Genomic DNA, 55,066 nt, shown 5'->3' on the forward strand with positions numbered 1-55,066 from the left:
ACGGGTTGTTCGCGCGAAGGCAGGACGTGGTCGTCCAGATGGACGTAGAGTGCGGTCAGAAGGGCGTCAAGGTTGGTCGTCACACACCGATCCTCGACGCCCTTCGCCATGTCCGCAGGAGATTCAGAAAACCCCATCAACGATCTAGGGCACGCCGGGTACGGCGGTGCCGCGGTGCTCGGCCTTGCGGCGGCGCCGGCGGCGCCAGGCCCACACGCCGATGAGCGCCAGCAGCGGCACGACCACCAGGATGAGCAGGGGCACCACCACGGCCAGCACGGAGGTGGCCACGCTGGCGATGTCCTCGAAGGTGCTGACCACGGGGCCGCCCGCGCCGAAGGTCACGGCGTTGAGGACGGGGCGGGCGGCGGACTTGAGCAGGTGGAAGACGAGCGCGATGAGCACGCCGGCGATGACCGGCCACCACGACCCGCCGCCCTCGCCGGCGGCCGCGAGGTCGCCGGCGGTCACGGCCGAGGCGCCGGCGCCGAAGGTGATGCCGCCCGAGGTGGGGCGCACGAAGGTCTGGACGATGTCGTTGACGCTGTCGACGGCCGGGATCTTGTCGGCGGTGACCTCCAGGGCCAGCAGCACGCCCAAAACGACCAGGACGGCCGGGTGCTCCAGCCACTGCCATCCCGGCCCCAGCGGCAGCAGGTCGGTGTAGCGGGCGATCAGGCCCACGGTCAGCAGCGGCACGTAGGCGTTGAGCCCGGCCGCCGAGGCGAGTCCGGTACCGGTGAGTACTTCCAGCATCGAGGGGCGACCCGATCGTCTCGTGCTCCGGCCGCCGCCCTCGGCGGGCGCTGCCCGCGCGCGGCGGCGGCATGCGTTTGGGGAGTGAGACGCGCCCGACCGCGCGAAGGTTCCGGGTTTGCACCTCCGTGATTGCGGCCGCGCCGGGCGCGGCCGCGCGCACCGCGCGGCGCGCGACCCGTCGTGGGGCGCCGCGCCCCGCCCCGGGGACTCCGCTACTGGCGGTAGCCCTCGACCTCGCCCTTGGGCCGGACGCTGGCCTCGTCGGGGTTCTCGCCGAACTCCTCGCGGGCACGGCGCTGGCGCAGTAGGTCCCAGCACTGGTCGAGTTCCTGCTCCAGCGCGCGCATGCGCTGGCGCTCCTCGGGCGTGAGGCGGTGCTCGCTCTGCTCGCGGAGGTCGCGTTCCTCGGTGACCAGATCCTTGATCCGGGTGAGGATGGTGTTCTCCTGGCTCTTGGAGTCGCTCATGTGATCAATCGTGGGCGGGCGCGGCCCCGATCGCAAGCACGGCCCGCGGGCGCGCACCGCGCGAGGCCGCCGCTCGCGGGGCGTCCCGTGGCAGGATTTCGCCGCGGCGAGGTCTAAGCGCCGCCGTGCTGGGGACTGCATGGGCGGGGAGACGCCGGACTCCCCCCGGTTCACCCCCGATGCTCCGGATGCCCCCTATTCCCCGGCTGGAGACGCCATGACCATCTACGCCGACCGCCCGCTGCGCTTCCTCCTCCAACTGTGCGCCGACACGGCCACCGCGGCCTGGATCGCCGCCTGGGTGTGGGCGGGCCTGGCCCTGCACGACATGCTGAGCGCGCTGGCGGTGCCGGGCGAGTTGATGGAGTCGGCGGGCCAGGGGTTCGCGGACAACATGGCCGACGCGGCCGAGCGGGTGCGCGAGGTCCCCCTGGCCGGGGACAGCCTGGCCGCGCCGTTCACCAGCGTGGGCGAGGCGGGGACCTCGCTCAGCGAGGCGGGGCAGGGCTTCCAGGAGACCATGGGCCTGGTCGCGCTGGTGCTGCCGCTGCTGACGGCGGCCATGCCGGTCCTGTTCGCGCTGCTGGTGTGGCTGCTGACGCGGGCCCGCTGGATGCGCCGCGCCGGCGGGGCGGCGGCGCTGCGGGCGCTGCCGGAGGAGGCGGGCGCCTCCCTGCTGGCGCTGCGGGCGATGGCCTCGGCCCAGCCCCGGCGGCTGACCGCCGTGCACCCCGACCCGGTGGGCGCCTGGCGGGCGGGCGACCGCGCCGTCATCGCCCAACTCGCCGACCTGGAGTTGAAGCGGGTGGGGCTGCGCTCCCGGCGCCGGTGACGCCGGCGCGACCCCGGCGGGACGCAGGCCCGCGCCCGCCCCGCCACCAGGCACGCCGCCCGGCCCGGCTTGTCCGGAAGATCACCGGTTGGTCCGCCGGGGCGGCCATACTGGAGGCAGCGCTTCCCGGTGCCGTGGCCGGACGGTGCGCCGTTCCTCGGGAATGCCGCAGGGGCATACGACGCTTCTATACCCGAAGGGGGTATATTCTCATGGCTGGAGAGCGGGAAACCCAGGGGAGCACCCAGATGGCCACCTACGGGTACCACGACAACAAGCAGAGCCACCTCAACCGGCTCCGCCGGATCGAGGGCCAGGTGCGTGGGCTCCAGCGGATGGTCGAGGACGACGCCTACTGCATCGACATCCTCACCCAGACCGCCGCGGTCAACAAGGCGCTGCGGTCGTTCGCGCTGTCGATGCTGGACGAGCACCTCAAGCACTGCGTGGGCCACGCCGTCGCCAACGGCGGCGAGGAGGCCGACGAGAAGGTGCGCGAGGCCTCCGAGGCGATCGCCCGGCTGGTGCGGTCCTGACCCCGCCCCCACTCCGCCACGTCCGCTAGGAAGGGGCCGATCATGGCCGGCACCACTGTCACCGTCAAGGGCATGACCTGCGAGCACTGCGTCAAGGCCGTCACCGAGGAGGTCTCGGCGCTGCCCGGTGTGACCACCGTCGACGTCGACCTGGCCAGCGGGCGGGTGCACGTCGAGAGCGAGGCCCCGCTGAGCGACGCCCAACTCGACGCCGCCGTCGACGAGGCCGGCTACGAGATCGTCCGCTGAGGTCCCGCCCGCCGGGCGGTGTCCGGCGCAACGGGGGCGGGGCGCACCGCGCGGTGCGCCCCGCCCCCGTTCTCGTTCCCGTTCCGGCTCGGGGCTAGGCCCCCGAGCGGGCGGCGGCGTTGTCCAGCAGCCGGGCGCTCTCCCGGCGGGAGTCCTCGGGGTCGAGGTAGTGGGCCGCCTCAAGGTCCACGAACGTCGAGGGCTTGCCCTGGTGGAAGCCCAGCCGCGAGACCTCGCCGCCGGTCAGCGCGCGGATCAGCCAGTTGGCCGCAACTCGGGCGCGCGCCGGGTTGGACGGCAGCGAGTACAGGTGGTAGCCGCGGGTCACGGCGAAGGCGGGCAGGCCGGAGAGGTCGTAGCCCAGCGGCCGCGCCACCGCGTCGTTGCCGCCGAGGTCCACCACCAGGCCGAGGTCCTTGTGCTCGAAGGGGCGCAGCGCCCGCCGGGTGAGCGAGGCGATGACGTTGTCGGCGGCCACCACGCCCTGGCGCTCGGCGTACTGGGCGGTGGGCGGGCAGATGGCGCCGGTGTCCTCCTTGCTGAGGTCGGGCACGGCCGCGGCGTCGCCGATGGCGAAGACGTCGGGGTGGTCGGGCACCGCGAGGTCGGAGCCCACCACCAGCTTGCCGCGGCTGGTCTCGGTGCCCACCGACTCCATGAGCGGGCTGGGCGAGGTCCCGGCCGTCCAGATCAGGGTGCGGCAGGGCAGCACCCGGCCGTCGGTGAGGGCGACCTTGTGCTCGGTGACCTCCTTGACCGACACCTCCAGGCTGACCTCCACCCCCATGCGGCGCAGCAGGTCCAGCGCGTTCTCACCGAGCTTGGTGCCCAGTTCGGGCAGCAGCCGGGGCGCGATGTCGACCAGGTGCCAGGAGATCGCCGATCCCAGGGAGGGGTAGAGCCGCGCGGCCTCGTCGGTGAGGCGGCGCAGCGACGCGGCGGTCTCGACCCCGGTGTAGCCGCCGCCCACCACGATGAACCGGCAGCGCTCCTCGCGCTCGACGGGGTCGGAGGTGGCGTTGGCCAGCTCCAACTGGGCCAGCACGTGGTCGCGCAGCACGGTCGCCTCGGCGAGGTTCTTGTTGCCGTAGGCGTACTCGGTGAGCCCAGGGATGTCGAAGACGCGGGTGAGGCTGCCCGGCGCGAGGATGAGCCGGTCGTAGCGCTCCACGGTCAGCTCGTCGGAGATCTTGCGCACCAGCACGGCCTTGGCGTCGGTGTCGATGCCGATGGCCGAGCCGGGCACCATGCGGGTGCGGCGCAGGCAGCGGTGCAGGGACACCGCCACCGACTGGGGGGTGAGCAGGCCCGAGGCCACCTGCGGCAGCAGGGGGCTGTAGAGCATGTAGTCGTTGGGGGCGATGAGCACGAGGTCGGCCGCCTGCTTGGGAACGCGCTTCTCCAGTCGGCGCAGCGCGTGCAGGCCCGCGAAGCCCGCGCCGATCACCACAATGCGAGGCCGTGCCATCGTCGCTCCACTCCTTGTCGACGCCTACGGCGGCCCGCCCCGCCCCGCTGGTGCGGGGCGCCGGCGGGCGCAACTGTCCGTCTGGTGCAGGGCTGCCCGAGGCCGGTGCGGTCAAACGTCGGCGCCGGTGCGCCCGGACCTGCGGCGGCGCGGGATCAGCGGGCGCCCCGGGGCCGGCCGGGCTCAGCTCTCGGCGAGCAGGGCTGCGGTGGCCATCTCCAGCAGCAGCGCGCCCATGCGCTCGGGCGGCAGTTCCCCGGCGCTGTGCGGGGTGGAGTTGAGCAGGCCGAACGCGGCGTGCACGGCCGCGCGCAGGACGGGCGCGCCGGCGCCGGGGCGCAGCCGCGCCAGCACCGCCACCCACTGCTCGACGTAGCCGCGCTGGAGGCGGCGCACGCGGCGGCGCTCGGGCTCGGGGACGTTGCCGAGTTCGCGGTCGTGCACGGTGATCAGCGCGGGTTCGGTGAGGGCGAAGTCGATGTGGCCGCGCAGCATGGCGCGCAGCGCCTCGCGGGGGTCGGGCTCGGCGGCGGCGCGGGCGCGGGCGTCGGCGGCCAGGCGCTCGCTGACGTCGATCAGCACGGCCGCCAGCAGCGCCTCCTTGCCGGGGAAGTGCCGGTAGAGGGCGGGGCCGCTGGTGCCCACCGCGCGGCCGAGGTCGTCGATGGTGACCCCGTGGAACCCGCGCTCGGCGAACAGGACGGCGGCGGCGCGCAGGATCTCGGCGCGGCGGGCGCCCGCGGGGCGCTGGGCCATGGCGGCGCCTCCCTTCGCGAACCGGCGCGGCGTGACGCTGGACACCCACGTTAACGGTCACTAACATCGCCGATGTTAACGGTCATTAACAGCGGAGGCGAACCATGCGCGCGGCACCGGTGCTCACCTCGTCCGTCGACACCGACGGCCCCGCCTTCGCCCGCAACGCCGAGGCCAACCGGGCGCTGGCCGCCGAACTGCGCGCGCGGTTGGAGACCGCGGCCCTGGGCGGCCCCGAGAAGACCCGCGTCCGCCACACCGAGCGCGGCAAGCTGCTGCCGCGCGACCGGGTGGACGCGCTGCTGGACCCCGGCTCCCCGTTCCTGGAGCTGTCGCCGCTGGCCGCATACGGCCTCTACGGCGACGACGGCCAGGACGCCCCCGCCGCCGGGATCATCACCGGCATCGGGCGGGTGAGCGGGCGCGAGGTCGTGGTGGTCGCCAACGACGCCACCGTCAAGGGCGGCAGCTACTACCCCATGACGGTGAAGAAGCACCTGCGCGCCCAGGAGGTCGCGCTGCACAACCGGCTGCCGTGCGTCTACCTCGCCGACTCCGGCGGCGCGTTCCTGCCGATGCAGGACGAGGTGTTCCCCGACCGCGAGCACTTCGGGCGGATCTTCTACAACCAGGCGACGATGTCGCGGCTGGGCATCCCCCAGATCGCGGCGGTGCTGGGCTCCTGCACCGCCGGCGGCGCCTACGTCCCGGCCATGAGCGACGAGGCGGTGATCGTGCGGGAGCAGGGCACGATCTTCCTCGGCGGGCCGCCGCTGGTGAAGGCCGCCACCGGCGAGGTCGTCACGGCCGAGGAGCTGGGCGGCGGCGAGGTCCACGCCCGGGTGTCGGGGGTGGCCGACCACCTCGCCGACGACGACGCCCACGCGCTGGCCCTCGTGCGCCAGATCGCGTCGACCTTCGGCCCGCGCGGCGAACCCGCCTGGGAGCGCGCCGAGCCCCGGCCCCCGGCCTACGACCCCGCCGAGCTGTACGGGGTGGTGCCCACCGACACCCGCACCCCCTACGACGTGCGCGAGGTCATCGCCCGCATCGTCGACGCCGGGGAGTTCGCCGAGTTCAAGGCCGAGTACGGCACCACCCTGGTCACCGGGTTCGCCCGCCTGCACGGCCACCCGGTGGGGATCGTGGCCAACAACGGGATCCTGTTCGGGGAGTCGGCGCTGAAGGGCGCCCACTTCATCGAACTGTGCGACCGGCGCAGCACCCCGCTGGTGTTCCTCCAGAACATCTCGGGGTTCATGGTGGGCCGCGACTACGAGGCCGGCGGTATCGCCAAGCACGGCGCGAAGATGGTCACGGCGGTGGCGTGCGCGCGGGTGCCCAAGTTCACCGTGGTGATCGGCGGGTCCTTCGGGGCCGGCAACTACAGCATGTGCGGCCGGGCCTACTCCCCCCGGTTTCTGTGGATGTGGCCCAACGCGCGGATCTCGGTGATGGGCGGCGAGCAGGCGGCGTCGGTGCTGGCCACGGTGCGGCGCGACCAGAAGGCGGCGCGCGGCGAGGACTGGCCCGCCCAGGCCGACGAGGAGTTCAAGGCGCCCATCCGCGACCAGTACGAACGCCAGGGGGACCCCTACTACTCCACGGCCCGGCTCTGGGACGACGGCGTGATCGACCCCGCCGACACCCGCACCGTGCTGGCCCTGGGCCTGGAGGCTGCCCGATACGCCCCGCTGGAGCCCGTGGGCTACGGCGTCTTCCGGATGTGAGGTGCGACCATGACCACCGCTGAATCCGCCGCAACCACCGAGGCGGCGGTGCCGCCGGTGCCCGCCGCCACGGGCGCCGACGCGGCCGCCGCCGGCTCCGGGACCGGCGCGCCCGCCGGCGCCGCGACCGTGCTCGTGGCCAACCGCGGCGAGATCGCGGTGCGGATCATCCGCACGCTGCGCCGTATGGGCCTGCGCACGGTCGCCGTCCACAGCACCGCCGACGCCGGCGCCCGGCACGTGCGCGCCGCCGACACCGCCGTGTGCGTCGGGGGTGCCGCGCTCGCCGACAGCTACCTCAACGCCGCCGCCATCGTGGCCGCCGCCCGCGACGCGGGAGCGCAGATGGTGCACCCGGGCTACGGGTTCCTCGCCGAGAACGCCGCGTTCGCCCGGCTCTGCGCGGAGGCCGGCCTGGTGTTCATCGGCCCCCCGCCCGCCGCGATCGAGGCCATGGGCGACAAGATCCGCGCCAAGCGGGAGGTCGCCGCCGCCGGGGTGCCGCTGCTGCCCGGGTTCTCCGAAAAACCCGGGCAGCCGATGGACGACGCCGCGCTGGCGCGCGCCGCCGCCGAGGTGGGTTACCCGCTGCTGATCAAGCCCTCGGCGGGCGGCGGCGGCAAGGGCATGCGCGTCGTGGAGTCCCCCGGCGAACTCGCGGCGGCCGCGGCGGCCGCCCGGCGCGAGGCCCGCGCCGCGTTCGGCGACTCCACCCTGCTGGTGGAGCGGCTGGTGCGGCGGCCCCGGCACATCGAGGTGCAGGTGCTGGCCGACGCGCACGGCAACGTGGTGCACCTGGGCGAGCGGGAGTGCAGCCTCCAGCGGCGCCACCAGAAGATCGTGGAGGAGGCGCCCTCGCCGCTGCTCACCCCCGCGCAGCGCGCCGCGATGGGCCGCGCCGCGGTGGCGGCCGCCCGCGCGTGCGGGTATGTGGGCGCGGGGACGGTGGAGTTCATCGTGCAGCCGCCCGAGGAGGCGGGGGGCGAGGGTGAGGCGGCGCCGGGCGGCGGGCACGCCGCGGCCGAGGCCCCGGGGGAACCCCTTGTCTCAAGTCAACCCCAGGCCGAACCCGCCGCGCCAACCGGATCCGCCCGCCTGTGGACGGGCGCGCCCGAGGGTTCCGACGGCGGCGGCCCGGCCGGCTCCGGGCACGGCGAGGCCGAGGCCCCGGGGGAACCCCTTACTTCAAGTCAACAGGAGCCGCGCTCCCCCGCGCCACACCACTCCCGCCCCCTGGGGACAACCCCGGCCGACACTCCCGGCGACGCCCCCGACGCCGCCCCCGGCGGCTCCCCCACCACGGCACCCGATCTCTCCTACGCGTTCCTGGAGATGAACACCCGCCTCCAGGTCGAGCACCCGGTCACCGAGGCCGTCGTGACCGTCAACGGGCGGCGCGGCATCGACCTGGTCGAACTCCAGGTCCGCGTCGCGCGCGGCGAACCCCTCCCCTTCACCCAGGACGACCTCGCCATGTCCGGCCACGCCGTGGAGTCCCGCGTCTACGCCGAGGACCCCGCCCAGGGCTTCCTGCCCACCGGCGGCCGCGTCCTGCTGCTGGAGGAGCCCGAGGGCCCCGGCGTCCGCGTCGACTCCGGCCTGGACGAGGGCACCGAGATCACCTCCGCCTACGACCCCATGCTCGCCAAGGTCGTCACCTGGGCGCCCGACCGCGCCGCCGCCCTGGACCGCATGGACACCGCCCTCGCCGGCTACACCCTCCTTGGCTGCGACACCAACGTCGCGTTCCTGCGCCGCCTCCTGCGCGCCCCCCAGGTCCGCGCCGGCGACCTCAGCACCGACCTCACCCCCCACCTGGCCCCCGCCCTGGTGCCGGCCGACGGAGCCGACGTCGACGACGGCCTGCTCGCCGCCGCTGCCGCCGACCACCAACTCGGCCTGGAACCCGACCCCCGCACCGCCGACCGGTTCGCCGTCCCCGACGGATGGCGCCTGGGCGCGCCCGCCTGGACCACCTGGCGGCTGCGCGCACCCCGGCGCGGCCCCGCCGTCGTCCGGCTGCGCCGCCGCACCCCCTCCCCCGGCACCGCCGCCGCGCCGGACGCGCCGTTCGCCTACGAGGCCAGCGTCGACGGCGCACCGCCCTTCCCCGTCGACGCCGCCCGCACCCCCGACGGCCGCACCCTCGTCGTCACCGTCCACGGTCGCACCCTGCGCTACGCCCGCGCCGCCGACCCCGCCGGCCTGTGGCTGGGCCGCGACGGCGCCGCCTGGCGGTTCACCGACGACCCCCGCCTGGCCCCCGTCCGCGGCGCCGGCGCCGCAGCCGACGGCACCGTGCGCAGCCCCATGCCCGGCACCGTGCTGTCGGTGGCCGTGGCCCCCGGCGACCGCGTCAGCGCGGGCAGCCCGCTCGCCGTGGTCGAGGCGATGAAGATGGAGCACACCGTCACCGCGCCGGTGGCGGGCACGGTCGCCGAACTGCACGCCCGCCCGGGCCGCCCCGTGGCCATGGACGAGGTCGTGGCCGCCATCACCCCCGAGGACGCCAAGACCCCGCAGCCCGGGAACGCACCGCCCCTCGCACCCACCACCGTCAAGGAGCCGAAGCCATGACCCACGGGCTGTCCGCGGAGCACGAGGAGCTGCGCCGCACCGTCGAGGAGTTCGCGCGCACCGAGGTGGCGCCGGTCATCGGCGACTACTACGAGCGCGGCGCGTTCCCCTACCCCATCGTCGCCAAGATGGGCCGCATGGGCCTGTTCGGCCTGCCCTTCCCCGAGGAGTACGGCGGCATGGGCGGCGACTACTTCGCGCTGTGCCTGGCCCTGGAGGAGCTGGCCCGCGCCGACTCCTCCGTGGCCATCACCCTGGAGGCCGGCGTCTCGCTGGGCGCCATGCCGATCCACCGGTTCGGCAGCGAGGAGCAGAAGAGCACCTGGCTGCCGCGCCTGTGCTCGGGCGAGGCGCTGGGGGCGTTCGGGCTGACCGAGCCCGGCGGCGGCTCCGACGCCGGCGCCACCCGCACCACCGCCGACCTGGCCGAGGGCCGGTGGACGGTCAACGGCACCAAGTGCTTCATCACCAACTCCGGCACCGACATCACCGCGCTGGTCACCGTCACCGCCGTCACCGGCACCCGCCCCGACGGCCGCCCCGAGATCTCGGCCATCCTCATCCCCTCGGGCACTCCGGGCATGGCGGTGGGCCAGCACTACTCCAAGGTCGGCTGGAACGCCTCCGACACCAACGAACTCGTCTTCACCGACTGCCGGGTGCCGGCCGGCAACCTCGTGGGCGAGCGCGGGCGCGGCTACGCCCAGTTCCTGCGGATCCTGGACGAGGGCCGCATCGCCATCGCCGCGCTGGCGGTCGGCCTGGCCCAGGGGTGCGTGGATGAAAGCGTCCGCTACGCCGGGCAGCGCGAGGCGTTCGGCCACAGCATCGGCCGCTACCAGGCGATCCAGTTCGCCATCGCCGACATGGAGGCCCGCGCCCACACCGCCCGCCTGGCCTACTACGACGCCGCCGCGCGCATGCTGGCCGGCGAGCCGTTCAAGAAGGAGGCCGCCATCGCCAAACTGGTCGCCTCCAACGCCGCCATGGACAACGCGCGCGCCGCCACCCAGGTCTTCGGCGGCTACGGGTTCATGAACGAGACTCCGGTCGGCCGGTTCTACCGCGACGCCAAGATCCTGGAGATCGGCGAGGGCACCTCGGAGATCCAGCGCATGCTCATCGCCCGGGAGCTGGGCCTGCCGGCGTGACCCGGCCCGCCCGCGTGCGGTCGTCGGGGCGCCGCGCAGGGGCGGGCAGCGAGCGCTTCAGGAACCGCTCCGCCGAGGGGCCGGGGCCAAGGGCGCCCCGGTGGGCGGCCTCGGCGGCGCTTTTCACCGCCCGGCCGATCCCCGGCACCCGGGCCGCCTCCCGCACCTTCTGCTCCGATGCGGCCCGCTCGCCCCGGTCGGCGCGCGCGGGGGGATTCGGGATGGCGGCCGCGCGGGCGACCCCGTGGCGCTCCAGCACCTGGCGGATGTAGTCGCCCGGCACCGCGATCCGGACCGGCCGCACGCGACGCCGCGGCACGTCGCGCATCACGTCGAGCACGAGTTCCGCCAGTGCGCCGCGCATCTCCGGCTGCGCGAGGGCTCCCTCCACGGCGCGGAAGACGGCCGACCGGTCGACGCCGTGCTCCCTTTCCAGCATGGCGATGAACCCGGTGTCGTGGGCCGTGGCCTCGGCCGTGTCGCGGAAGACGAAGCGGCGTGCGTCGTCGCCTCCTCCGCGCAACTGCGCCCACAGATCCTGCGCGAGCACTCCCCCCGCCAATCCCATCGCCGCTTCGAACGGACCGGCCCCGTCCCGCCGGATACGGGCGTGCCCGGCCGGGTAGGCGACACTGCCGTCGTGGGCCGCGAACTCCAGGCTGAAACCCAGGGTGGTCATACCGGCCACCTCACCGAGGAGCGCGTGGCCGAGTTCGTGCGCCACCACCAGTTCGTCCTTGAGCCGCTGGACGGCCTCTGAGCCCGGAGCGCTCCACCGCTCCACCTGAGCGGAGGACCCGCTCGTCCGTTCCGACACGGCGTTCTCCTCGCGTCGATGCTGCTGGGCGCCAGGATGCTAGCAACCCCGCGCACAACATCCCCGCCTCACCCGGGGAGCTCGTCCCCATCTCACACCGCCTTGGCGAAAACCCCTCCACGCGGTCACCTTCCGTAGTTGAATGGCCTCGTTCCGGCAGAGGCTCCCGCTCAGCCTCCCCCGCACGGCCACCGCTGAACGGAGTCCTCCGCATGCCCCGACCCCTCCTCGCGCCGGTCGCGGCCGCCGCCGGCGCGGTCGTGCTCGCGCTCTGCGCCGCCCCCGCCCCGGCCGCCGCCTCCGGCACCGCCGCCGCGCCGGCGTCCTCCACCGGGCAGTGGCCCGGGTGCACGGTGACGGTGCCCCCGCCCACCCCCCAGGAGCGCGACCTCTACCTGTGCGGCGACCCGCGCCTGGGCCCGGCCGAACTCCCGCGCGGGGGCGTGGTCGGCGAACTCCTGACCGAGTACGACCGCCTGGGCGCGCTGACCCCCGTCGCGTTCGTCGCCCGCCACCGCGAGACCGGCGTCGACAACGCCACCGGCGAGGTCACCGAGAGCTGGCGCTACCCCGCCCACGACGGGTTCGCCGTGGAGAACGGCGAGGTCCAGCGGGCGGTGGAGACCGTGCGCGAGGGCACCCTGCTGGACCGGTTCGGCTCGGCCCGCGGCTCCTTCCTCGCCCCCGCCGACACCCCGTTCCCCGAGCGCGCCCTGCCGCCGGACTCCCTGAACACCTGGCCGGGCGGCCCCGAGCACAACTACCGCTGCTACGCGGTCACCGAGGACTTCGCCGCCGAGGTCGGCCCGATCGCCCCGGCCTTCGAGCAGCCCGGCGGCGGCGAGCAGGTCCTGCTCGGCCCCGACCTGGTGCCCGAGGCGGGCGGCCTGGACCGCCTGGGCGCCGACTCCATGGTCGAGTGGGGCTACCTGGACGTCCGCCCGGCCCGCGAGTGCGACGTGGACGGCGCGGCGCCTGCCCGCTAGTCGGGCGCCCGACCCGCGGGGCCGCACGCGTCAGCTCCCCCGGTCCACGACGCCCCGCCGGCGCGCCGGCCGTCCCACGGGGGCGGCCGGTGCGCCTCCGGGCGCGCGGCCGCACTCCGGCGGGCGGCGAACAGGGGACAGTGGACAGCCCGCGGAGTGACGCCGACCACATCCGCCCCACGCCCGGCCGACGGCGTGGCTCACCGCACACCGCGTCTTGGCCCCGCCGTCGCCGCAGGACGCGCCGCACGCGCCCCTCCCGCCGCACGGGCCACGCGGGCCACGGCGCGGGCGGCGGCGAGGTAACGCACCCGCGAATCGGGTACATCTGGTGTTCATGGAGACGTCGCACATCGTCTACGACCGCCGGGGAAACGGCTCCCCCGTGCTGCTGCTGCACGGGCTGGGCCACCACCGCCGCGGCTGGCAGCGCGTGGCCCCCGTCCTCGCCCGTCACCACGACGTCATCGTGCCCGACCTGCCCGGGTTCGGTGACTCCGCCGCACCCGGCGCCGACTGCGCCTACGACATCTCCTGGCTGGCCGACACCGTGGCCGCGTTCTGCGAGCGCATCGGGGTGGAGCGCCCGCACGTGGCGGGCAACTCCCTGGGCGGGGCGGTGGCGCTGGAACTGGGCGTCCGGGGCCGCGCCGCCTCGGTGACCGCGCTTTCGCCCATCGGGTTCGGCACCGGCCCGCGGATCGCGGGCGCCCGGTGCCTATCGCGCGGCGCCCGCTGGGCCGCGCGCATCCCCGCGCCGGTGCTGCGGGCGGCGGTGGAGACCCCGGCCGCACGGGCGCTGGCCCGGCGGTTCCTGCGCGGCGACCCCGCCTCCGACGCCGCCCGCGCGGTCACCTTCGACGTCTCGGTGCTCTTTCCCGGGTCCCCGTTCCTGCGGCTGACCCCGCACGTGGCCGGGTACGTGTTCGAGGGCAGCGTGGCGGCCGACGTCCCGGTCACCGTGGCCTGGGGCGACCGCGACCGGCTGCTGCCGCCCGCCGGGGCGCGCCGGGCGCTGCGCCGCATCCCGCACGCCCGCCAGGTGGCGCTGCTGGGCTGCGGGCACATCCCCATGGCCGACAACCCGCGCGCGGTGGCCGCCGAGATCCTCCAGACGTGCCGCCGGGCCGGCGCCGCGCGGCCGGCGCGGGTGCCGGCGGGGGCGGGCGCCGCCCTCTGACCCCCCGGCGGCCGCACCGGGTGCGGTGGGCGGCCGGGGTTGCGGCCCGGGCGGCGCCGTTCGGCCCGCGACGCGCCGCGCCCCCGCACCGCGGAGGGCGCGGGGGCGCGTGCGCCGCGGCGGGGGCCGCTACCGGCGCTCGCGCACCGCGGTGACGATCTCGGCGACCGCGTCGTCCAGCGGCACCCCGTTGTTCTGGGAGCCGTCGCGGTAGCGGAAGGACACCGCGCCCTTGCTGATGTCGTCGTCGCCGGCCAGCAGCATGAAGGGGACCTTCTGCTTCTGGGCGTTGCGGATCTTCTTCTGCATCCGGTCGTCGCTGGAGTCGACCTCGACCCGGATGCCCTCGGCGCGCAGCCGCGCCGCCAACTCCTCCAGGTAGCCGACGTGCTCGTCGGCGATGGGGATGCCCACGGCCTGCACCGGGGCCAGCCACGCCGGGAACGCGCCCGCGTAGTGCTCCAGCAGCACCCCGAAGAACCGCTCGATGGAGCCGAACAGCGCCCGGTGGATCATGATGGGCCGCTGCCGGGAGCCGTCGGCGGCGGTGTACTCCAACTCGAACCGCTTGGGCTGCTGGAGGTCGACCTGGAGGGTGGACATCTGCCAGGTACGCCCGATGGCGTCCTTGGCCTGCACCGAGATCTTGGGGCCGTAGTAGGCGGCGCCGCCGGGGTCCATGACCAGGTCCAGCCCCTGCTTCTGCGCGGCCTGGCGCAGCAGCTCGGTGGCCTCCTCCCACTCCTCGGGCTCGCCGATGAACTTCGGTGACTCGCCCCGGGTGGACAACTCCAGGTAAAAATCGCTGAGCCCGTAGTCGCGCAGCAGGTCCAGCACGAAGCGGAGCAGGCTGTCCAGCTCCTCGGGGGCCTGCTCGCGGGTGCAGTAGATGTGGGAGTCGTCCTGGGTGAACCCCCGGGCCCGGGTGAGGCCGTGCACGACACCGGACTTCTCGTAGCGGTAGACGGTGCCGAACTCGAACAGCCGGAGCGGCAGCTCGCGGTAGGAGCGCCCGCGCGAGCGGTAGATGAGGTTGTGCATGGGGCAGTTCATGGCCTTGAGGTAGTAGTCCTGGCCGTCGAACCGCATGGGGGGGAACATGCCCTCGTCGTAGTTGGGCAGGTGCCCCGAGGTCTCGAACAGGTTCGCCTTGGAGATGTGGGGGGTGTTGACGAACTCGTAGCCGGCCTCCTCGTGGCGGCGGCGGGAGTACTGCTCCATCTCCTTGCGGATCACCCCGCCCTTGGGGTGGAACACCGCCAGGCCCGAGCCGAGTTCGTCGGGGAAGGAGAACAGGTCGAGTTCGGCGCCCAGCCGGCGGTGGTCGCGCTTCTCGGCCTCCTCCAGGAAGGCGAGGTACTCCTTGAGCGCGTCGCGGGACTCCCAGGCGGTGCCGTAGATGCGCTGGAGCTGGGGGTTCTTCTCGCTGCCGCGCCAATAGGCGGCGGCCGAGCGCATCAGCTTGAAGGCGGGGATGGACTTGGTGGTGGGCAGGTGCGGCCCCCGGCACAGGTCCTTCCAGCACAGCTCGCCGGTGCGCGGGTGGACGTTGTCGTAGATGGTCAGCCCGCCGGCGCCGACCTCGACGCCGGCGCCTTCGGCGGCCTCGCCGGCGGCGCCCTTGAGGCCGATCAGCTCCAGCTTGTAGGGCTCGCCGGCGAGTTCGGCGCGGGCGTCGTCGTCGCTGACGGCGCGGCGGACGAACCGCTGGCCCTGCTTGACGATCTCCTGCATGCGCTTCTCGATGCGCTTGAGGTCGTCGGGGGTGAAGGGCTCGGCGACGTCGAAGTCGTAGTAGAACCCGTTGTCGATGGGCGGGCCGATGCCCAGCTTGGCCTCGGGGAACAGCTCCTGCACCGCCTGGGCCATGACGTGGGCGGCGGAGTGGCGCAGGATGGCGCGGCCGTCGGCGGAGCCGGCCTCGACGGCTTCGACGGCGTCGCCGTCGGCGAGTTCGTGGGCGAGGTCGCGCAGCTCGCCGTTGACGCGGGCGGCGACCACGGTCCTGCCGTCGGCCTCCAGCGCCTGGCCGGCGGTCGTCCCGGCCGCCACCGCACGCTCGGTTCCGGCGAGGGTGATGCGCAGCTCAGGGACGACGGACACGGTGGCACTCCTTAGACGGGTGGCGACTTGGGCGAAGCGGCGCGGGGACGGTGCCGGCGGCCGCGCTGGACGCGGGCCGGTGCGGGCGCGCCCCGCGCTTCGATGCTATCGGCTCCGCTCCCCACGCTCACCCTGGTTATCGGGCGCGCGCGGTCGGGCGGCCGACACCGCCCCGAAGCGGCGGAACGGGCCGTGTCGGGCGGAGGCGGACGGATTAGGATCCGGAGGCGGGCGGCGGCGGCCGCCCCGGGTAGGCCGCCGAGTCGAGGCGCGGGGGTGCGCGTGCGCGTTGTGGTGGTAGGTGCCGGCATCGCCGGAACGGCCCTGGCGGCGGCCATGGCCGGCTCGCGCCACGAGGTCGTGGTGCTGGAGCAGGCGCCCGACCCCTCCCCCGTGGGCGCGGGCGTGGTGCTCACCCCCAACGCGGTACGGCCGCTGCGCCGCCTGGGCCTGGGGCCGGCGCTGGAGCGGGTCGCGGTGGCGGTGGCGGCCCGCGACGTCCTGCGCTACGACGACGACCTGCTGCTGGGCAGCACCCCCCAGGACGGCGTGCACGCCCAGCGCCACGGCGCGCCCAACCTCGCCCTGCTGCGGGCCGATCTGCACGCGGCGCTGCTGGCGGCGGCGGGCCCGGGTGCGGTGCGCGGCGGCCACTACGTCACCGACCTGCTGGAGAGCAGCGACGGCGTGTCGGTGCGCTGCGCCGACGGGCGGTCGGTGCACGGCGACGTCGCCATCGGCGCCGACGGCGCCAACTCCCTGATCCGCAGCCTGGTGAACACCGACCGCTACCGGCCGGCCCGGCGGGTGCTCTACCGGGGGCTGGCGCCGGCCGAGCGCGCGCCGGCGCTGCTGCGGGAGCCGCGCGTGCGGGTGTGGTCGGGCAGCGACCGCTACATCGCCGCCTACCCGGTGGCGGCCGGGCGGCGGGTGGCGTTCACGGCGACCGTGCCGGCGGGGGCGCGCGATCCGGGCTCCTGGACGGCGCGGGGCCGGGTGGCCGACCTGCTGTCGGCGTTTCAGGGCTGGAGCGCCACCGCCCGGGAGCTGTTCTCGGCGGCGGAGTGGGTGGGCATGTGGGGTGTGCACGACCACGGGCCGGTGCCGGTGTGGAGCCGGGGCCGGGTGGCGCTGCTGGGCGACGCGGCCCACCCCACGCTGCCGTTCTTCGCCCAGCCCGCCAACCAGGCGGTGGAGGACGCGGTGGCGCTGGCGGCGCACCTGCGGGGGGCCACGTCGCTGGAGGCGGGGGCGGCGCTGGAGCGCTACGCGCTGCGGCGGCGGGAACGCACCGAGCGGCTGCGGAAGGTCAACGAGGAGATCCTGGCGGCGGTGCGGGCGGGCGGCGACCACTCCCCCGAGGCGTGGACGCGCATGGCGGCCGAGGCCGAGAACGCCCACGGCGACTGGATCTACGGCCACGACCCCGAGGACGAGGGGCCGGGCGGCGCGGACGGGGCGCGGCGCTGAGGCGGCGCGCCGGCGGCGACGCGGCAGTGCCGGTGCGGCGCTCCGGCGCGAGGCCGGCGGGAAGCCGGCGGCGCCTGGGAGAGGCGCGGACCCCGGAGCGGGCGGCGCACTGAGAGCGCCCTGGGGCCCCTGGGAGCCGATCGTGCGGCCAAGGAGCCGGGCGGGGGACGTGGGGCGCGCAGGCGCCGCCTCAGCGCCCGGAGGACGGGGCGAGAAATCGTTCTGGATTTTCACGGCTTGGCCCGTTACCTCGTCTTGATCCGGCCGATATTGTGACTGCATGTCTCCGAGCCCCATGACCGACCGTCCGGACCCGGCGGCATCCCCCACCGCGAACCCGCGCACCCACCGGCCGTCGCGGCGGTGGCGCCGGTTCCGCACCCGCCTGCGGGTGTGGCGCCGGCGCATGCACGCCCACCCGGTGCTGAGCTGGACCTGGCGCGGTGTCGTGGCCACCGTCGGCCTCTTCTTCCTGCTGGCCGGCGTGGTCATGTGCGTGACCCCCGGCCCGGGCGCCGCCGCCATCGTCCTGGGCCTGGCCGTGCTGGCCACGGAGTTCGCGTGGGCCAAGCACCTGCTGCGCCACGCGCGGCGCTGGGCGCACGCCGCCAAGGAGAAGGCCAAGGACCGGGCGGTGCGCTCCAACCCCGACTCCCGGCTGGCGCGGCTGCTGGGCGCCCGCCCGGCCCCCGGCGCGGGCGACCGGCCCCGCCGCCGGTTCTCGCTGCGCCGCCGCGCCCGCTCGCTGGGCTGACCCGAGGCGGGCTCCCCAGGTTCCGGCGTATCGGACAGCAGGTTTCCACCGAAGCGGACCTGCCCCTCAACCATGGCGTCGGCCACACGCTCCGGCTGGTGCCGTCGGCGCGCCGCCGCCCTTGCCTGGGCGCTGACCTGCGATAAAGCCGTCTGCGGCCGGTGGCCGCGCGCGGGGCGCGGCGAGGTGGGCGCGGCGGTCGGATGAAACAAACAAGGCCGGCTCCTGGTGATCGGAGCCGACCTTGATCGGGGTGGGCGATACTGGACTCGAACCAGTGACCTCGTCGGTGTGAACGACGCGCTCTAGCCAACTGAGCTAATCGCCCGGGGTGTCCGGCGCCTCTCGGCGGGGCGAACACTGAAGACTCTAGCGCATCCGACGGGGTGGATTGTGCCGTCGTCCCCACCAGGTCGGCGGTACTGTGACCGACGTCTCACCAAACAGGGTCCCAGCGGTGTTCAAGAGCGCGCAAAACGCGAAACGCCCTCATGGGCGGGCATTCGGACACCCATGAACATCCGGGGCATACCCGCCCCTCCCCCGCGCGTGACGTGGCACACAGATCATCCGGAAATTCCTGGTTTCCGCAGCTCATTACAGTGACCGGAGGACCAGGAGGCGGCATAGGGAAACCCAGCCGCACTCCAAGAGGCATCCACCAGGCAAAGTCTTCCGGTTGCGCGTCATAGACCGCACCCGGCCGCGTTGGAGCGGGCGAGACGGTTAACCTACCCGCGCTTTACGCGGGGCCGGACGAGAAAAGGTTTGGCGAACATGAACAGTAGCGGCACCACTGCCACCGCCGAGCTGGGCCTTCGGCTCGTGGTCCCCGACCGCACGGCGGTCCCCCTGGTCGCACGGCTCGACTACACCGCCGACGACCCCTACGCCATCAAGGTGGCGTTCCACACCGGCGAGGACGAGCCCGTCGAGTGGATTTTCGCCCGCGAACTGCTGACGGTGGGCATCGTGCGCGCCGCCGGCGAGGGCGACGTCCGCGTGTGGCCCGAGGCCGGCAACGGCGAGCGCACCGTGAACATCGCGCTGTCGTCGCCGTTCGGCCAGGCGCAGTTCGACGCCCCGGTCTCGCCGCTGGCGGAGTTCCTGCACCGCACCTACGAGATCGTGCCGGCCGGGCACGAGGGCGAGTTCGTCAACCTCGACGCCGAGATCGAGCAGCACCTCCTGGCCTGACCCGCGTCCGGCGACTCGCGCCGCCCATCGGGCCGGTCCCCTCAGCACGCGGTGGCCAGCACCCGCGAACCACGCAAACCCGGCGTCTGGTTTACCCCGCGGCCAACCCCGCAAACCGGACCGGCCCGCGGCCCCTTTGGGCCGCGACCGCATCCGCCGGCGGCCACCGGTTCCCGTCTCACCGCCGCATTCGGTCACGGCGCGTAGTGGCACCGCCACCGCGCCCGCCGCGGCGCCCTCCGCCTTCGCGGCCCGCTCGGGCGGCACATCGGCCGCACCGCACAGCGCGCCCCGGCAGCAGGCTCAGCCCGCCGCAGACACCGCGCGGCCCCGGCACCCGTCTCACACGACGCCGACGGCGCCCGTCCCCTCCCGGACGGGCGCCGTCGGCGGTTGGTCGCGATCGTCTTCGCCGTCAGGGGTCCATGTCGGCGGCGCCGCGCTCGGCGAAGACCTCCATCGCCCGCCGCGTCACCGGCCCCGGCGCGGCCGGCAGCGCGCGGCCGTCGATCGCGCGGATCGGCTGCACGTCGCGGCCCGAGGAGGTCAGGAACGCCTCGGAGACGCCCTCCAGCGCCGCCATCGGGATGTCGGCCTCCTGCCCGCCGGCCCACTCCAGCACCAGTTCGCGGGTGATCCCGGCCAGGGGGCCGGCCGACAGCGGCGGGGTGAGCAGGGCGCCGTCGAGGACCACGAACACGTTGCTGCCGGTGCCCTCGCACAGGTTGCCCGCCGTGTTGGCGAAGACCGCCTCGCCCGCCCCGCGCTGCTTGGCGTAGTCCAGGGCGACCACATTGTCGGCGTAGGAGGTGGTCTTGAGCCCGGTCAGGACGCCGTTCTCGTTGCGCGTCCAGGGCACCACGGCGACGTCGGCCACGGGGGCGATCGGCCCCAGCGGCCCCACGGCCACCACGCACGTCAGTTCGCCGCCCACCCGGTCGGAGCCCAGCGGGCCCACGCCGCCGGTGACGGTGATGCGCACCCGCGAGAGGGGGATGTCGGGGTTGGCGTCCAGCGCCTGGCGCACGCCCTCGGCGATGAGGCCGGTGTCGGGCTCGGGCAGGCCGATGCCCACGGCCGAGCGGGTCAAGCGGCGCAGGTGCCGGGTGAGCGCGAACGGCTCGCCGGCGACCCCCTTCACGGTCTCGAAGACGCCGTCGCCCACGGTGATGCCGTGGTCCAGCACGGGGATCCGGGCCTCGTCCGCATCCAGGACCTTGCCCCGTCCGAAACCCGCGCCGGCGATCCACACCCGCATACTCGCGTCCTCCCTTGGTTCTCAGGCTGTCGCGGCGCCGTGTGCCCGCGCGCCGGCGAACGCCCCGCCCGGGGTGGTGGGGCGCCGGCGCCCGCGTCCCGGGCGCACCACCGGTCACCTGCGTTCCCGCGGGGGGTGCCGGGGTCCTCGCCGCGGCGGGCCGCCGCCTGGTGCGATCCTGCCACCTCAGGGGTCCGCGCGGCAGCCCGAGCCCCGGCGCGCCGGGCCGTTCGCGCGGGGCGGCCGTCGCTGAAAACCCTTACGGCGCAAGCCTTCTGTCCAATCCCGGCCGATGCCGTATATGCGATGTAGGCCACGGGTAACGTAACCAACCACACCCGTACCCGCCTCATCGCCGCGAACCACCCACTACTCCGACACGCAGGCGCATATCGGACGCGTGGATCACGAATGGCTATCATCTGGGCAACGCTATGAGGACCCCTGCCCCGGGGCCCCGCGGACCGGCCCGCGACCCTGCCCCGGGGTCGCCCGGTCCGGCCGAGACGACGACGGATCAAGAGAGCTATGACCTCACAGAGCACCGCCCCAGGCGAGTTGAGCTGGCTGCTTGACGACCTCCTCACGCGCGCGCAGGGCACCCGCCACGCGATCGTCCTGTCCACCGACGGCCTGCTGATGGCCTCCTCCAGCCGCCTGGACCGCCCCGCCGCCGAACACCTCGCCGCCATCGCCTCCGGTCTGCACAGCCTGGCCTCGGGCGCCAGCAAGCAGTTCGGCGCCGGCGGCATCCGCCAGAGCATCATCGAGATGGACGACGCCTTCCTGTTCGTCGCCGCGGCCGGGGAGGGCGCGTGCATGGCGCTGCTGTCCGACACCGAGTGCGACGTCGGCCTGGTGGCCTACGAGATGAACAAGGTGATCCAGCGCGTCGGCCAGTACCTCTCCGCGCCGCCCCGCCCGGACATGCCCACCACACCCGCCCAAGTCGAGCGCTGAGCCGTCCCTGCCACTGCCTCAGCCCCCGTCCGGACGCCCCGACGGCGCCGCCGCGCTCCGCACCCTGCCCCGCGCACGGCGCCGCCCCGGGATTTCGATTTCGCCCAGGCGCCGCGATCCGCTAAAGTTCAGAGGCAGCGAGAGGGGCACCGGGCCGGCGCGAACCGGCCGGGACACCCCCACTCCGCGCGGACGTGGCTCAGCTGGTAGAGCATCACCTTGCCAAGGTGAGGGTCGCGGGTTCGAATCCCGTCGTCCGCTCGAAGCACCAAACCCCATGGGGCCTCCCATGGACACTGCGGACGTGGCTCAGCTGGTAGAGCATCACCTTGCCAAGGTGAGGGTCGCGGGTTCGAATCCCGTCGTCCGCTCGGAGAAGCCGTAAGGGACACCCACGCCCCTTGAGCACGGCTCGCGGCGGAGTGGCCGAGTGGCTTAGGCAAGGGACTGCAAATCCCTGTACACGGGTTCGATTCCCGTCTCCGCCTCCCCCGTTCGCACTTCGGTGCGACCCTTCGGGCGGTTAGCTCAGTTGGTTAGAGCGCTACCTTGACACGGTAGAGGTCACAGGTTCGAATCCTGTATCGCCCACCAGCATCATCGCAGGTCAGAGACCGTTCATCGGTTCTCTTCAGTTGTCAGCGGCTTCGGCGATGGAGAGAATCTGGAGACGATCTTGCTCCAGTTCGCTACGAAGCCTCTTTCCTGCGGTGCGCACGGTAGTGCTCACCGATCTGCGGAACCATCTCCATGAGCCTTTCCCGCTCCTGCGGATGCAGCGCGTCCAGACTCCGCAGCCAGCGCTCCTCGAGCGCACTGCGCACCTGATCCCTCATCGCCGGGGTCACGTGCTCATAGACGTGGCCCATCCCCCGCATCCGGTGCCCCAGCCGGGCCGCGCGGGCGACCTCGGGGACGCCGTCCTCGGCCAGCCACGTCCGGTGGGTGTGTCGGCCCTCGTTGAAGGTGAACCCGGGCAGGATCGGCGCGCGCAGCCACGCCTGGTCGCTGCCGGGGCACCCGTCCCAGGCCGGACGCCAGAACCGGGCGCGGAAGTTGCCCCGACGCAGATACCCGCCCCGACGGCCGGCGAAGACCGGCTGTCCCGGCTCGGCCTGTACCAACAGGTCGGTGTAGAGGGCGGCGAGGAAGTCGGGGAGCTGGATCCAGCGCTTGCCGGCGGGGGTCTTGGCCCTCTTGGCCTTGGCCACCCGCCCCGCGGTCTCCCGCAGCGGGGTGCGTACCGGGATCGCGCGGTTGACCTCGTCGTATTCGTGCGGTTCCAGGCCCGCCAGTTCCGACCAGCGAGCGCCGGTGTAGCCGTTGAGCAGGCACAGCACGAACCCGGCCCTGCCGCAGGTGTGGTGCAGGCGCATCGCCGCCCGCAGAACTTGGGCGGGGGTGGCCACTTGGCGTTCGGTTTCGTAGTCGCCTGAGGTCACCCGGATACCGTTGCAGGGATTGGCCGGGATGCGCCGGGCGCGCACCGCGCTGTTGCAGATCGTGGAGAACAGCGCGAACACCGAGGACACGCTGGGCTCGGCGAGGTCCTCGTGCAGTTGGCTGACCCAGCCCTGGATGTCGACATGGCTGTTGAAGATGCTGATCAGCGGCCATTTCCCCCATTTGGGAAGGATGTGGGCGTCCAGGTAGCACCGGTACTTGGCACGCGTGTTGTCGGCCAGACGCGCGCTGGCCATCCACTGCTCGGCGAAAATCTCGAAGGCGATCTCACGGTCCTCAGGCGCGATCCAGATGCGCGCCCGCACCTCGGCCTCTTGCTCCTCACCCCAGTTGAGCGCGGCTTCCTTGGTCGCGAACCCCGACTTGGAGCCCCAGGTGCCGTCAGGTTTCTTGAAGCGGGCCCTCCACGACGCCGGCAATCGCTCGGCATATGCCATTTGTACAGCCTCCTTTACTGCGTAGATTCATTCGTTGCCGTTCGCGGCACGGCCGGTGACCGGGCGACGCGCCCCCTGCTGCACGATCCGGACGAGGTCAGCGGCACTGAAGCGCAGGTGCTTGCCGATGAACGTGCAGGGGATCGCCTGCTGGGTCGCCTTCTTCCGCAGCCACGACTCAGGCACTTTGAGCACCTGGGCCGCCTCGGCAGGTGTGTAGACCTCGGGGAGGTGGGGACCGCTGCCGGGCTTGTCGGTGGCCGGTGCCGGAGCTGTAGGGTAAGGGCTCCTCTGGCGATTGTCATCGCGTTTGAGCTGGTCAGGGCACCTTTCTTTCCTCACCGACACGGCAACCTCACCTCAGGGATAGGAGCCTGCGCCGACAATGAGGGCCGCCCGGGCATGCCGACGCCGACGCATCCATACCGCGGCATGCCACCCCCGGGCCCGGTCGGTTCCGCGGCGGCCCTTCCGGGGCGGCGCACGCGGATCATGGCGCCTCCCACCGGGTGCGGGCCGGGCCTCGGGTGTGCAGTCCGTGGGGTGGGTGCCAGTCGGTTCTGGGCGGCATTGCCGCCACGGGGCGCCAGCCGGCCGCGCGAAGGGACGTACCGGGTTCCTCGGCGCGGGTGTAGGTGACCAGGCGCCGGTAGCCGAGGGCTTTTGCCGCGCGCCAAGCAGCGGCGAGAAGCATGGAGCAGGCGTTGGGGGTGCCGTCGGTCGCCAGGCGGGTGACCTCCAGGGTCCGGCCGTTGTCGAGGCCGCGCGCCACGGGGCGGCCGACGATCGCGACGGCGACGAGCACGCCGCTGTCGTCGGCGGCACCGAGGCTGAACTTGTGGCCGCGCGGCGGGCCGAGGTGGCGGTGCCATACCTCAATGAAGGCGCGTGCTTCGGCGAAGGGCACCGGGACCAGGTGAAGGCTCACTGGTCGCCTCCCGCGTCGTCAGCGGCGGCGATGTCGGCGAGCAGGTGGGTGAAGGCGGTGTGGGCCTGCTGGGGCACGACGCCGTTGCCCAGAGCGCGGAGCTGCGCGGTGCGGCTCAGCCCCAGGGCGGGGCCGGTGACCCAGCCGGTATGCAGGCCCATCATCCATTCGACGAAGACCGGGCTCAGCCGCGGTCGTCCGTGCCTTCCGGGTTCGCTGGGCGGCGGGGCTTCGCGTCCGAGGACCTGTTCCCATCGGTGGATGGCCTGAGCGTAGGTTCCCCACGCGGTTCGAGGGCTATCGGGACGTCCGGGTTCTGCCGGGTGTGGGCGCCGGGGCCGACCGTGCGGCTGCCGTCGGAGGGCGCAGCCGTGGGAGTGGACAGCATCGCGGCCACGGAGGACAGTGTGAGGTCGCCGCGCGAGCCTTTCTGGTTGGGGCTGCCCTTGGTGGCGTCGCTGGCCCGCGGTGTGGGGAGTAGCGGCGGGGATCCCACAGTGCGGGAGAAGGCCGCCGGGACGGGGCGTGCTCCCCCGGACGGGACCTCCATGTGGCAGATGACATCGGACAGGCGCACCTGTTTGCCGTGCGCACGCCGGTCCTGCGGTCGCGCGGGACCGCGCGAGGCGTCGCTCGCGCACGGGGTGGGCAGCAAGGAACAACCGTTCCCTGCGGTGGCAGGCGCCGATGTCGCTGGCGCGTAGGCTGCACCATCGCGCGTCATACCCTGCGCGGGCCAGGTCAGCGAGTACGCGGTCGAGTCCCCGTCCGCGCCATCGGAGGGCCGCCACGTTCTCGACGAGGAGGAGGCGGGGTCGTAGACGGCGAATGGCCTCCACCACCAGGTTCCAGACACTGGATCGTGCTCCGTTCTCGATCCCGCCGCCGGGGCCGGCGGCGGAGATGTCCTGGCAGGGGAAGCCGGCGGTGATCACGTCGACGGTGGGCACGGTGCGCCAGTCGACGTGGGCGAGGTCGCCGAGGTTGGGAGTTGCGGGGAAGCGGGCGGCGAGCAGGCGGCTGATGTCGGGATCGTGGTCGGCGACCCAGGTTAGGTGGGCCTCCCCCAGCGCGGCGGCGGCTCCCATGTCCAGGCCGCCGTATCCGGTGCACAGCGAACCGATCGACCATCCCGGTCCGGTCTGTGGGGGCGGCGCCTCCCCTCCGTTGACCGAGGGGCACGGGACCGCGGGTGCCGCTGATGCGGTGCCGGTGGCGGTCATGCGGCACCCCCGTTCCCGGGCGGCTCGGCCGGTTCACCGCTGCGGCACGCCCAGGGTGAGCAGCCCTCCGGCTCGGGGCCGGTGTCGATGCCGAGATCAACCTGCGCGAGCGGCACTCGGGCGGCGTGGAGGTAGTAGGTGCCGCGCAGCGGCGTGCCACGCGTTGCCGCGGCAGGGTGGCCGTGGCGGATGGCGGCATCGAATGCCACCGCGTCCTCCCAGGCGGCCGGGTCGGTGGCTTTCATCTCCGCCCAGGAGGCGTTGGAGCGGTAAGGGCAGCCCACACAGGCCGAGCGGGGCGTGTCCCCCAGGCCGTGGGCGGCGAGGTAGGCCCGGCAGTCACGGCGCGTCCAGCCGATCTCCAGCAGGGGGAAGCGGTTGCGCAGGTAGCGCACATCGGCGTCCTTGGCGCGGTGGACCTCGTCCACGCTGATGCCGATGGACTGCTCGGCGTAGACCCCGGTCGGCACCCGGTTGGGATGGGGGTAGCCGAGCAGTCGCCGCGCCTCGCGCTTGAGCGGCCGGATCTTGTACTCGGCCGTGCACTGGCGCCGCGCCATCTGCCGCTCCCCGTGAGGGCCGCGGATGAACAGCGGCATGGAGGCGAATCGATGGTCTTCATCGAGTGCGTCGCGTCGGATGTTGCCGGCGCTGATCCGCAGCAGCGGTATCCCGGCATCGGCGGCAACGGTTTCAAGCCGCGCCAAGTGCCGGTAGACGGCCGTTGGTTCCCATCCGGTGTCGGCGAAGAGTGCGTAGTCGAAGCGCGGAATCGCGCCTTGTGCCGCGAGAAGCAGCAGGGTGCTGGACTGCACGCCCGCGCCCAGCGACAGCAGCTTGAGCGCGGGCGGCGGGTGGCCGGGGGTGCGTGGGGCCATTGGCGGTGCCGGCGGCGGCCGGTGAACGTCCTCACCTAGGAAGGGCACCGGAAGAGCGGTTCGCGCTCACGCACGCTGTGCACAGTGGTGCTAAGGCAGGCCCCGGTGCCTCCGCAGCCGTTTTCGGCCCCCTTCGCATTTCTCCCGATCCGGGTTCGCCGGATGTTCGCCGGATTCTCGCTCCGGGGGATCTGCTTCTGCGCTCATATCCTGCTCACCCGCTTATGCCTTCATGGGCTCCCCGACGATTTAAGGGAGTTCGCCATGGACGGTTCCGCCTTTTCCACGCTGCGCCGCTCGTTTCGTCTCCTGGCCGATGGTCCTCGGCCGCCGGTTCTGGATCTGCGAGGTGTGGCCGGCACCGCGTCCCGCATGACCGCGGGCGACCTGGACGGCTGGCTTGTGCAGGCGCCGCAGGAGACGGCTGATGCGGTGTGGCGGCGCCTGCTTGTCCCGGTGAGGGGCGGCGATGCCACATGGACGGTCGTGGCCGCCGGATTGGCGCTGCCGGGGCTGTGCGCGGCGCGTACGCGGCTGCGCTGCGATGACGCCGACCGCGCTGATATCGAGGCGGAGATGCTGGCCGCGTTTGTGGCGGCCATGCGTTCGGCCGATCCCGCCCCTGAACGGGTGTGCGGGCGACTGGTGAGCGCCGCCCGTGCCGCCGGGCAGCGCCACCAGCGTGCTCTGCGCCGGCTCCGGAGCCGGGAGGTGCCCTGGGAGTGCGCCGGTCTACGGCACGCAGGCCAGTCGGGGGCGGGGCCGGTGACGCTGCTGGCGCGCGCTCTGCGCACCGGCGTGCTCAGTCCCATCGAGGCCGAACTGATCGCCCGTACCCACCTGGAGCGCCGTCCCCTAATCCGGGTGGCCGATGAGTTGGGCCTGGCCTACATCACCGCGCGGCGCTACCGCAGGAGCGCTCAGGGGAGGCTCCTGGCGGCCCTCGGCGGGGTGGAGACCACCTCCCGGGTGAGCGCGATCGGCACTTCGCGCGCCGTTTCTTGAGTGAGGGCGAAAGTCGCCTTTGCCTTTCGCGGGGCGGGGTGTGTCCGGTGGACGTCCTCGGTTTGGTTTTCCCATCAGAAAGGAGAGACCGGCGCTTCCCCGCCCCGTTTACCACCCCCGTTCGGATTCTTTTGAGGTGACGGCCATGCCGATCCCGAATAAACGATTTCGACGCGCCGCCGTCGGTGGTGCGGCGCTCGCTCTGCTCTTTCTCCTCGGGCCTGATCCGGCGCTGGCTCAGGGCGCTGAGCAGCCGGGGGTATCCAACCTGGGCGAGGTGATCACCAACATCCGCAACTGGATCGTGGGCCTGCTGGTCGCTCTGGCGACACTCCTGTTAACCATCGGCGGGCTGCGCTACCTCCTGGCCGGCGGTGATCCAGGCGAGGTGAACCGCGCCAAGGACACGCTGAAGTACGCCGCGCTGGGTTATGGGGTGGCGATCCTGGCCCCGATCCTGGTCGAGATCCTGCGCGGCTTCGTCGGGCTGGACTGACCCGTGCCGCCCCGATGCCGACTCCTCCTGACGGCGGGTGCCGCGGCACTGCTGCTGGGCGCTCCGGTTACCGCGGCAGTACCGGCGGCTGCCGCGGCGGCAGTGCCGGGCGACGCGGTGCCGCCCGCTCCTTCCTCCGATGCCGAACCGGAGCCGCCCCGGCCGTCCCCGTCCCCTTCGGAGAACCCGCGGCCGTCGCCCGATCCCTCCCCCGGGCCCGAGCCGGAACCGCCCGCGGAGGAGGGCGGCAGCGCCGAGGAGCCCGCCGACGGAGCGGACTGCGGGACCTTCGACTACGCCTGCCGGATGCGGGCCGCGTTCAACGGATGGCTCACCGGGCTCGTGGCCGACTTCATCGACGCCCACCTGGTCCTGTTCGCGATGGGCCTGCTGACCACCCCCGACCCCACAACGGGCGTGCGCCAGGCCCACACGGGTGCGCTGATGGTCGCCAACGCCTCCTTCGTGCTCGTGGTCACTCTGGCCGGGGTCTTGGTGATGGCCAATCCCACCGTGCAGTCCTCGGCCGGGGTGAAGGAGCTGGCACCGCGCGTGGTGCTCGCGTTCCTCGCCGCCAACGCCTCGTGGCTGGTGTGCTCGGTGCTGGCCGACATGGGCAACGCGCTGACGGTGGGGCTCTTGGAGGGCGCCGCCCAGCCCGAGGCGGTGGCCCAGGCGATCGAGCGCACGCTGCAGGACCCGCTGGGCGAGCTGGTGCTGGTGGTGCTGCTGACCGTGGTCGCGGCGCTGCTGGTGCTGTTCTTCGCTGTCGCGGTGATCGTCCGCGTGATGCTGTGGCTGCTGCTCACCGCAGCCGCGCCGTTGGCGCTGGTCTGCCATGCCCTGCCTCAGACCGAGGGGGTGGCCCGCCTGTGGTGGCGGGCCATGGGGGCGCTGCTGGTCATCCAGGTCGCCCAGGCACTGACGCTGCGGGTGCTGACCCAGGTGTTCCTGGTGCGCCGGGAGGCCGACTTCCTCACCGATCCGGCCGGTACGGCCGACTCCATGCTGGACGTGATCGTGCTGATCACGGCGATGTATGTGCTGGTGCGCATCCCGTTCTGGGCGTTCCGGCAGGTGTTCAACACGCGCGGCTCCCCGCTGGTGCGCGTAGTGCGGTTCGCCGTCGGTGCCCTCGTGCTGCGCAACGTCGGCCGGGCGCTGGCCACCGCCGCGGGCCGCACGACGCCGCGCCCGGGCGCCGGACGCGGCGGACGTCCCGGCCCGCCTCCGCCGCGCGGCGGACCCGGTCGGGGGCCCGCGCCGCGGCCGCCTCGACCTTCTGGTCCGGGACGCGGCCTGGCGCCCCGACCTCGGTGGGGTGGCGGCGGCGGGCGCCCCATGTGGAGCAGCAGCCCGCCACCCCGGCCGGAGAGCCCCACCGCGCCGGGCAAGGAGACCCCGCCCAACGACCGCTCCTCCACAGGACGCGGCCAAGGCCGCGGGCCCGTCCGCGCAGAACGGACGTCCTTCGCGGGTACGCCGCGCCACTATGCGGGCGGTGTCTGGGTGCAGCGCCCCCGGCCCCGCAGCGCTCCCCCTCCGCCCGATCCCCGCCGCTACCGCACGGTGCGGCCATCCGACATCCGCATCACCCCGCCCCGGCCGCCACGGCCCGAGCCGCCTGAATCCACGCATCCGCCGAACGCGGGCCAGCGGCGCCCGGTCCGTCCCCGGCCCCGCCACTACCGCCGCCGACCGAGAGGAGAGCAGGAGTGATGGCGCGTGTGCGCATGCCCGCCGACATCGAACGCGAGGACCGCATCCTGGCCGGGTTGAGCGCCCGACAACTGCTGATCATCGGCCTGCCCGGGATCGGAGTGTGGGCGGTGTGGACGGCACTGCGCGACGTGGTGCCGCTGCCGGTGCTGGCAGCCGTCGCGGTCCCGCTGATGGGCGCGGCGGTGGCCGCCGCGCTGGTCCGCCGCGACGGGCTCAACCTGAACCAGTTCCTGTTCGCCGCGCTGCGGTTCCACCGCTCCCCCAAACGCCGCGCCACCACCGCCGCCGAAGACGCCGCCGAAGTCCCCTCATGGGTCAGCGCCCGACCCGACCCGCTGCCCGCCCCGCTGGCACTGCCGCTGGAGTCCATCGGCGACAGCGGCGTCATCGACCTGGGCGAGCACGGCTGCGCGGTCGTCCTGTCCTGCTCCACCGTCAATTTCGCGCTGCGCACCCCCGAGGAGCAGGCCTCACTGGTGGCCGGCTTCGCCGCCTACCTCAACTCCCTCTCCGCCCCCGTTCAGGTCCTCATCCGCGCGGAGTCGGTGCGCCTGGATCCGCTGATCGCCGCCGTCGACGAGGCGGCACCCGCGCTGCCGCACCCGGCACTGGAGCGTGCCGCCCGCGACCACGCCGACTACCTGGCCGACCTGGGCCGCACCCGCGATCTCCTCTACCGCAGAGTGCTCGTGGTACTGCGCGAGCCCGGCGGCACCGGGCGACATGGGGCGGCAACGCTGCTTCGGCGCGCCGAGGACGCCACTCGCGCGCTGGCCGCCGCCGGCAGCACCGCCGCCGTCCTGCCCGGGGCCGACGCCGCGGCCGTGCTCGCCACCGCCGCCGATCCCGCCCGCGCCGCCGCCCCTCCAGAAGGGCTGGCGCCCCCCGACGCGATCATCACCGGCCCCCGCCCCGCTGAGGAGGACTGACCGTGCCTCTACTACGACGTGACAGGAGCCGGCGGCCCGCGCGGCCCTCGGCGGTGGCCGCGGAGGTCGACATCGCCCCTCGGCGGCTCCGGCTGGGTGGCGGCGTGGCCGCGTCCTTCGCCGTCACCGGCTACCCGGCCGAGGTCGGCGACGCGTGGCTGGAGCCGCTACTGACCTACCCCGGCCGCCTGGATGTGTCCCTCCACGTCGAGCCCGTCCCGCCCCACACGGCCGCCGACCGGCTGCGCCGGCAGATGGCCCGTCTGGAGGCCACGTCCCAGACCACCGCCGAGAAAGGGCGGCTGGAGGACTTCGAGGCCGAGATCGCCGCCGAGGACGCCCGCGACATGGCCGCGAGCCTGGCCCGAGGCGAGGTGAAGCTCTTCCGGGTCGGGCTCTATGCCACCGTCCACGCCGCCACTGAGGACGATCTGGAGGAGGAGGTCGGCCACGTCCAGTCGCTGCTGGCGTCGATGCTCATCGACGCCCGCCCCGCCTCCTACCGGCAACTTCAGGGCTGGATCTCCTGCCTGCCGCTGGGCGTGGACCTCCTCGGCCAACGCCGCACCATGGACACCGCCGCACTGGCCGCCGCCTACCCCTTCGCCAGCCCGGACGTGGCGGTGGAGGCGTCGCCCACCGCGGTCCTCTACGGCCTCAACGCCGACTCCTCGGGAGTGGTGGTGTGGGACCGGTGGGCGCTGGACTCCTACAACACGGTCGTGCTGGCGCGCTCGGGGGCGGGCAAGTCCTACTTCTGCAAGCTCGACCTGCTGCGATCGCTCTATGCCGGGATCACGGCCGCGGTCATCGATCCTGAGGACGAGTACGCCCGCCTGACCGAGGCCGTCGGCGGAACCGTCATGCGCCTGGGTGCGCCAGGTGTGCACCTCAATCCCTTGGACCTGGCACTGGACACCGCGGCCACGCGCGACGCGCTGAGCCGGCGCGCGCTGTTCCTGCACACCCTGATTCCGGTCATGACCGGCGCGCCGCTGGCGCCGCGCCAGCGCGCGGCCCTCGACAAAGCGCTGATCACGACGTACCGCAAGGCCGGGATCACCGCCGACGAGCGCACCTGGCCCCGGCCCGCGCCGATGCTCAGCGACCTGGCGGCCGTACTGAAAGCGCAGAAGGACGAGGACGCCCGCGACCTCGCCGTCCAACTCGCGCCTTACACCACCGGCTCCTACGCCGAGCTTTTTCGCGCCCCCACCACCCGGCGCCCGACCGGGCACCTGGTCACCTGGTCGCTGCGCGCCCTGCCCGACGAACTGAAGGCCGTGGGCACCCTCATGGCTCTGGACGCCATCTGGCGCGGGGTCGCCGAGGCCGCCCCCGACCACCCCCGCATGGTCGTAGTGGACGAGGGCTGGCAGCTCATGTCCCAGCCCGAGGGCGCGAGGTTCCTGTTCCGGCTGGCCAAGGCCGCCCGAAAGCGCTGGGTCGGGCTCACCGTCGCCACGCAGGACGCCGCCGACGTGCTGGGCTCCGAACTGGGCAGAGCCGTCGTCTCCAACGCCACCACGCAGATCCTCATGCGCCAGGCACCCCAGGCCATCGACCAGGTCGCCGAGGCGTTCGGGCTCTCCGACGGGGAGCGCCGGCACCTGCTCACCGCAGCACCCGGCCAGGCGCTGCTGTGCAGCGGGCAGCAGCGGGTTGCCTTCCAGGTCGTGGCCAGCGACGCCGAGCACCGCCTGGTCACCACCAACCCCGCTGAAGCCGCCGCCGCAGAAGAGTCCGGCCCGGCGGCGCCCGACCTCGACGGCCTCGATGCCGAGGAGGAGGACCTGCTGTGAGTTGGCTCCCCGCCGACCTGAGCGGTCTGCCCGCCGCCCTGGGTGAACTCGTCCTGGCCGCCGTGGCCGCCCACGGAAGCACCGCGCTGGCCGCCGCGCCCTGTGCCATCGCCGCCGCCGTGGCCCTGCGCACCGCCGTGGCTCTGCTTCGGCACCGCGCCTGGTCCCGGCACGCCCGCCTGGTGGAGATCCTGCCTCCGCCCGAGACCGATCTGGCCGGTGCCGAGGCTCTGTGGACCAACCTGCTCGGTCTGCTGCGGCCCGCGTGGAAGCGGGCGCTGCTCGGCCAGCCGCATGTGGTCTGGGAATACGCCGTAGACGGCTCGGGAGTGCGGGTGCGGCTGTGGGTGCCCGGTCCTGTCCCGCCCGGGATGGTGGAACGCGCCGTGCAGGCCGCCTGGCCCGGCGCGAGCACCACCACGCGCCCTGTTCCGCCCCCGGAGGCCGCGCCCCGCGCGCGCGGCGGCCACCTGCGCCTCGCCCGCCCCGACCACTACCCCATCGCCACCGGCCACGCCGAGGACCCGATCCGCCCGCTCCTGGGCGCCGCCGGCGGCCTGGCGCCCGGGGAACGGGTGCTGGTGCAGGTGGCGGTACGCCCGGTGACCGGGCGCCGACTGCGGCGAGCCGCCCAGGCCGCCGCCCGCCTGCGCCAAGGCGTCCGCCCGACCGGCGGGGTGTTCGACCTGGTCACTCCTGGGGGAGCACACCGAAAGGCCGCACAGGCCGCGCTGCGCCCTGATGTCCCCGGTGAGGTGCGCGCCATCCTCGCCAAGGCCATGGCGCCGCGGCTGGAGACCCACGTGCGCTACCTCGTCACCGGGCCCGGCGCCGACACCGCGGCGCGGCAGCGGCGCCGGGGCCGCTCCCATGCCGTCGCAGGGGCGTTCTCCGTGTTCACCGGCCTTAACCACTACCGGCGCCGCTGGACACCGATCGCCGCACGCCTGGCTGCGACACGATGGCTGGGCCACGGGGACATGCTCTCGGCCAAAGAACTGGCCGCGGTCGCCCATCTGCCCCTCGACACGGCGGTACCCGGCCTGGAGCGGGCGCCGGCCCGCCCCACACCGCCCCCGCCCGGTATCACCGGCGACGCCCCCGACACCCGGCTCCTCGGCACGGCCGACGGCCCGGCGGCCCGGCTGGTGGGCCTGCGCGTCGCCGACGCGCGCCACCACACCCACGTCATCGGCGGCACCGGAACCGGCAAGACCACCTTCCTGCTGAACATGATCCTGGACGACGCCGCCAAGGGCCGCGGCCTGGTGTTCATCGAGCCCAAGGGCGAATCTGAACTCCTGTTGTCGCGGCTTCCCATGGCGGCGGCCGAGCGGGTGGTGCTGATCGACCCCGACGACAACGCGCCTCCGCCCGCGCTCAACGTGCTCTCCGCCGACGCTCGGGGCCGGGAACGCGCAGCCGACATGGTCACCGGGATCTTCCGCCGGATCTTCGCCGACTCCTGGGGACCGCGCACCGAGGACATCCTGCGCTCGGCCTGCCTCACTCTGGCCGGAACCCCCCACGCCGGACTGGCCAACATCCCCCGCCTGCTCGACAACACCGCGTTTCGCCGCCGCGCCACCGCCCGTCTCGCCGACCCCGTCCTCAAGGGTTTCTGGAACTGGTACGAGGACCTGTCCGAGCCGGCCCGGGCCCACGCCACCGCTCCACTGGCCAACAAACTCCGCTCCGTGCTGCTGCGCGGATTCGCCCGCGACCTGCTCGCCACCACCGACCACGGCCTGGACCTCCGCCGCCTGCTCGACAACCAGGCGATCGTCATCGCCCGCCTGCCCAAGGGCGTCCTCGGGGAGGACACCGCCTCCCTGCTCGGATCCCTGCTGCTGGCCCAGGTGTGGAACGCCGTCCTCGCTCGCGCCCGCCAGGCCGAGAATCAGCGCGCCGACATCGCGATCTACCTCGACGAGTGCCAGAACTTCCTGACCCTGCCCTACGGCATCGACGACATGCTCGCCGAGGCCCGCGCCTACCGCGCCGGGCTTGTCCTGGCCCACCAGGACCTCTCCCAGCTTCCCCGCGATCTGCGCGAAGCCGTCTCCGCCAACGCCCGCAACAAGGTGTACTTCGACGTCTCCCCCGAGGACGCCCGCACCCTGGCGCGCCATGTGCACCCCAACCTCGGCGAACACGATCTGAGCCACCTGGCCGCCCACCAGGCCGCCGCCCGCCTGGTCTCCCACGGCGCCCTCTCCCCCGCCTTCACCCTGCGCACCCGGCCCCTGCCGCCACCCGTCAAGGGCCGCGCCACCGCCCTACGCAAAGCCGCCCGCACCCACCGCTGAACCAGGGAGAACACCCCCATGCGCACACCCACACGCCCCGACCGCTCGGCACCCGTGCGCCCGCGCACCACGGCCGAGGCCGTCCACCGGCTGGTCTCCCGCCTCACCCCGCGCGACCTGCGCGTCATGCGGCTGGTGTGGGACCACCGCGTCCTCACCACCGACCAGATCGCCCGGTGCGAGTTCTCCTCCTACGCCACCGCCAAGCGCCGACTGCCCATCCTGTACCGACTGCGGGCCTTGGAGCGGTTCCGCCCCTGGACTCCGGTGGGCACCGCCCCCTGGCACTACATCCTCGACGCCCCCGGCGCCGAGATCCTGGCCGCCGAACACGGTCAGACCGCGAAGGAACTTGGCTACCGGCGCGACCGCCTCCTGGCCGTCGCCTACCGCTCAAGCCTCGCCCACACCCTCGGAGTCAACGAGTTCTTCGTGGACCTGCACTCCCACACCCGCACCCACGACACCCACCTGACCTGGCGCACCGCCCGCGACTGCGAAGCCCTTTGGGGCGACATCGTCCGCCCCGACGCCGCCGGCCGCTGGACCCATGCCGACACGGCGGTCGACTTCTTCCTGGAGTACGACCGCGGCACCGAGCCCCTGCGCCGGCTCGAGGCCAAGCTCGACGGCTACCACGAGCTGGCGCGGCTTACCGGCCAGCAGGGCGTGGTGCTGTTCTACCTGCCCTCCCGGCGCCGGGAGGGCAACCTCCACGAACGCGTTCCCCGTCCGCCGGTCCCGGCCGCCACCGCCGTCCACGGCCAGCACCCCGCCGACTCGGTGTGGACTCCGCTGGGCGGCTCCTCGCCACGGCGCCTGGCCGCCCTTCCCGGGACCAGCCTGCCGCCGGAGGGGGGCGTGCGGGGCTGGGAGGCCGGTGATGGCTAGCCCCGGCTTCCTCGCCGGGCTGGTCGCGGCGCTCATGGCGGTGGGGGCGGTGTTCTCCGCCGCCACCGCCATACTGGAGAACCCCGCTCCCGCGCACGTGCCCGGAATGCCCGACACCCTGCTGGACGCCTACCTCCGCGCCGCTCACACCTTGCCCGAACTGCACCCGCAGTGCGAGGGGATGCGCTGGCAGATCCTCGCCGGCATCGGAAAGGTCGAGTCGTCGCTGCTGGCCGGCCGCGACATCGCCCCCAACGGCGACGTGTCCCCGCCGATGATCGGCCCCCGCCTCGACGGCTCCGGCGCCGACGGCAACCTCACCCCCCACTACGACACCGACAACGGTCGCTTCGACGGCGACACCGAATACGACCGGGCGGTCGGCCCCAACCAGCACCTGCCCTCCGGCTGGGCCGACCACTACGGCGCCGACGGCAACGCCGACGGCGTCAAGAACCCGCACAACGCCTATGACAGCGCGCTGGCCAGCGCGCGGGAACTCTGCCTCAGCGCCGGAGAGAGCGGGGTCGACTTCACCGACCGCGACCAGCTCGCCGACGCGCTGTACCGCTACAACCGGTCCGACCGCTACGTCGAAGACGTGCTGGCCGCCATCGAGGAGTTCGACGCCTACGCCCCCGCCGGGGGCGGAGGACGCGGCAGCGAGCAGGGACGGGCCGCCGTGGAGTGGGCCCTGCGCCAGGTCGGCAAACCCTACGTATGGGGCGGTACCGGCCCCTCGGGCTTCGACTGCTCCGGCCTCACCCAGCAGGCATGGGCCGCCGCCGGTGTCGACATCCCCCGCGTCACCACCGATCAGTACCGAGCGGGCCGCCGCGTCAGCTTGCACCAACTCCAGCCCGGCGACCTCCTCTTCTACGACACCACCGACCTCGGCTCCCCCGGCCCTGCCCCCAGCCACGTCACCATGTACATCGGCGAAGGCCGCATGATCAACGCCCCCAGCAGCGGTCAGACCGTCCGCACCGAACCTGTGGCCAGCGAGACCTACAGCCCGAGGTTCATGGGGGCGGTCCGCCCTCGTGAGCCCTAGACGGCGCCGGACAGAGCGCTAATGTGGTTGGTGGCCGTCCTGGTTGCTTTGCTTGGTCGCTTTGCACTCACGAACGGCCGGGGCGGTCGGGTCTCACCCGACCGCCCTCTCAAAGCCCGGTTCTCCCGAAGCTACGGCCGGGGGAAGCTCTAGGGGCAGCGGCGGGAATCGGCCCGACCGAGGACGGGCGAGCCGGTTGGTCCGCACATGCTGGGCCACACCTTCGGCACCAACCTCATCCGCGGCGGCATCGAACTGGCGCGCGATCCGGTCGACGTGGTCACCGTGGTCGAACTGATGGGCCGCGCCGATCTGACCACCCACGACGCTACGCCTTACCTACCAAAGCCGGTAAGGCCGCCTCCCTAGACCGGCTCACCGTTGACCGGTGAGCAGGCCGGCAGGGGCCTCGTTGCCGAAGTCTGCAACCTCCCCATGTTCCGGCCGCTGACAGGCGGCGCTAACAGCTCCTATGACCCAAAGTGAGATCGACACGCACATTGAACTGGGGTTATTCGAACCTGTGTACCAGGCGTCTCATCTGTAGTGCATCATGGACGCACGGACCACTACATGTAGGGGTTCGTGCAGTCTCCGAGGTGACGCTCCGCGACCCCGCAGCGGTCAGGAGCCGATCCCGGGGTTGGTGCGCTTGGAAGGAGTTTCACGCTTGGCCCGACTCCGTTCGACATCTGCAGCAGCAGAAGACCGGCGCCGCGTGCAGACGGCTGTCAAAGGCGCGACGGCCGACTCCGAGGACGCCGTCATCCTGCCCATCGAGCACGATGCCGCCATCGAGTTTCGCGAAGAGCACCGCGCCACCGGCACCGAATTCTGGTGCGGGAGCGTGAACGGGTGCGGGCGAAAGCTTTTTATCCGCATCGGTGACGACAAGATCCCGCACTTCTACCACCAAGGTGAGGCCGAAAGTTCGTGCCGCCTGGCGCAGAGGAGCCGCGGCCGGCACGACATCGAGCCCCCGATCGCCTGGGCCGAACTGCGGCGCTGGCGCGTGAGCCGAGGCCTTCCCGAGGGCAAGGTCGACTTCATCGATCCCCTCGAGAAACACGACGGCCGCTACCTGCACATCAGCGGGCCGCGTGGTACCCGGGATACCCGCATCGTGCTCGGCGACCTCACGATCGTCAAGGTCAAAGACGACGCCAGGTCCCCGCAGGGGCGCGAGTGGGACTGGTTCGTGCACCACAGCAACACCGAGTTGCGGGGCATCCTGGATGAGCAGGGAATCCCCTACGGGCCGATCAGGTTCAGCCAGACCAAGGACTCCGCGATCATGCAGGTCTTCTTGGCCGCTGCGGACAACGTCGGGGACTGGGGTCGGGTCTCCCGCTACGAGCCGGCACCCCATCGGCCGCCCCGGCCGCCCGCCCCCGCCATTCCGGCCCAGGCCGCCCCGCGACCGGCCCCGGCGCGGCCTTCCGCTTCATCTCGGGCCCCTGTCCCCGGCTCCACGCATGAACGGGCCGACTCCTTGGAGAGCCTGCGGGCACGAATCGCTCGAATGCGCGGCTCGGACGACGCTCCGACGCCCTCTCGCAAGCAGGCGCCGACCACGAAAACGCCCACACCCGGGTCCGATGGGCAGCTTCCCGCCGAACTCGCCGAGGCCATGGCGCAATTGAAGGAGGCGCTGGTCTTGGGAGACCGCAGAACCAGGGCCCGGTGCGTACGACGCCTGCGCGCACTCCGCAGGCGTCACCGGGCGCAACTGGCTTCCGAGGACAACCGGACGATCAAAGCCCTGATCAACCAAGCCAGCACCAGCATCTGACCGCTGACCTCCAGAGTCGGCCTGGCCAGTCGGGGAAGAAACCGGAGTCAGACACCAGCCCCCGCCCAACATGTCGTTGCGCGGGGGTCTTCGTTCTCGATGTGGTATCAGGGTCCGTGCCCGGTTCGGCTTAGGCCACGCTGGCACAAGACCAGCGAGGCGTATTCGCGGCTGCGGCGCACCCGCGTCGGCAACGCTTTCCTCAACCCCCACCGAGACGAGGAGGCCGACCGGCTTCGGCAGCCAGCAGCGGGCGTAGAACTCGTCATCAGTTTGGACTCGCAGGGGCCGAACCGCTTCCTAGACTTCCCGCGGTGGCTACCCTGAGACCGCCTGCTCCTTTCGGTTCTGTGAGGGACTGGGGATAGGCGCTCGCGGGGCCGGTCCTGTCCAGACCGGTCCCGCTCTCGTTGTCAGCGGGGAAGGCGCCGATCCGCCGGCAGGCTCAAGGTGTGCACTTGGTAGTCCGGGTGGTTCCGTGTGAGCCCTTCGATGTGCGCCAGCACGGTGATGTCTCCAACGCGCGCTCCCCCGGCCTTGGGCGGGAACGCGACGATCCAGCGGCGCCCGTACTCGGCGAACGAGTCGTTGACGCACAGTTCGTCCACGTAGACCTCGGTGATCTCGGTCCGGGTGAAGGCGGGTCGCTGTCCGCGGATACGCAACACCGCATCGTGCCCCGTGTCGGTGAGGCGGGCATGAGCGGTGTCGTTGCGGCCTTGGGTGGTGATGAAGCCTGCGGCCGCCAACCGCTTGAAGGTGGCGGCGTTGACGGCCCCGGCGGGGCCGACCCGGTCGGCGTCACGGCCGTCGGCCAGCGCGCACAGCACCGCGCGCAGGGTGGGGGTCAGCCGCTGCCAGGTCAGCGCTGCCGCCTCGTCCCCGGCCAGCGCGGCCCGCCCGGCCGGGGTGATGCGGTTGGGGTGGCCGTAGGCGGCGGGGCGGGCATACCCGAGGTCCACCAAGGAGTACAGCGTGGCGGGCCGGGTGGTGTCGGGGAACGTGGCGCCGGGCGTTTCCGCGGCCGCGGTGAGCGCGGCGTGCTGGCGGTCGGTGAGCCGGATTCGCATGGTCAGCCTCCGTGCTGGTGTGCCAGGGCGGGACACCGCCGCCGGTCGAAGCGGCGTCCCGCCGACGGTGGTCAGGCGTTGGCCGGGTGGGCGCGGACCTCGGTCACGGTGAAGAACCAGGCGGTAAACGCGGCCCAGCCGCCAGTGCCGTGGTGGCGCGCCTGGTCGATGACCCGGCTCAGTTCGGCGCGGGCCGCATCGGCGCGGGCGGCGGCGCATTCCACCGTGATCACCAGTCCGCGTGCGTGGGGGGCTATCTCCCATCGGGTGATGCGGACGGGATCGGTGAGCGGGATGGCTACCGCGGTGGCGTGCAACGCGAGGGCCATCAGATGCGCCACATAGGGGCTGGTCGTGTCCGTGAGGCGGTCATGGGTGCGAGGAGTCCGGGCGTCGACGGTGACGCTGTAGCGGTTCACGTCGGCTCCTCCCGGTCCCGGTTCCGCGCTTCCGGTGCGGCGGCGTCGGTGAGGCGCCGAAGTTGCGCGAGCGCGTTCCGCAGTTCCGCCAGTCGACGCACGTCAGCGGCCACGCCGAGGGTTTCGGTTCGCTGGGCGCAGGCTCCTTGCATCCAGTCGTCGGTGAGGGTGTCGCCGACGCCGATGAGCACACGCGGGCCCAGTTCCCACAGTTCGGCGTTGACGGCCAGACATGCCACCGCCACGGGGTCCACGTCGTTGGCGATCCAGGTGGCTGAGGCGGGATCGCGACCGTGGTCGCGCATGACCTGAGCGGCGGCGCGCAGCATCCCGCCGGTGCCCGCGGCCGGTTCGGCCACGCGCTCGCCTTCGGTCAAGCCGAGCAGGGCGGCCATGGCATAGGCCACCGGCGCCGGCGTGTAGTAGAGACCTCGGGCCTGCTTGGCGGTGCCGTGAGTGAGCACGGTCAGCACCACGCCGAGCAGGTCGACCTCCCATCGCGTCTTTCGATCCCCCGTCAGATCGAGTTGCCCACGATTCAGAGCGGCGCGAGCGGTGGCGTGGGCGCCGGTCAGCGCGGAGTCGGTGACCGGGTGATCCCCCAGCCAGCACCGCACGAGCGGCCACACGGGATTGGCCAGGTCGGGGCGGGCGCAGAGGAATTCCGCCCACAGGTGCCGCATGAATGCGGCCAAGCCGTTCTCCGACAGGTGAGTGATGTGGTGGGCGACGTGCTCGCGCCGCCCAGGGGGCGGGCCCAGCAGCGCGAGACCGGCGACCACCGACAAAGGGACCTCAATGCGGCCATGGCCGTGGACGCCGTGCCAGGCGGTGTCAACCGCGTTTGCCACAGCGTGGGCGTGCGCCTCGAGGCTCGAACGCCTTCGGCTTTCAGGCATGGTTGTGCCTCCATCCGGGTGTGAGGGACTGGGACGGCGGTCGTGGGGGGGGGGGGGGGGGCGCCCCCCCCCCCCCCCCCGGCGGGGGGGGGGGGGGGGGGGGGGGGGCCGGGGCGGCCCCCCCCGCCCCCCACCGCCGGTGCGGATCAGGGTGTGAGGATCGGCATCAGCAGCAGGCGGTAGGCCGTGGACTTGTCGGGGACACGGCCGCCGCCGGTCACTACGACAGTGTTGGCCGGCAAGTTCGGGTGCCCGGGGATGCGCCTGGGCGTGCTTTCTTGGCGCCAGCCGGGCGACAGCGCGCCCGAGTCAGTCACCGACGGGGCCGGAGCCGAGTAGGTAGGTCCCCGGGTGGACTTCGGTCAGTGCCACATGCGGGTACGGGTCGCCGGGCTGGGGGACGTGGAGGATGAGCCGCCCGGCCGCCGGGCCGTGTGCGTCGTCGGGCACACGCCGCACGGTGAAGGCGAAGGCGCCCCGGGGGTCACCCACCGACAGGGTGACGGTGACCGCGTCGTCGTCCTCGTCGGTGAGGATGGCGGCGGAGTTGCACCAGGCGAGCGGGGTCGGCTCCGGGTCGTGGTCGGCGTCATCGTTGCCGGGGCACCGGCTGTCGCCGTTGCTGTCGACCCATCCGGCGGTCTCGCGGGTGAGTCCCTCACCGCAGGAACGGCAGGTGTGGGACGGCCATGCCTGCTCGGGATTGAGGTCGACGTGGCAGGACTCGACACTTTCACCTGCGTCAACGAGTTCGCCGTTGACGGTCAAGATCGCAAACATAAGAGGCTCCGTTCAGTACGAGAGGGACCGGGTTGGAGCGGCGGGGCGGGCGCGGGCCCCCCCCCCCCCCCCGGGGGCGAGTTTTGGCTCAATAGCACCCGGGGTTTGCCAGGGGGACGGCGCCAGCCCTGGGAGACTGCCGGGGTGTCGCCCATGGCGGCCTCCAGACGGGCGGCGATCATGTCGACCGCCTCGATACCGGAGGCCGCGACGCAGGACAGGGTGATCATGGCCCCGCCCGCGTAGGGCTGCACGGTGAAGCCGAGGACCGGCAGCGGCCCATCCAGGGCGTCTTTCAGCGGGGCCAGCGCGCCACCGAGCCTTTGGACCATCCAGCGCTCCGCAAGGCACGGCGTCAGGTCATCGGGGGCGCAGGCGAAGATTTCAATGGTCAGCACAGCCATGCAGAACTCCCGTTCAGAGGGTGAGGGACCGGGGAGCGGGTGGGCTGGACGCTGTCCCGTTCCAGCCCACCCGGGGGTCACGTGCTGGCGTCGTCCTCGGCGGTCACGCCGACCAGGCGCACATGCCAGGCAGTGGTTGCGCTATGGCGGCGGCTCAGCAGTCCGACTGCGGTCACGATCGCGTCGGCGGCCAGGCACGGCCGGAACGCCTGGCAGGTGATTTCCAGGCGGACACCGTGGGGACCGGTGTGGACGGCGGCTCCCAGCAGCCGCACGGGGTTTCCCATTGGGAACTCCACAACGTGGATCTGAGCAAGGTGGTCCCCGAGCATGGCGGCGGCCGTCAGCGCCTCGGATTCCGCGAGAGGCGCGCGTTCGGAAGGGGGCGTCGCCAGCACGGCGACGATGTAGCGAGGCATCGGTCTACCTCCGAAGGGCGGATGTGGCGGCGGAGCCCAGCCGCTGTCGTGCTCCGGCTCCGCCGCTCTTGGTCAGGAACCGGAATTGGGTCCGGAGGCGCGGGGGCGGCGTTCGACCACCTTCCAGACGTAGGGTTTCCACCCGGTGAGCACGTCGGGTCCCAGCAGGTCCAGTGCCGCTCGCAGCACGCCCAGCGCCATGTGCTCGTCATCGGCTTCGCAGTCGTAGATGAGATAGACCCCGTACCTGCTTGGCCCCATGCCGACCGGTCGGGGGCGAATAGACCGGTCCGGTGAGACAGCGATGGTGCGGTGGACGTGGAAGAGGTCGGTGATGACCCGCATCGCGGCGTTGACCTCGCTGAGCGGGACAGGGGTGTATCCGCCCTTATGTGGCGTGACCACCGCAGACACCCGGTACAGCATTGTTCTTCTCCATCATCGGTGTGAGGGACCGGGAATGAAGGGGGCGGCGGGTCTGGTCGCTGTCCCGGCCAGACCGCGCCCTGGCGCCCTAAGCGGGGGTGAAGGCCACCCATCCGCGGTCGTCGCCCATCCAGATCTCGGCGCGGACCGCGCCGGCGGGGGCGGTTAGGCGCGGCGCCGCCTTCCAGGCCGCGTTGTAGTCGACGCGGCCTGAGCGCAGAGCGAACGTGCCCGAGGTCGGGATGTCCGCCGTGTCGAAGTAGCGGACGACGTGGCGTTTCCGGCGCTCCGCCGACGCGATCTGGCGGGCATACTCGTGTTCGTCGACAAGGTTGTCGAGTACGTGTTCTTCCGTGAGCGGGGCGCCGTGGCGGTCGCGGCACTGAGTGGCGAAGGCGCTGAAGGCGCCGTGCGCCTCGTGCGCGGCCCGGAGGTAAGTGGGACCGCCCTGGCCTTCGTTGACGATGGTCCCGACGACGGCGGCGCCCTCACACAGGAGCGCGGTGAAGGCGACGCCGCAGTCGAGGTCGACTTCGTTCAGGTTGGTGGCGCGCATGCGGTTGTGCGGCGCCTGCATACCGGTGTGCGGAAGCGTGATCATGGATGCTCCTTTTCTTCAGCCCCTTCAGCAGAGGAATTTGCACCTGAGACGCACAGGGAATGCGAATATTTTCAGGACGGATACCCCTTCAGAAAGGAAGGAGTTGCGTGGGGACGCGCCGCAGGCGCCCCCACGCCCACTTATTGTCCGATTCGGAAATCGGCGAGGTCACGCCGTTCCGTTCCATATTCGTCATAGGTGTACATGGCCAGATCCGCTGCGTATTGCTCGCACCACTCGCGCTGTTCAGGCGTGTATCCGGCGAAGTATTCGGGGTCGGTGTCGCCCGGTTCCAGCGTGAGGAAGATCAGCGCGTGCAGCGCTATTTCGTCCGCGGACCTGCCGGGCGGGCTTCCCAGGTCGGCGCCCTGGAAAATGAGTTGATCGCCCCGAAGGAGTTCGTAGGACCAGCGCTGGCGTCCGCCGTCCCACGGGCGGCGCTCCTCGTGCACCGGGGATATCTTCAGCGTGTGGACGTCATCGGGGCGCCGCACGGGGCGGTCACCGAGAACGTAAACAGGCATGACTCACCTCACGAACAGTCAGGCAGGATTACTCGAAACGCACTCCGCCGCGCGGACCGAAGACGACGCGTCGGTCTATGACCGACAGGTCGATAAGCGAGAGGTCCGCATCGGTCGGCCACCGGTACAGGTCGATATAGCTTTCGTGGTCGACACCGGGCGTAAGGACACACTCGGGGTCGCGAAACACGAAGTTGAACCGCTGGCGCCAACTGCCGCCGTTGTACCGCTCACGCAGAGCGTCGGCCGCATCGGAGAGAGAGCGGAAGCGCTCGAGATCAGTGGAAGCCGGGGGAGAATAACCGGACCCACCGTTCCACAGGCCGTACCAGGTTCCCATATCAGGTTCCCGATCTTGGTTGTGCTTTGCTTGGTCTATTTGAATAATACCCAAACCCGGCCGCTAATTAACCGCCATTCGATGATTTCATGGCGGCTTTTTGACAGCAGCCCAGCTCCCCCGAACAGGAACGCGCACCCATCAGGAGACACCGAGAACCCGCCCCAATCTGAGAACCAACTGAACAAGAAGAACGAGAATCAAAAAATGTCGACTAGAGCAGTCAAGGCAAATGCAGTCAGGAGAATTCGAACGCGCACGACGACCAACGCCGCACCAGAGACTCCTTCGCCCTACCCGCAGAGTTTGCATGGGTGCCGCGCACCTGTCGGGAGGCGCATGGGATCACCCTGCAGTTCGCTGACCTGGCGTTTTCGAGCCTCGAGGTGGAGCGCTCATAGCGACGCAGGGACGGGAACACGGATCGGAACCCCGTTGGCGCCACCCAGCAGGACACTCGAAGTGACGCATACGAATAAAGGGAGGAGGATTGGCGACAGGTGCGGAAAAACCAAAGCAGGGGAGAAGGCGCCCGTGCACCCTGAAGGCCATAGCCGAGTTCACAAGCAGATCCGCATTAGAGGTATCCGCCGTTCACCTTGGCCGAACCCTTTCGTATTCTATACACCCTGGAATCACGCATCCGTCAATTCTGCGGCGCGGAACTGAGCAAGGCTCGGATCTCCGGGTCCGGAGAAGCACCAATGTCAGCGAGGGCGCTCTCGTAGGCGCGGTAAGCGGTCGTGGCGGCGTCGCGGTCGCCGTTGTCGAGATGGCGGCGGATGAGCGCGCAATGGGCCTCGTCGTTGGTGGGGTCGACGGCGATGGCGCGGTCGAGCAGGGCGCTGGCGGTGTCGAAGGCAGCGTGCTCGGCCGCGCTCAGCGCTGCGCGGCGGACTCGGTCGCGGATGCGTACGCGGTGGTGTTCAGCCCAGAGGTAGTCCTCTTCGGCCGCGAAGTCGGCGAATCCGGTGAGAGTACGCAGGAGGCGCTGCTGGGTGGCCGAGTCCCCGGGCTCGGCTTCAGCGGCGCCCAGGGTGTCCTCCAGCGTCCACAGGTCCACGCTGAGGGCGTGGGGATTGAGGCGGTAGCGACCGTTGTGGTGGAGGACGGCGGTGCTGCCGTCGTCGGCGGTGTGGGGGCGCAGGGCGGTGCGCAGGGCGCTGGTGGCGTCGTGGAAGCGGCGGGTGGCGCGCTGCGGGCTCTCCTGGGGCCACAGGTCCTCGATGGCGCGGTCCAGGGTGACGCCGTCGCGGTGGAGGGTGAGGTAGGCGGCGACCTCGGCTGCTGAGCGACGACGCAGCACTGCGGGCTCGCCGTCGGCGGTGAGGAGCACGTGTCCGAGGACGTGCAGCCGCACCTGCGGTTTACCGCTGCGGTCGGGGCCCGGCGTTGCCCCTCCGGCCGCGCCGGTTCGCGGCGGCAGCGCGCTGATTAGGCGGTGCAGCACCTCGGGTGTGGTGGGGGCCCAGCGGGCTCCTGCCAGGTGCGCCAGGTACGGGGCCGCGGCGGTGACGGTGTGGTCGGGGCCGAGGGTGCAGGTGCCGGCGGGCCAGTGGCCGAGGGCCACCGCACTCGCGGCGCCGTCTGGATTGGTGCGCAGGAGCGCGTGCACCTCGTCGGCGGTGGAGCCGTCCAGCTCGGCGAGGAGAACGGTGGTGGGCGCGGGTTCGGCCGCGGGGCTACCGTCGTGACTCTCCTCGGCGCCGGCGAGGATGCGGGTGTGCAGCTCGGTGACGGCGTCGGGGAGGGTGGGGGCGATCGTGAGGGCGGGGGCGTGGCGCTGGGCGAGCAGTTCGACGGTGTCGGTGCCCAGCAGTCGGTCGGCGTCGGCGGCGGGGATTACCACGCGCAACGCCGGCTGGGCGGAAGCACGCAGCGCGGCGGCGATCAGGCTCCGGGCAGCTCCCGGGGCCCCGGGACCGACGAGGCCGATGCCGTCGCGCAGGCGTGCCACGTTGTGGACGTCGACGGGTGGCGGTTGGGTTCCGGTGCCACCGGCGGCGGCGGGGTCGGGCGGATCGTGCGCTGCCCCGTCCGCGTTGGGGCGGCGGCTTCGGCGGCCCAGGGCGAAGCCGCCGCCGACGCCTCCTGCGGCTGCGGCGGTGAGCAGGACGCCGGTGGGCAGTTCCAGCACGATGACCGCCTGGGATGGTGCTGTGGTGTCGGGGGAGGACTCGTCCTCGGGAGGCTCCGCAGGCGTGTCGATGGATGGTGAGGGTGCGGCCGGGGGCCGCGGCGTGAGGGTGTAGGAGATGTCGACGCGCCGCTGGGCGTCGTCCGATTGCCCGGGGAGAAGTTCGGTGGCCCCGGCTCCCTGCGGCTCGATCGGGGGTGCCCCCTCCCCCAGGTGCGTACGCAGGTGGTTCGCCACGGCTTCGGCGCGGCGCAGGGACAGGTCCTCGTTGTAGTCGGGGGCTCCGGCGGCGTCGGTGTGGCCGGTGACGACGACCGGGTGGTCGGGGTCGCCGTGGGCGCGCAGCATCGCCCCGACCCTGTCGAGGTCGGCCTTCATCTCGGGTGTCAGCTCGGCAGAGTCGAAGCCGAAGCCGTCGATCACGCGTTCCCGCGCGACGGGGCCGCCGCCGGTGGTGGGATCGGCGGGCGGGCGCGGTTCTGCGGTCGGCGCGACCGGGAGCGGTGAGGGCGGTGTCTGCGGCGAAACGGGTTCGGCCGCGGGCGGGGAGGGAGCGGTGGCGGCGTGGACGGCCGGATGGGTGAGGGTGGCGCCGAGGGCGGTGGCGGCCACGATCTGGAGGGGACCGAGCAGCCGGCGGCGCGGCGGTCGGCCGTGCAGGAGCGCGGCGGCCTCGGCGGCCAGCGCGGCCACGTAGAGTCCCCAGACCGCCCACAGCGCGCAGATGAGGAGCGCGGTGCCGATGCCGGGCGGTAGCGTACCGCCGCGCAGGTGGGCGGCCAGGCTGGTGGCGGAGAGGTCGAGGGCGGGCCAGTGCAGTCGGGCGGTGGCCAGGTAGGGCAGCCCCAGCAGCAGGGCGGCGGTGGCCAGGAGGGCGCCGGTGCGGCGGACCATGCTCAACCTCCGGTGTGTGGGCTGGCTGTGGCGCTGGCCGAGAGCGAGCGGGTGCCCAGGGGCAGCAGGGCGAAGGTGTGGTCGATGCGGGCGGTGACGGTGACCTGGTCTCCCTCGATGCGAGCGGTCCCCCCGGCCCCCGCCTCGCGCAGGAAGGCGGTGGCAGCCTGCCGGGCTGCGGGGGCGTCGAGGGCGGTTTCCTCACCGGCGCGGTAGGCGGCCAGGTCCAGGTGCTGGGCGCCGGCGCGGGCGGCTTCCTGGGCGAGCGTCAGGGCTCGGCTGCGGGCGGCCATCGCCCGCCCGCCTTCCCACACCAGCGCGAACAGCAGCACCAGGACGGCGGCGAGGGTGACGGTGAACGCGGTGGCCTGGCCTCGGTCGGCGCGGCCGCCCATCACGGTGTGCCCCGGTAGAGGTCGACCACGGCGCTGGAGTCGGCCCACACGGTGTGGGTGCCGGGCACGCCCAGCCCGCTGAGGTCGCCCAGGTCGACACGGCAGGTCAGGCGTACCCGGACCGTCGCGCCAGGTTCCAGGCCGCCGGTGTCCAGGCGGAGGCTGTGGGCGGCGCAGCTCAGATCGTGCGTGCGCAGGTTGTTCGCCGCGGCGCGTTGAGCGGCGGCCTCGGCCGCGGCGGGCGTGCGCTCGAGCGTGGCGGCGCGGGCGGCGGCGTGCGCGGTCGCGGTGACGGTGAGGTCGGCGGACGCCAGGCGTCCGGCCAGCACGATGAGCAGCACGAGGGCGATGAGCAGCGGGGTCAGCAGCGCCGCCTCCACCGCTGCCGCACCTTTGTCCCCGCCGGTCACGTCCCCTCCTCCGCAGGGGTGGTGCGTTCCACGGGGGCGGACCGCTGCTGGTGGACCGGCCAGGACAGGCCGGGAACAAGCGAGGGCACCTGGGCGCTGAGCGTCACGCGGGCGGTCTCGGGAGTGCGCTCCACGGTGATGGACAGGTCGGTCAGCACCTGGCCGGCGAACTGGTCGGCAGCCTGCTCGGCCGCGGCTTGACCGTCGGCTCCGGTGGCCTGGGCGGTGCGCGCGGCGGCCAGCGCGTGGTGGGTGATGGCCTGGGCGGTGTGGTGGGCATGGCCCCACAGCGCCGCCTGGACGACCAGCATCACCAGCAGGAGCAGCAGCGGCGCGGCCACGGCGAGTTCAGTGCTGCCCCGGTCGTCTCGGCGCGTTGGGTGTGGGCGGCGCACGGCTGCTACTCCAGGGTGATGGTCTGGGCGCGTTCCATCACGGCGTCGCTGATGAGGGCGACCGCGCCCAGAGCGAGTGCGGCCAGCAGCGCGATGACCACGACGGCTTCGGTGGAGTAGCCGGCCTCGCCGCGGCTGCGCGGTGGGCGCAGGCGAGCGGTGAGGGCGGCGGTGAGGCGGGCGAGCATGGCGTATCCCCTCTGCAAGGTCTTAGAGGGTGGTCAGGATCAGGTCGAGTGCCGGGTAGCCGATGAGGACGAGGAAGCCGGCGAACAGCAGCACGACGGGCAGGCTCATGCGTTCAGTGGCCGACTGTGCTTGGGCGTCGAGGGCGGCGAGGTGCTGGGTGCGCAGGGAGGTGGCTTTGGCCGCCAAGGAGGCGCGAACGCGGGCTCCGTCGGTTCCGGCCAACTGGAGGCTGGCCGCCAGTTCGGCCAACTCGCCCAGGTGGTACCGCTCCCCCAGCGCGCGCAGGGCCTCCCACGGCGGTTGGCGGCGCACGGCCGCTCCGCGCAGGGCGGTGCGGATGGTGGCCATCGCGGGGCCGGTGTGGGGTCGGGTGGCGTCGGTCAGGGCGCCGGTGACGCCGGCTCCCCCGGCCAGAGCGACCACGACCAGGTCGGCGAAAGCGGCCACGGTGTGGCGCATCTGCTCGCGGCGCCGCTCGGCTTCGTCGCGCAGCGCCAGGTCGGGGGCGAGCCATGCCACCGCGGCGAACAGCGCCCAGGCGGGCAGGCCCGCCAGGGAGAAGATGTCGACTCCGGCCGCCAGCAGCGCCGCGCCCAGCACCGGCGGAACACCCAATCCCAGCAGACCAGCCGTGGTCTTTTCTGCGAGGTAGGCGACAGTGTCCCGCTCGCATATCGCCAGGCTCCGGCGAGTACGCGCGGTGGGTAGCCCGAGAGCGGCCAAAGCAGGGGCACCGTGGGCGCCCAGGCGCGCCGCCCACCCGGCCCGCCGAGCGCGCGACGGCACGGGAGCGGGAGGGAGGGGATCGGCGAGCAGGTCGACCAGCCGCGGGCGCGACCAGCGCAGCGCCAGCAGCACCCACAGCCCGGCGGCGGCCACGGCGCCGCCCGCGGTACCCAGCAGCCACGGGCTCATGGCACCCTCACCGCCTCCCGGTCCGAAGCAGGCGGGATAAGGACGCGGGGGCCCACATCGGTCCGGGCGAGCCGCCCCAGCCACACCACTGCCGCGGCCCACAGGGTTCCGATGAAGGCCAGCACGAGTTGGCCGACGGCACTGCCGTAGGGCTCCAGGTAGACCGGGTTGAACAGCAGCAGCCCGACCGCAAGCGCCAGCGTGACGGTGGTGATGATGCGGGCGGCGGTGCGCACCCGCGCCCGTGCCGCGGCGACGCGCACCAGCATCGCCGCCTGCTCGCGTGCGGCCTGGGCCAGGCTGCTCAGCAGGGTGCCGAGGTCGGCGGCGTGGCGGCCGGCCGCGCTGGCCAGAGCAGCGGCGACCAGGTCGGAAGTGGGGGTGGCCACCGCGTGGGCGAAGTCGGCCAGCGCCGCCTCGGGGGCCCGGCCGCCGCGCAACTGGGCGGCCAGCCGCGCCACCTCGTCGCGGATCGGCTCGGGGGCGATGGGCTCGGTCGCGGCGATGGCGTGCTGCAACCCGGAGGCCGCGGCCATCAGGTCGCGGACCTGCTCGGTCCAGGAGGCCACCGCTTCAATCCGCGCCACCCGGGCGGCATGCGCCCGGTCGGGGCCCAGCAGTCCTGGCAGCCACCACACACCCGCCCCGGCCAGCACGGCGGCCACCGGCCACCCGGTGAGCGCCCCGGCGGCCACACCGCCTCCGACGGCACCGGCGAGCCGCCACAGTTTCGGCCGGTCAGCGTGCAGCCGTGCTCGGGCCCCGGGGCGGGCAATCAGCACCCGAAGGATCAGCCAGGCCCCGGCGCCCAGCGCCAGTCCGCCCAGGACGCCGGTGAGAAGAACGGTGGCGGTCATGGGGCCCACCCTCCTGCCTCGGCGCCGACCAGGCGGGTGATGTCGCAGCCGTGCGCGGCGAGCAGTTCGATCGTGTCGGGGCTGGGAGGAGCCGCCGGCAGGATCTGCCCGTCGAAGGAGCGCCGATAGATCTCGTTGGTGACCACGTGCTGGCCTTCGGCGCCCACGACCTCACGAACGCTGGTCACCACCCGGCGTCCCTGCGGGGTTGCCGAAATGTGCACCACCAGGTGCACTGCGGTGGCGATCAGCAGCGCGGTGGCCTCCAGCGGCAGCCGCTCGGCCGCCTGCGCCGCGTAGGCTCCCAGCTTCGCGGCGGCACCGGCCGACGAGGCGGCGTGCAGGGTGGTGAGGCTGCCGTCGTTGCCCTGGCTCATGGCGTTGAGCAGGGGTACCGTCTCGGCTCCGCGGGTCTCCCCCACGATCACCCGGTCCGGGCTCATGCGCAGCGCCGTGCGCACCAGCTCGGCCACCGTGATCTCGCCCGCGCCCTCCACGTTGGGCGGGCGGGCGTGCAGGGCGACCGCGTCGGGGTGGGCGGCGGTGTCGCGGTGCAGGCCGAGTTCGGCGACGTCCTCGATGGTGACGATGCGCTCCGATGATGGGATCTCGGCGGCCAGCGCACGCAGCAGCGTGGTCTTGCCGGCACCGGTGCCGCCGGTGATGACGATGTTGCGGCGGGCCCGGACGGCGGCGCGCAGCAGCCGCACCAGGTCGGTGTCCACCGTTCCCGCCTCGCGCAACTGGGCCAGGGCGATGGTGCGGTAGCGGTGGCGGCGGATGGAGACGACCGGGGTGTGGGCGACCTCCATGACGGCGTTGAGGCGGGACCCGTCGGGCAGGGGCATGTCCAGGATCGGGGCGGCCGGGTCGAAGCGGCGTTCCCCGGAGGGGGATTCGGCGGCGATGCGGCGCACCAGCGCCACCAACTCTTCCTCGCTGGCGACGATGGGCGCCCGGCGCTCACGGGTGCCGTCGGAGTGGCGCACCCAGACCTGGGTTCCGGTCAGGTTGATGTTCTCGATGTCGGGGTCTTCCAGCAGTTCTTGCAGCGGGCCCAGGCCGCAGACCTGCGCCAGCGCGCGCTGGGCCACCACACGCTCGGTCGATGCGTTCAGCACCGGACGGCCCTGATTCAAGGCGCGCTGGGCGGCTTCGTCCAGTACCTGGCGGATGGCGCGCTCGGCCCGGCGGCGGTAGTCCTCGCCGCCCAGCGGCCCCTCGTCGTCAGCCGCGGCCGCGCTGAGGCGGCGCATCGCCTCCCCGGCGGTGAACCGCGCCCACTGGGCCAGCAGGTCGTCGCGATCGAGAGTGGGGACGGGAGCGGTGTGCTCGGTGGTCATGCCGCCCCCGCTCGAAGCGGTGCCGAGGGCGGGGCGGGCACATGGTCGGGGTGGAGCGCGTCTGCCAGTGCCGCGGCGAGCGAGCGCGCGGCGCGCAGCAACGGGCGGCGGCCGGCGTGCGCGGCCGGTACTCCGCTGCGAACGAAGGCGGCCGCCTTGGGGTCGGTGGGAAGGTGCTCGAGGACGGAGAGGCCGAGGGCTTGGCCGATCTGGCCGCCGTCGGGGCGGTGCCCGGTGACGACCAGGCCTAGGCGCCGCACTCCCCCGCGCAGGGCCGGCAGCGCCTCCTTGGCGCGCTTGAGCTGCGCCAAGTCGTCAGCCACCACCAGCAGTGCCGCGTCGGATGCCGCCGCCAGGCGCGCGGCTGGCGAACGCGGCGCCAGGCGCCCCGCGTCCACCATCCACACCGCTTCGGTTGATGCCAGTGCCTGGGGATGCCGGGCGAGTATGGCCACAGCGCCGACGGCGCGGTCGGCGGTGGCCGGCGCCGGGCACACGAGTTGGCCGCCGGGCAGCGTCTGCGTGCAGTCCCGCAGCAGTCGGCCGCTCTGGTCCGGGCCGGGGAGGTCATCGGCGCGGATGGCGGCCGCCAACTCGACCACCCCGGGTGATGTGGGCATGTGCCGCCAGGCGGCCACAGCGCCGCCGGAGGCGTCGGCTTCCACCATCACCGTGGGCATCTCCTGAGGCCAGGAGGCGGCCAGCGCCAGAGCCAGGGTGGTGACCCCCGGCGCGCCGCCCAGCGAGAACAGCGTGATCACCGGCATCAGCCCGCTCCCCCGTCGACCTCGACCACGGTCAGCGCGTCAGCCGAGGCCGCCCGCGCCACCGCCTCGGCGTCATCCGCCGCCAGCACCAGCTCCACCCTCATCGCGCCGTCCTCAGTGGCCTCCACTGACTGGACCCGCGCGGGGACCGCCTCCTGCTCCTGCGGAACACCGGGTTCGCCCGGAGTCGGCGCCTCCTCCACGGACGGCGGCTCTCCCTGGGTGGTGGCGGTGATGACCACGGCCACGTCGGCCCCCTGCGCCAGTGACGCCGGGGCCTGGTTGTCGGCCAGCCGCGCGCCGACCACCGCTTCGTCGGGCTCGGGGTAGTCGTCGGTGCTCCCCAGCGCGTGCGGAGCGATCAGCGTGTCAGCGTGGAGCGGGCTCAGGAGCCGCTGCCCCACCAGGTCGTCCACCTGCCCGGCGGGGACGGCCGCCAGGTTCTCGGCCCCGGCGATCTCAACGACGTGGAGGTCCTCGGCCGTCAGCACGTGCCCGGCCGGCAGGTCGCGGGCGGCGGCCACCATGCCGCTGCGCTGGTCGACCTGCCCGAGCGCGGCGGCCACCGCCACCGCTCCCACCACCATCAACGCCGCGCCCAGGGCCAGCCAGCGCCAGCGGCGCGGCCCCGCGCTCAGCAGCCGCTCGGGTGTCGCTGGTGTACTACTGCGCTTGCTTGTCCGTTCGGCTACTCCTGCCATCAGCTCGCTCCGGTTCAGGGTTCAGGGAACTCCTCGTTCAGGGGACGCGGTCCACCAGGCCGTGGGACTCCACCACGTCGACCTCCGCGGCCGCGGTGGTCACCAGCGGCTCCAACGCACCGCCGCTCTCGGCGGAGGACCACTCCACCTCCCACACCACCGCGACCTCCAGGTCGTAGACCCCCTCGGGCTCGGGCGTGGAGGGACGGGTGAAGGTGTGGCCGCAGTCCGGGGAGGCCGCCGCCGGGTCATGCCGCCCCGCCACGAAGGGCGTGCCGGGGCCGTCGCAGGACACCGTGGTCCCGTCGCCCATGGACCAGCGCGCCGTGGTCGGCGTCGCGGTGACCTCCACCGAGCCGCCGGGCACGTCGGCCCGCGCCGACTCCGGCCGCCAGGTGTCCTCCTCCACCCACAACCAGACCGGTACGTGCACCAGCACCGGCTGACCGGTCGAGGGGGACGTGGTGATCTGCGGGGTGGGCGGCCGCAGTGCGTCACGGGCCGCATCAATGGCCGAGGCCGCCGTGATGACCGCCGTGTCGCCGAGATCCTCCTGGCCGACGAGCGTCTCGCATTCCTGCGTGCCCAGGCCGGTCTCCTCGCATGTAGGGGCGGCCTGCACGGCCCCGGTGCCCGGAGCGCTGGTCGCGCCCCCGCCCGCATCGGGGCGGGCGTTGGAGGGATGGGCGCCGGACTCGGCTTGGGCCTCGCACCCCAGCGCGTCGCACCGCGCGTTGCCGTCGAAGTAGTCGGGGTCGGCCCAGGCGAGGGACCCGCCGGCGGCCACGAAGCCGAGCGCGAGCCCGCCGACGACCACGGTGCGGTCGCGGGTCAGCATGACCCCGCCTGGCCCAGCAGCAACTCCGAGACCTTCCAGGTCTGGCCGTCGCGGCTGACGGTGGCCTCGGCCTGGCGCCGGATGGGCTCCCGCGGGCTCTCCTCCACGAGTTCGCCGCTTTCGGCGTCCTCCTGCAACCAGTCGGTGGTGTCGACGCAGTCGCGGATGACGACCGCGGCCGCCTCGGCATCGACATTGTCGGCCTCCGGCGAGTGGACGGGGGCGCCCCGCGCCACCACACCGTCCTGGGCCCGCGCCTTCAGGCTCTCGCTCGCGAAGTCCAGCGCCTGCCCGGTGGCGTAGGGCTCAAGCGCCGCGTAATCGGGGTCGGTGGTCCGCGACTGCTCGGCGATCACCGCCCACATGCCCTCGTAGACGGCCAGTGCCTCTTCCTCGGGCGCAGCGGCACTGGCCGAGGGCGACGGCGAGGCGCTCGTCTCAGTAGGAGGGTCGGCAGACGCGCCCGAACACGACACCAACACCGTGGTCAACAGCACCGATACGGCCGCCACCGCCGCACCCCGCCCACGAGTCATCGGCAACCCCGCTGCGCTCTCGTGCATCACTCTCTTCGGATTACCGAAAGTAATACGACGGTCACACAAATCCAAGGGGTTGGCATCGCCGAATTCGCGCGGGGGTCAAATGCGCCGTGTTGGGAGCATCGCCACTCCGCGGCCAGGCCGTCTCCTGCCCGCATCACCGGCGAACTTCTCTATCGAGATGCAAATGGACTGTATCCAGGAATACTATGGGTAACAGCACAGAAGATATTGCAATGCACGCATTTACCCGATCTTTCCTGTGCCATCCTTAATGCACCGACATATTCCTGGCAGCGCGGTTCGAGCGGCGACTTAGGCGTCTGGGGCATGGGCGCTCGGTCGTGGTGCCCCCTCACGGTGAGGACAGCCCCGAAACAGCATGCCCGCCGTTGGCAGCGTCAACGGCCAGCACGCCGCAGCCAGGATCCCAGCGATCCGGGACAGAGGGTCCTCCGCTTCCAAGCGCCGCCACTGCCTGTGCAGCCGACGCCGGCACCGGCAACAGAGACCGGCGCCGGTGTGAACACGCAACCGGTGCTGAAGAGCGCAGTCCACACGCACGCCCGCGGCGACGTAGGCGCCCAGCAGCACAGCGAAAACAGCAGAGAGCATGACAGT

At 72.9% G+C, this 55,066-nt stretch carries 55 protein-coding genes, 5 tRNA genes and 3 pseudogenes; 27 read left to right on the top strand and 36 right to left on the bottom strand.

Annotated elements, in window-relative coordinates:
• Positions 1 to 144: 144 nt before the first annotated feature.
• On the bottom strand, positions 145 to 756 hold the full coding sequence (locus LG943_RS12405; RefSeq protein ID WP_270072410.1) for a DUF4126 domain-containing protein: 612 nt from the start codon (positions 754 to 756) through the stop codon (positions 145 to 147).
• A gap of 215 nt (positions 757 to 971) precedes the next feature.
• A complete protein-coding gene (locus LG943_RS12410; protein ID WP_270072411.1) occupies positions 972 to 1,226 on the bottom strand; it encodes a DUF2630 family protein in 255 nt (84 codons plus the stop codon).
• Positions 1,227 to 1,443: 217 nt separating this feature from the next.
• Here LG943_RS12410 and LG943_RS12415 point away from each other — a divergent pair, with 217 nt between their 5' ends.
• The 3 genes from LG943_RS12415 to LG943_RS12425 all read left to right on the top strand — a co-directional run bounded on the left by LG943_RS12415 (position 1,444) and on the right by LG943_RS12425 (position 2,843).
• Entirely contained in the window at positions 1,444 to 2,058 is a 615-nt protein-coding gene (locus tag LG943_RS12415; protein WP_270072412.1) for a hypothetical protein, read from the top strand.
• 248 nt (positions 2,059 to 2,306) lie between these two features.
• Positions 2,307 to 2,594: a metal-sensitive transcriptional regulator gene (locus tag LG943_RS12420; RefSeq protein WP_270072413.1), complete on the top strand. Its 288-nt coding sequence runs from the start codon at positions 2,307 to 2,309 to the stop codon at positions 2,592 to 2,594.
• Between the two features lie 42 nt (positions 2,595 to 2,636).
• Complete coding sequence (locus LG943_RS12425; RefSeq protein ID WP_270072414.1) at positions 2,637 to 2,843, top strand: heavy-metal-associated domain-containing protein; 207 nt, start codon at positions 2,637 to 2,639, stop codon at positions 2,841 to 2,843.
• Positions 2,844 to 2,937: 94 nt separating this feature from the next.
• Here the strand turns inward: LG943_RS12425 and LG943_RS12430 are convergent, their stop codons facing one another.
• Positions 2,938 to 4,311 carry an NAD(P)/FAD-dependent oxidoreductase gene (locus LG943_RS12430; RefSeq protein ID WP_270072415.1) on the bottom strand — a complete coding sequence of 458 codons (1,374 nt, stop codon included), beginning with the start codon at positions 4,309 to 4,311 and terminating at the stop codon, positions 2,938 to 2,940.
• Between the two features lie 183 nt (positions 4,312 to 4,494).
• Positions 4,495 to 5,067 (bottom strand): SACE_7040 family transcriptional regulator, encoded by a 573-nt coding sequence (locus tag LG943_RS12435; protein WP_270072416.1) that lies wholly within the window; start codon positions 5,065 to 5,067, stop codon positions 4,495 to 4,497.
• 119 nt (positions 5,068 to 5,186) lie between these two features.
• Between LG943_RS12435 and LG943_RS12440 the strand changes: the two genes are divergently transcribed.
• From LG943_RS12440 to LG943_RS12450, 4 genes and pseudogenes are all read left to right on the top strand, one after another.
• Positions 5,187 to 6,797, top strand: coding sequence for a carboxyl transferase domain-containing protein (locus tag LG943_RS12440; RefSeq protein ID WP_270072514.1), 1,611 nt, complete (start codon positions 5,187 to 5,189; stop codon positions 6,795 to 6,797).
• Between the two features lie 9 nt (positions 6,798 to 6,806).
• A pseudogene (locus LG943_RS27760) lies at positions 6,807 to 7,760 on the top strand (ATP-binding protein); the annotation flags it as partial.
• Between the two features lie 351 nt (positions 7,761 to 8,111).
• Positions 8,112 to 9,374 (top strand): annotated as a pseudogene (locus LG943_RS27765) (biotin/lipoyl-containing protein); the annotation flags it as partial.
• Positions 9,371 to 10,525 carry an acyl-CoA dehydrogenase family protein gene (locus tag LG943_RS12450; RefSeq protein ID WP_270072417.1) on the top strand — a complete coding sequence of 385 codons (1,155 nt, stop codon included), beginning with the start codon at positions 9,371 to 9,373 and terminating at the stop codon, positions 10,523 to 10,525. The pseudogene LG943_RS27765 and the gene LG943_RS12450, both read left to right, overlap by 4 nt.
• Here the strand turns inward: LG943_RS12450 and LG943_RS12455 are convergent.
• Positions 10,494 to 11,342: a hypothetical protein gene (locus LG943_RS12455; protein WP_270072418.1), complete on the bottom strand. Its 849-nt coding sequence runs from the start codon at positions 11,340 to 11,342 to the stop codon at positions 10,494 to 10,496. The genes LG943_RS12450 and LG943_RS12455 overlap by 32 nt on opposite strands.
• A gap of 212 nt (positions 11,343 to 11,554) precedes the next feature.
• On the opposite strand from LG943_RS12455, the gene LG943_RS12460 reads away from it, so the two are divergent.
• Positions 11,555 to 12,328, top strand: a complete 774-nt coding sequence (locus LG943_RS12460; protein ID WP_270072419.1) for a TNT domain-containing protein — start codon at positions 11,555 to 11,557, stop codon at positions 12,326 to 12,328.
• Positions 12,329 to 12,665: 337 nt separating this feature from the next.
• Complete coding sequence (locus LG943_RS12465) at positions 12,666 to 13,508, top strand: alpha/beta fold hydrolase (protein ID WP_270072420.1); 843 nt, start codon at positions 12,666 to 12,668, stop codon at positions 13,506 to 13,508.
• 129 nt (positions 13,509 to 13,637) lie between these two features.
• On the opposite strand, the gene thrS is transcribed toward LG943_RS12465, so the two are convergent.
• Complete coding sequence (gene thrS, locus LG943_RS12470) at positions 13,638 to 15,611, bottom strand: threonine--tRNA ligase (RefSeq protein ID WP_270072421.1); 1,974 nt, start codon at positions 15,609 to 15,611, stop codon at positions 13,638 to 13,640.
• A 291-nt stretch (positions 15,612 to 15,902) separates the two neighbouring features.
• On the opposite strand from thrS, the gene LG943_RS12475 reads away from it, so the two are divergent.
• Together LG943_RS12475 and LG943_RS12480 are read left to right on the top strand one after the other, a co-directional pair.
• Entirely contained in the window at positions 15,903 to 17,081 is a 1,179-nt protein-coding gene (locus tag LG943_RS12475) for an FAD-dependent monooxygenase (RefSeq protein ID WP_270072422.1), read from the top strand.
• A gap of 280 nt (positions 17,082 to 17,361) precedes the next feature.
• A complete protein-coding gene (locus LG943_RS12480; RefSeq protein ID WP_270072423.1) occupies positions 17,362 to 17,835 on the top strand; it encodes a PGPGW domain-containing protein in 474 nt (157 codons plus the stop codon).
• Positions 17,836 to 18,089: 254 nt separating this feature from the next.
• On the opposite strand, the gene LG943_RS12485 is transcribed toward LG943_RS12480, so the two are convergent.
• Positions 18,090 to 18,163 (bottom strand) — tRNA-Val (locus LG943_RS12485).
• A gap of 449 nt (positions 18,164 to 18,612) precedes the next feature.
• On the opposite strand from LG943_RS12485, the gene LG943_RS12490 reads away from it, so the two are divergent.
• Entirely contained in the window at positions 18,613 to 19,032 is a 420-nt protein-coding gene (locus LG943_RS12490) for an SsgA family sporulation/cell division regulator (RefSeq protein ID WP_270072424.1), read from the top strand.
• 415 nt (positions 19,033 to 19,447) lie between these two features.
• Here the strand turns inward: LG943_RS12490 and LG943_RS12495 are convergent, their stop codons facing one another.
• Entirely contained in the window at positions 19,448 to 20,290 is an 843-nt protein-coding gene (locus LG943_RS12495; RefSeq protein ID WP_270072425.1) for an aminotransferase class IV, read from the bottom strand.
• 528 nt (positions 20,291 to 20,818) lie between these two features.
• On the opposite strand from LG943_RS12495, the gene LG943_RS12500 reads away from it, so the two are divergent.
• The 5 genes from LG943_RS12500 to LG943_RS12520 all read left to right on the top strand — a co-directional run bounded on the left by LG943_RS12500 (position 20,819) and on the right by LG943_RS12520 (position 21,844).
• The gene (locus LG943_RS12500) at positions 20,819 to 21,250 is read left to right on the top strand and encodes a roadblock/LC7 domain-containing protein (RefSeq protein WP_270072426.1); all 432 of its coding nucleotides are present in this window, start codon (positions 20,819 to 20,821) and stop codon (positions 21,248 to 21,250) included.
• 188 nt (positions 21,251 to 21,438) lie between these two features.
• Positions 21,439 to 21,511: transfer RNA gene (locus LG943_RS12505), tRNA-Gly, on the top strand.
• A 37-nt stretch (positions 21,512 to 21,548) separates the two neighbouring features.
• Positions 21,549 to 21,621 (top strand) — tRNA-Gly (locus LG943_RS12510).
• Between the two features lie 45 nt (positions 21,622 to 21,666).
• A tRNA-Cys gene (locus LG943_RS12515) sits at positions 21,667 to 21,738 on the top strand.
• A 29-nt stretch (positions 21,739 to 21,767) separates the two neighbouring features.
• Positions 21,768 to 21,844, top strand: a tRNA-Val gene (locus LG943_RS12520).
• 95 nt (positions 21,845 to 21,939) lie between these two features.
• On the opposite strand, the gene LG943_RS12525 is transcribed toward LG943_RS12520, so the two are convergent.
• The 6 genes and pseudogenes from LG943_RS12525 to LG943_RS12550 form a co-directional block, all read right to left on the bottom strand.
• Positions 21,940 to 23,151 (bottom strand): tyrosine-type recombinase/integrase, encoded by a 1,212-nt coding sequence (locus LG943_RS12525; protein WP_270072427.1) that lies wholly within the window; start codon positions 23,149 to 23,151, stop codon positions 21,940 to 21,942.
• Between the two features lie 27 nt (positions 23,152 to 23,178).
• Positions 23,179 to 23,499, bottom strand: coding sequence for a helix-turn-helix domain-containing protein (locus tag LG943_RS12530; RefSeq protein ID WP_333486359.1), 321 nt, complete (start codon positions 23,497 to 23,499; stop codon positions 23,179 to 23,181).
• Between the two features lie 142 nt (positions 23,500 to 23,641).
• Positions 23,642 to 24,079, bottom strand: coding sequence for an XF1762 family protein (locus tag LG943_RS12535; protein ID WP_270072428.1), 438 nt, complete (start codon positions 24,077 to 24,079; stop codon positions 23,642 to 23,644).
• Positions 24,076 to 24,243: a hypothetical protein gene (locus LG943_RS12540; RefSeq protein ID WP_270072521.1), complete on the bottom strand. Its 168-nt coding sequence runs from the start codon at positions 24,241 to 24,243 to the stop codon at positions 24,076 to 24,078. Before LG943_RS12540 ends, LG943_RS12535 begins: the two co-directional genes overlap by 4 nt.
• A gap of 492 nt (positions 24,244 to 24,735) precedes the next feature.
• A pseudogene (locus LG943_RS12545) lies at positions 24,736 to 25,302 on the bottom strand (DNA cytosine methyltransferase); the annotation flags it as partial.
• Positions 25,299 to 26,180, bottom strand: coding sequence for an adenine nucleotide alpha hydrolase family protein (locus tag LG943_RS12550; RefSeq protein ID WP_270072429.1), 882 nt, complete (start codon positions 26,178 to 26,180; stop codon positions 25,299 to 25,301). The pseudogene LG943_RS12545 and the gene LG943_RS12550, both read right to left, overlap by 4 nt.
• Before the next feature lie 264 nt (positions 26,181 to 26,444).
• Here LG943_RS12550 and LG943_RS12555 point away from each other — a divergent pair, with 264 nt between their 5' ends.
• The 10 genes from LG943_RS12555 to LG943_RS12600 all read left to right on the top strand — a co-directional run bounded on the left by LG943_RS12555 (position 26,445) and on the right by LG943_RS12600 (position 38,180).
• Positions 26,445 to 27,185, top strand: coding sequence for a hypothetical protein (locus tag LG943_RS12555; protein ID WP_270072430.1), 741 nt, complete (start codon positions 26,445 to 26,447; stop codon positions 27,183 to 27,185).
• A gap of 145 nt (positions 27,186 to 27,330) precedes the next feature.
• Complete coding sequence (locus LG943_RS12560; RefSeq protein WP_270072431.1) at positions 27,331 to 27,681, top strand: pilin; 351 nt, start codon at positions 27,331 to 27,333, stop codon at positions 27,679 to 27,681.
• Between the two features lie 306 nt (positions 27,682 to 27,987).
• The gene (locus LG943_RS12565) at positions 27,988 to 29,400 is read left to right on the top strand and encodes a hypothetical protein (protein ID WP_270072432.1); all 1,413 of its coding nucleotides are present in this window, start codon (positions 27,988 to 27,990) and stop codon (positions 29,398 to 29,400) included.
• Positions 29,400 to 30,332, top strand: coding sequence for a PrgI family protein (locus LG943_RS12570; RefSeq protein ID WP_270072433.1), 933 nt, complete (start codon positions 29,400 to 29,402; stop codon positions 30,330 to 30,332). The genes LG943_RS12565 and LG943_RS12570 overlap by 1 nt, the downstream gene beginning before the upstream one ends.
• A gap of 2 nt (positions 30,333 to 30,334) precedes the next feature.
• The gene (locus LG943_RS12575) at positions 30,335 to 32,134 is read left to right on the top strand and encodes a VirB4 family type IV secretion system protein (RefSeq protein WP_270072434.1); all 1,800 of its coding nucleotides are present in this window, start codon (positions 30,335 to 30,337) and stop codon (positions 32,132 to 32,134) included.
• Entirely contained in the window at positions 32,131 to 34,443 is a 2,313-nt protein-coding gene (locus LG943_RS12580; RefSeq protein ID WP_270072435.1) for a type IV secretory system conjugative DNA transfer family protein, read from the top strand. Before LG943_RS12575 ends, LG943_RS12580 begins: the two co-directional genes overlap by 4 nt.
• An 18-nt stretch (positions 34,444 to 34,461) precedes the next feature.
• Positions 34,462 to 35,334, top strand: a complete 873-nt coding sequence (locus tag LG943_RS12585; protein WP_270072436.1) for a replication-relaxation family protein — start codon at positions 34,462 to 34,464, stop codon at positions 35,332 to 35,334.
• Positions 35,327 to 36,388 (top strand): C40 family peptidase, encoded by a 1,062-nt coding sequence (locus LG943_RS12590; RefSeq protein WP_270072437.1) that lies wholly within the window; start codon positions 35,327 to 35,329, stop codon positions 36,386 to 36,388. The genes LG943_RS12585 and LG943_RS12590 overlap by 8 nt, the downstream gene beginning before the upstream one ends.
• 207 nt (positions 36,389 to 36,595) lie before the next feature.
• A complete protein-coding gene (locus tag LG943_RS12595; protein ID WP_270072438.1) occupies positions 36,596 to 36,757 on the top strand; it encodes a hypothetical protein in 162 nt (53 codons plus the stop codon).
• Positions 36,758 to 37,058: 301 nt separating this feature from the next.
• Entirely contained in the window at positions 37,059 to 38,180 is a 1,122-nt protein-coding gene (locus LG943_RS12600) for a competence protein CoiA family protein (protein WP_270072439.1), read from the top strand.
• A 413-nt stretch (positions 38,181 to 38,593) separates the two neighbouring features.
• Here LG943_RS12600 and LG943_RS12605 read toward each other — a convergent pair whose 3' ends face one another.
• From LG943_RS12605 to LG943_RS12710, 22 genes are all read right to left on the bottom strand, one after another.
• Positions 38,594 to 39,250 (bottom strand): type 2 periplasmic-binding domain-containing protein, encoded by a 657-nt coding sequence (locus LG943_RS12605; RefSeq protein WP_270072440.1) that lies wholly within the window; start codon positions 39,248 to 39,250, stop codon positions 38,594 to 38,596.
• Positions 39,251 to 39,321: 71 nt separating this feature from the next.
• On the bottom strand, positions 39,322 to 39,669 hold the full coding sequence (locus LG943_RS12610) for a hypothetical protein (protein ID WP_270072441.1): 348 nt from the start codon (positions 39,667 to 39,669) through the stop codon (positions 39,322 to 39,324).
• Positions 39,666 to 40,568 (bottom strand): N-6 DNA methylase, encoded by a 903-nt coding sequence (locus tag LG943_RS12615; protein WP_270072442.1) that lies wholly within the window; start codon positions 40,566 to 40,568, stop codon positions 39,666 to 39,668. Before LG943_RS12615 ends, LG943_RS12610 begins: the two co-directional genes overlap by 4 nt.
• 309 nt (positions 40,569 to 40,877) lie before the next feature.
• Positions 40,878 to 41,348 carry a hypothetical protein gene (locus LG943_RS12620; RefSeq protein WP_270072443.1) on the bottom strand — a complete coding sequence of 157 codons (471 nt, stop codon included), beginning with the start codon at positions 41,346 to 41,348 and terminating at the stop codon, positions 40,878 to 40,880.
• Positions 41,333 to 41,752, bottom strand: a complete 420-nt coding sequence (locus LG943_RS12625) for a hypothetical protein (protein WP_270072444.1) — start codon at positions 41,750 to 41,752, stop codon at positions 41,333 to 41,335. The genes LG943_RS12620 and LG943_RS12625 overlap by 16 nt, the downstream gene beginning before the upstream one ends.
• Positions 41,753 to 41,829: 77 nt before the next feature.
• Positions 41,830 to 42,171, bottom strand: coding sequence for a hypothetical protein (locus tag LG943_RS12630; RefSeq protein WP_270072445.1), 342 nt, complete (start codon positions 42,169 to 42,171; stop codon positions 41,830 to 41,832).
• 72 nt (positions 42,172 to 42,243) lie between these two features.
• The gene (locus LG943_RS12635; protein ID WP_270072446.1) at positions 42,244 to 42,576 is read right to left on the bottom strand and encodes a hypothetical protein; all 333 of its coding nucleotides are present in this window, start codon (positions 42,574 to 42,576) and stop codon (positions 42,244 to 42,246) included.
• Between the two features lie 109 nt (positions 42,577 to 42,685).
• Complete coding sequence (locus LG943_RS12640) at positions 42,686 to 43,198, bottom strand: hypothetical protein (protein ID WP_270072447.1); 513 nt, start codon at positions 43,196 to 43,198, stop codon at positions 42,686 to 42,688.
• A 140-nt stretch (positions 43,199 to 43,338) separates the two neighbouring features.
• Entirely contained in the window at positions 43,339 to 43,722 is a 384-nt protein-coding gene (locus LG943_RS12645; RefSeq protein ID WP_270072448.1) for a hypothetical protein, read from the bottom strand.
• A gap of 28 nt (positions 43,723 to 43,750) precedes the next feature.
• The gene (locus LG943_RS12650) at positions 43,751 to 44,062 is read right to left on the bottom strand and encodes a hypothetical protein (RefSeq protein ID WP_270072449.1); all 312 of its coding nucleotides are present in this window, start codon (positions 44,060 to 44,062) and stop codon (positions 43,751 to 43,753) included.
• 646 nt (positions 44,063 to 44,708) lie between these two features.
• Positions 44,709 to 47,093 (bottom strand): OmpA family protein, encoded by a 2,385-nt coding sequence (locus LG943_RS12655; RefSeq protein WP_270072450.1) that lies wholly within the window; start codon positions 47,091 to 47,093, stop codon positions 44,709 to 44,711.
• 2 nt (positions 47,094 to 47,095) lie between these two features.
• Positions 47,096 to 47,488: a pilus assembly protein TadG-related protein gene (locus LG943_RS12660; protein ID WP_270072517.1), complete on the bottom strand. Its 393-nt coding sequence runs from the start codon at positions 47,486 to 47,488 to the stop codon at positions 47,096 to 47,098.
• Entirely contained in the window at positions 47,488 to 47,898 is a 411-nt protein-coding gene (locus LG943_RS12665; protein WP_270072451.1) for a TadE/TadG family type IV pilus assembly protein, read from the bottom strand. The genes LG943_RS12660 and LG943_RS12665 overlap by 1 nt, the downstream gene beginning before the upstream one ends.
• On the bottom strand, positions 47,895 to 48,293 hold the full coding sequence (locus LG943_RS12670) for a TadE/TadG family type IV pilus assembly protein (protein WP_270072452.1): 399 nt from the start codon (positions 48,291 to 48,293) through the stop codon (positions 47,895 to 47,897). The genes LG943_RS12665 and LG943_RS12670 overlap by 4 nt, the downstream gene beginning before the upstream one ends.
• Positions 48,294 to 48,298: 5 nt before the next feature.
• Complete coding sequence (locus tag LG943_RS12675; RefSeq protein WP_270072453.1) at positions 48,299 to 48,499, bottom strand: hypothetical protein; 201 nt, start codon at positions 48,497 to 48,499, stop codon at positions 48,299 to 48,301.
• A gap of 4 nt (positions 48,500 to 48,503) precedes the next feature.
• Positions 48,504 to 49,397, bottom strand: coding sequence for a type II secretion system F family protein (locus tag LG943_RS12680; protein WP_270072454.1), 894 nt, complete (start codon positions 49,395 to 49,397; stop codon positions 48,504 to 48,506).
• Positions 49,394 to 50,254: a type II secretion system F family protein gene (locus LG943_RS12685; protein ID WP_270072455.1), complete on the bottom strand. Its 861-nt coding sequence runs from the start codon at positions 50,252 to 50,254 to the stop codon at positions 49,394 to 49,396. The genes LG943_RS12680 and LG943_RS12685 overlap by 4 nt, the downstream gene beginning before the upstream one ends.
• Complete coding sequence (locus LG943_RS12690) at positions 50,251 to 51,597, bottom strand: CpaF family protein (RefSeq protein ID WP_408648588.1); 1,347 nt, start codon at positions 51,595 to 51,597, stop codon at positions 50,251 to 50,253. The genes LG943_RS12685 and LG943_RS12690 overlap by 4 nt, the downstream gene beginning before the upstream one ends.
• On the bottom strand, positions 51,594 to 52,364 hold the full coding sequence (locus LG943_RS12695; protein WP_270072456.1) for a P-loop NTPase family protein: 771 nt from the start codon (positions 52,362 to 52,364) through the stop codon (positions 51,594 to 51,596). The genes LG943_RS12690 and LG943_RS12695 overlap by 4 nt, the downstream gene beginning before the upstream one ends.
• On the bottom strand, positions 52,364 to 53,065 hold the full coding sequence (locus LG943_RS12700) for an SAF domain-containing protein (RefSeq protein ID WP_270072457.1): 702 nt from the start codon (positions 53,063 to 53,065) through the stop codon (positions 52,364 to 52,366). The genes LG943_RS12695 and LG943_RS12700 overlap by 1 nt, the downstream gene beginning before the upstream one ends.
• A 37-nt stretch (positions 53,066 to 53,102) precedes the next feature.
• Positions 53,103 to 53,903 carry a hypothetical protein gene (locus LG943_RS12705; RefSeq protein WP_270072458.1) on the bottom strand — a complete coding sequence of 267 codons (801 nt, stop codon included), beginning with the start codon at positions 53,901 to 53,903 and terminating at the stop codon, positions 53,103 to 53,105.
• On the bottom strand, positions 53,897 to 54,394 hold the full coding sequence (locus LG943_RS12710) for a hypothetical protein (RefSeq protein ID WP_270072459.1): 498 nt from the start codon (positions 54,392 to 54,394) through the stop codon (positions 53,897 to 53,899). Before LG943_RS12710 ends, LG943_RS12705 begins: the two co-directional genes overlap by 7 nt.
• Between the last annotated feature and the right edge of the window lie 672 nt (positions 54,395 to 55,066).

It is taken from the genome of Streptomonospora mangrovi (genome assembly GCF_027604915.1).
GTDB lineage: Bacteria > Actinomycetota > Actinomycetes > Streptosporangiales > Streptosporangiaceae > Streptomonospora > Streptomonospora mangrovi.

Excerpts from the sequence above, each read along its gene's own strand:
- LG943_RS12405 (WP_270072410.1), bottom strand. The coding sequence starts at position 756 with ATGCTGGAAGTACTCACCGGTACCGGACTCGCCTCGGCGGCCGGGCTC.
- LG943_RS12410 (WP_270072411.1), bottom strand. The coding sequence starts at position 1,226 with ATGAGCGACTCCAAGAGCCAGGAGAACACCATCCTCACCCGGATCAAG.
- LG943_RS12415 (WP_270072412.1), top strand. The coding sequence starts at position 1,444 with ATGACCATCTACGCCGACCGCCCGCTGCGCTTCCTCCTCCAACTGTGC.
- LG943_RS12420 (WP_270072413.1), top strand. The coding sequence starts at position 2,307 with ATGGCCACCTACGGGTACCACGACAACAAGCAGAGCCACCTCAACCGG.
- LG943_RS12425 (WP_270072414.1), top strand. The coding sequence starts at position 2,637 with ATGGCCGGCACCACTGTCACCGTCAAGGGCATGACCTGCGAGCACTGC.
- LG943_RS12430 (WP_270072415.1), bottom strand. The coding sequence starts at position 4,311 with ATGGCACGGCCTCGCATTGTGGTGATCGGCGCGGGCTTCGCGGGCCTG.
- LG943_RS12435 (WP_270072416.1), bottom strand. The coding sequence starts at position 5,067 with ATGGCCCAGCGCCCCGCGGGCGCCCGCCGCGCCGAGATCCTGCGCGCC.
- LG943_RS12450 (WP_270072417.1), top strand. The coding sequence starts at position 9,371 with ATGACCCACGGGCTGTCCGCGGAGCACGAGGAGCTGCGCCGCACCGTC.
- LG943_RS12460 (WP_270072419.1), top strand. The coding sequence starts at position 11,555 with ATGCCCCGACCCCTCCTCGCGCCGGTCGCGGCCGCCGCCGGCGCGGTC.
- LG943_RS12465 (WP_270072420.1), top strand. The coding sequence starts at position 12,666 with ATGGAGACGTCGCACATCGTCTACGACCGCCGGGGAAACGGCTCCCCC.
- LG943_RS12480 (WP_270072423.1), top strand. The coding sequence starts at position 17,362 with ATGTCTCCGAGCCCCATGACCGACCGTCCGGACCCGGCGGCATCCCCC.
- LG943_RS12490 (WP_270072424.1), top strand. The coding sequence starts at position 18,613 with ATGAACAGTAGCGGCACCACTGCCACCGCCGAGCTGGGCCTTCGGCTC.
- LG943_RS12495 (WP_270072425.1), bottom strand. The coding sequence starts at position 20,290 with ATGCGGGTGTGGATCGCCGGCGCGGGTTTCGGACGGGGCAAGGTCCTG.
- LG943_RS12500 (WP_270072426.1), top strand. The coding sequence starts at position 20,819 with ATGACCTCACAGAGCACCGCCCCAGGCGAGTTGAGCTGGCTGCTTGAC.
- LG943_RS12525 (WP_270072427.1), bottom strand. The coding sequence starts at position 23,151 with ATGGCATATGCCGAGCGATTGCCGGCGTCGTGGAGGGCCCGCTTCAAG.
- LG943_RS12540 (WP_270072521.1), bottom strand. The coding sequence starts at position 24,243 with ATGATGGGCCTGCATACCGGCTGGGTCACCGGCCCCGCCCTGGGGCTG.
- LG943_RS12550 (WP_270072429.1), bottom strand. The coding sequence starts at position 26,180 with ATGGCCCCACGCACCCCCGGCCACCCGCCGCCCGCGCTCAAGCTGCTG.
- LG943_RS12555 (WP_270072430.1), top strand. The coding sequence starts at position 26,445 with ATGGACGGTTCCGCCTTTTCCACGCTGCGCCGCTCGTTTCGTCTCCTG.
- LG943_RS12560 (WP_270072431.1), top strand. The coding sequence starts at position 27,331 with ATGCCGATCCCGAATAAACGATTTCGACGCGCCGCCGTCGGTGGTGCG.
- LG943_RS12565 (WP_270072432.1), top strand. The coding sequence starts at position 27,988 with ATGCGGGCCGCGTTCAACGGATGGCTCACCGGGCTCGTGGCCGACTTC.
- LG943_RS12570 (WP_270072433.1), top strand. The coding sequence starts at position 29,400 with ATGGCGCGTGTGCGCATGCCCGCCGACATCGAACGCGAGGACCGCATC.
- LG943_RS12585 (WP_270072436.1), top strand. The coding sequence starts at position 34,462 with ATGCGCACACCCACACGCCCCGACCGCTCGGCACCCGTGCGCCCGCGC.
- LG943_RS12590 (WP_270072437.1), top strand. The coding sequence starts at position 35,327 with ATGGCTAGCCCCGGCTTCCTCGCCGGGCTGGTCGCGGCGCTCATGGCG.
- LG943_RS12595 (WP_270072438.1), top strand. The coding sequence starts at position 36,596 with ATGCTGGGCCACACCTTCGGCACCAACCTCATCCGCGGCGGCATCGAA.
- LG943_RS12605 (WP_270072440.1), bottom strand. The coding sequence starts at position 39,250 with ATGCGAATCCGGCTCACCGACCGCCAGCACGCCGCGCTCACCGCGGCC.
- LG943_RS12615 (WP_270072442.1), bottom strand. The coding sequence starts at position 40,568 with ATGCCTGAAAGCCGAAGGCGTTCGAGCCTCGAGGCGCACGCCCACGCT.
- LG943_RS12620 (WP_270072443.1), bottom strand. The coding sequence starts at position 41,348 with ATGTTTGCGATCTTGACCGTCAACGGCGAACTCGTTGACGCAGGTGAA.
- LG943_RS12625 (WP_270072444.1), bottom strand. The coding sequence starts at position 41,752 with ATGGCTGTGCTGACCATTGAAATCTTCGCCTGCGCCCCCGATGACCTG.
- LG943_RS12630 (WP_270072445.1), bottom strand. The coding sequence starts at position 42,171 with ATGCCTCGCTACATCGTCGCCGTGCTGGCGACGCCCCCTTCCGAACGC.
- LG943_RS12640 (WP_270072447.1), bottom strand. The coding sequence starts at position 43,198 with ATGATCACGCTTCCGCACACCGGTATGCAGGCGCCGCACAACCGCATG.
- LG943_RS12645 (WP_270072448.1), bottom strand. The coding sequence starts at position 43,722 with ATGCCTGTTTACGTTCTCGGTGACCGCCCCGTGCGGCGCCCCGATGAC.
- LG943_RS12650 (WP_270072449.1), bottom strand. The coding sequence starts at position 44,062 with ATGGGAACCTGGTACGGCCTGTGGAACGGTGGGTCCGGTTATTCTCCC.
- LG943_RS12655 (WP_270072450.1), bottom strand. The coding sequence starts at position 47,093 with ATGGTCCGCCGCACCGGCGCCCTCCTGGCCACCGCCGCCCTGCTGCTG.
- LG943_RS12660 (WP_270072517.1), bottom strand. The coding sequence starts at position 47,488 with ATGGGCGGCCGCGCCGACCGAGGCCAGGCCACCGCGTTCACCGTCACC.
- LG943_RS12680 (WP_270072454.1), bottom strand. The coding sequence starts at position 49,397 with ATGAGCCCGTGGCTGCTGGGTACCGCGGGCGGCGCCGTGGCCGCCGCC.
- LG943_RS12685 (WP_270072455.1), bottom strand. The coding sequence starts at position 50,254 with ATGACCGCCACCGTTCTTCTCACCGGCGTCCTGGGCGGACTGGCGCTG.
- LG943_RS12690 (WP_408648588.1), bottom strand. The coding sequence starts at position 51,597 with ATGACCACCGAGCACACCGCTCCCGTCCCCACTCTCGATCGCGACGAC.
- LG943_RS12695 (WP_270072456.1), bottom strand. The coding sequence starts at position 52,364 with ATGCCGGTGATCACGCTGTTCTCGCTGGGCGGCGCGCCGGGGGTCACC.
- LG943_RS12700 (WP_270072457.1), bottom strand. The coding sequence starts at position 53,065 with ATGGCAGGAGTAGCCGAACGGACAAGCAAGCGCAGTAGTACACCAGCG.
- LG943_RS12705 (WP_270072458.1), bottom strand. The coding sequence starts at position 53,903 with ATGCTGACCCGCGACCGCACCGTGGTCGTCGGCGGGCTCGCGCTCGGC.